The 57,671-nt window shown below is 41.6% G+C and carries 50 protein-coding genes and 1 tRNA gene (1 of these 51 running past the window's edge); 26 read left to right on the forward strand and 25 right to left on the reverse strand.

What is annotated here, in order from left to right:
• Positions 1–104: 104 nt before the first annotated feature.
• The 6 genes from AC13FX_RS00340 to AC13FX_RS00365 all read right to left on the reverse strand — a co-directional run bounded on the left by AC13FX_RS00340 (position 105) and on the right by AC13FX_RS00365 (position 7,023).
• Positions 105–671 (reverse strand): hypothetical protein, encoded by a 567-nt coding sequence (locus tag AC13FX_RS00340; RefSeq protein ID WP_482878418.1) that lies wholly within the window; start codon positions 669–671, stop codon positions 105–107.
• Complete coding sequence (locus AC13FX_RS00345) at positions 668–3,184, reverse strand: GIY-YIG nuclease family protein (RefSeq protein WP_482878419.1); 2,517 nt, start codon at positions 3,182–3,184, stop codon at positions 668–670. The genes AC13FX_RS00340 and AC13FX_RS00345 overlap by 4 nt, the downstream gene beginning before the upstream one ends.
• Positions 3,177–4,682 carry an Eco57I restriction-modification methylase domain-containing protein gene (locus AC13FX_RS00350; protein WP_482878420.1) on the reverse strand — a complete coding sequence of 502 codons (1,506 nt, stop codon included), beginning with the start codon at positions 4,680–4,682 and terminating at the stop codon, positions 3,177–3,179. The genes AC13FX_RS00345 and AC13FX_RS00350 overlap by 8 nt, the downstream gene beginning before the upstream one ends.
• Positions 4,663–5,340 (reverse strand): SAM-dependent DNA methyltransferase, encoded by a 678-nt coding sequence (locus AC13FX_RS00355; RefSeq protein WP_482878421.1) that lies wholly within the window; start codon positions 5,338–5,340, stop codon positions 4,663–4,665. Before AC13FX_RS00355 ends, AC13FX_RS00350 begins: the two co-directional genes overlap by 20 nt.
• A gap of 146 nt (positions 5,341–5,486) precedes the next feature.
• On the reverse strand, positions 5,487–6,506 hold the full coding sequence (locus AC13FX_RS00360; protein WP_482878422.1) for a competence protein CoiA family protein: 1,020 nt from the start codon (positions 6,504–6,506) through the stop codon (positions 5,487–5,489).
• 16 nt (positions 6,507–6,522) lie between these two features.
• Complete coding sequence (locus tag AC13FX_RS00365; RefSeq protein ID WP_482878423.1) at positions 6,523–7,023, reverse strand: mismatch-specific DNA-glycosylase; 501 nt, start codon at positions 7,021–7,023, stop codon at positions 6,523–6,525.
• Positions 7,024–7,341: 318 nt separating this feature from the next.
• Between AC13FX_RS00365 and AC13FX_RS00370 the strand changes: the two genes are divergently transcribed.
• From AC13FX_RS00370 to AC13FX_RS00385, 4 genes are read left to right on the forward strand one after another with little or no spacing between them, the layout of a single operon-like run.
• Positions 7,342–7,701 carry a hypothetical protein gene (locus tag AC13FX_RS00370; protein WP_482878424.1) on the forward strand — a complete coding sequence of 120 codons (360 nt, stop codon included), beginning with the start codon at positions 7,342–7,344 and terminating at the stop codon, positions 7,699–7,701.
• On the forward strand, positions 7,701–8,903 hold the full coding sequence (locus AC13FX_RS00375; RefSeq protein ID WP_482878425.1) for a PfkB family carbohydrate kinase: 1,203 nt from the start codon (positions 7,701–7,703) through the stop codon (positions 8,901–8,903). The genes AC13FX_RS00370 and AC13FX_RS00375 overlap by 1 nt, the downstream gene beginning before the upstream one ends.
• Positions 8,893–9,507 carry a 7-cyano-7-deazaguanine synthase gene (locus tag AC13FX_RS00380; protein WP_482878426.1) on the forward strand — a complete coding sequence of 205 codons (615 nt, stop codon included), beginning with the start codon at positions 8,893–8,895 and terminating at the stop codon, positions 9,505–9,507. Before AC13FX_RS00375 ends, AC13FX_RS00380 begins: the two co-directional genes overlap by 11 nt.
• Positions 9,494–10,045: a hypothetical protein gene (locus AC13FX_RS00385; RefSeq protein ID WP_482878427.1), complete on the forward strand. Its 552-nt coding sequence runs from the start codon at positions 9,494–9,496 to the stop codon at positions 10,043–10,045. Before AC13FX_RS00380 ends, AC13FX_RS00385 begins: the two co-directional genes overlap by 14 nt.
• A 19-nt stretch (positions 10,046–10,064) precedes the next feature.
• Here AC13FX_RS00385 and AC13FX_RS00390 read toward each other — a convergent pair whose 3' ends face one another.
• From AC13FX_RS00390 to AC13FX_RS00440, 11 genes are all read right to left on the reverse strand, one after another.
• Entirely contained in the window at positions 10,065–11,915 is a 1,851-nt protein-coding gene (locus AC13FX_RS00390; protein WP_482878428.1) for a DUF2779 domain-containing protein, read from the reverse strand.
• 206 nt (positions 11,916–12,121) lie between these two features.
• Complete coding sequence (locus AC13FX_RS00395) at positions 12,122–12,427, reverse strand: hypothetical protein (protein ID WP_482878429.1); 306 nt, start codon at positions 12,425–12,427, stop codon at positions 12,122–12,124.
• Positions 12,428–12,660: 233 nt separating this feature from the next.
• Positions 12,661–13,464 (reverse strand): nucleotidyl transferase AbiEii/AbiGii toxin family protein, encoded by an 804-nt coding sequence (locus AC13FX_RS00400; RefSeq protein ID WP_482878430.1) that lies wholly within the window; start codon positions 13,462–13,464, stop codon positions 12,661–12,663.
• A complete protein-coding gene (locus AC13FX_RS00405; protein WP_482878431.1) occupies positions 13,461–14,282 on the reverse strand; it encodes a type IV toxin-antitoxin system AbiEi family antitoxin domain-containing protein in 822 nt (273 codons plus the stop codon). The genes AC13FX_RS00400 and AC13FX_RS00405 overlap by 4 nt, the downstream gene beginning before the upstream one ends.
• 309 nt (positions 14,283–14,591) lie before the next feature.
• Entirely contained in the window at positions 14,592–15,944 is a 1,353-nt protein-coding gene (locus AC13FX_RS00410) for a dihydrolipoyl dehydrogenase family protein (RefSeq protein ID WP_482878432.1), read from the reverse strand.
• Between the two features lie 73 nt (positions 15,945–16,017).
• The gene (locus AC13FX_RS00415; protein WP_409029319.1) at positions 16,018–16,227 is read right to left on the reverse strand and encodes a GDCCVxC domain-containing (seleno)protein; all 210 of its coding nucleotides are present in this window, start codon (positions 16,225–16,227) and stop codon (positions 16,018–16,020) included.
• Complete coding sequence (merTP, locus tag AC13FX_RS00420) at positions 16,227–16,847, reverse strand: mercuric transport protein MerTP (protein WP_482878433.1); 621 nt, start codon at positions 16,845–16,847, stop codon at positions 16,227–16,229. Before merTP ends, AC13FX_RS00415 begins: the two co-directional genes overlap by 1 nt.
• Positions 16,844–17,224 carry an ArsR/SmtB family transcription factor gene (locus AC13FX_RS00425; RefSeq protein ID WP_409029317.1) on the reverse strand — a complete coding sequence of 127 codons (381 nt, stop codon included), beginning with the start codon at positions 17,222–17,224 and terminating at the stop codon, positions 16,844–16,846. The genes merTP and AC13FX_RS00425 overlap by 4 nt, the downstream gene beginning before the upstream one ends.
• A 113-nt stretch (positions 17,225–17,337) precedes the next feature.
• Positions 17,338–17,796 carry a MerR family transcriptional regulator gene (locus AC13FX_RS00430; RefSeq protein WP_409029316.1) on the reverse strand — a complete coding sequence of 153 codons (459 nt, stop codon included), beginning with the start codon at positions 17,794–17,796 and terminating at the stop codon, positions 17,338–17,340.
• 54 nt (positions 17,797–17,850) lie between these two features.
• Positions 17,851–18,066: a hypothetical protein gene (locus AC13FX_RS00435; protein WP_482878434.1), complete on the reverse strand. Its 216-nt coding sequence runs from the start codon at positions 18,064–18,066 to the stop codon at positions 17,851–17,853.
• Positions 18,067–18,264: 198 nt separating this feature from the next.
• Positions 18,265–19,389, reverse strand: a complete 1,125-nt coding sequence (locus AC13FX_RS00440) for a tyrosine-type recombinase/integrase (RefSeq protein ID WP_482878435.1) — start codon at positions 19,387–19,389, stop codon at positions 18,265–18,267.
• Positions 19,390–19,975: 586 nt separating this feature from the next.
• Here AC13FX_RS00440 and proS point away from each other — a divergent pair.
• The 4 genes from proS to AC13FX_RS00460 all read left to right on the forward strand — a co-directional run bounded on the left by proS (position 19,976) and on the right by AC13FX_RS00460 (position 24,379).
• A complete protein-coding gene (proS, locus tag AC13FX_RS00445) occupies positions 19,976–21,442 on the forward strand; it encodes a proline--tRNA ligase (protein ID WP_482878436.1) in 1,467 nt (488 codons plus the stop codon).
• A 205-nt stretch (positions 21,443–21,647) separates the two neighbouring features.
• Positions 21,648–23,147, forward strand: coding sequence for an NAD(P)H-hydrate epimerase (locus AC13FX_RS00450; RefSeq protein ID WP_482878437.1), 1,500 nt, complete (start codon positions 21,648–21,650; stop codon positions 23,145–23,147).
• On the forward strand, positions 23,147–23,563 hold the full coding sequence (locus AC13FX_RS00455; RefSeq protein ID WP_482878438.1) for a VanZ family protein: 417 nt from the start codon (positions 23,147–23,149) through the stop codon (positions 23,561–23,563). The genes AC13FX_RS00450 and AC13FX_RS00455 overlap by 1 nt, the downstream gene beginning before the upstream one ends.
• A gap of 162 nt (positions 23,564–23,725) precedes the next feature.
• Positions 23,726–24,379 (forward strand): energy transducer TonB, encoded by a 654-nt coding sequence (locus AC13FX_RS00460; protein ID WP_482878439.1) that lies wholly within the window; start codon positions 23,726–23,728, stop codon positions 24,377–24,379.
• Positions 24,380–24,434: 55 nt separating this feature from the next.
• Here AC13FX_RS00460 and AC13FX_RS00465 read toward each other — a convergent pair whose 3' ends face one another.
• Positions 24,435–24,911 carry an NUDIX hydrolase gene (locus AC13FX_RS00465; protein ID WP_482878440.1) on the reverse strand — a complete coding sequence of 159 codons (477 nt, stop codon included), beginning with the start codon at positions 24,909–24,911 and terminating at the stop codon, positions 24,435–24,437.
• Entirely contained in the window at positions 24,850–25,179 is a 330-nt protein-coding gene (locus AC13FX_RS00470) for a DUF1844 domain-containing protein (RefSeq protein ID WP_482878441.1), read from the reverse strand. The genes AC13FX_RS00465 and AC13FX_RS00470 overlap by 62 nt, the downstream gene beginning before the upstream one ends.
• Positions 25,180–25,282: 103 nt before the next feature.
• On the opposite strand from AC13FX_RS00470, the gene AC13FX_RS00475 reads away from it, so the two are divergent.
• Both AC13FX_RS00475 and serC read left to right on the forward strand, forming a co-directional pair.
• Positions 25,283–26,497, forward strand: a complete 1,215-nt coding sequence (locus AC13FX_RS00475) for a DUF1015 domain-containing protein (protein WP_482878442.1) — start codon at positions 25,283–25,285, stop codon at positions 26,495–26,497.
• Positions 26,498–26,530: 33 nt separating this feature from the next.
• Positions 26,531–27,610: a 3-phosphoserine/phosphohydroxythreonine transaminase gene (gene serC / locus AC13FX_RS00480; RefSeq protein WP_482878443.1), complete on the forward strand. Its 1,080-nt coding sequence runs from the start codon at positions 26,531–26,533 to the stop codon at positions 27,608–27,610.
• A gap of 6 nt (positions 27,611–27,616) precedes the next feature.
• Here serC and AC13FX_RS00485 read toward each other — a convergent pair whose 3' ends face one another.
• Positions 27,617–28,210 carry a rhomboid family intramembrane serine protease gene (locus AC13FX_RS00485; RefSeq protein ID WP_482878444.1) on the reverse strand — a complete coding sequence of 198 codons (594 nt, stop codon included), beginning with the start codon at positions 28,208–28,210 and terminating at the stop codon, positions 27,617–27,619.
• 82 nt (positions 28,211–28,292) lie between these two features.
• Between AC13FX_RS00485 and AC13FX_RS00490 the strand changes: the two genes are divergently transcribed.
• The 5 genes from AC13FX_RS00490 (at position 28,293) to AC13FX_RS00510 (ending at position 32,747) form a co-directional block, all read left to right on the forward strand.
• Positions 28,293–28,364: transfer RNA gene (locus tag AC13FX_RS00490), tRNA-Thr, on the forward strand.
• A gap of 109 nt (positions 28,365–28,473) precedes the next feature.
• The gene (locus AC13FX_RS00495; protein WP_482878445.1) at positions 28,474–29,136 is read left to right on the forward strand and encodes a septal ring lytic transglycosylase RlpA family protein; all 663 of its coding nucleotides are present in this window, start codon (positions 28,474–28,476) and stop codon (positions 29,134–29,136) included.
• 68 nt (positions 29,137–29,204) lie between these two features.
• Positions 29,205–30,683, forward strand: coding sequence for a phytoene desaturase (locus AC13FX_RS00500; RefSeq protein ID WP_482878446.1), 1,479 nt, complete (start codon positions 29,205–29,207; stop codon positions 30,681–30,683).
• A gap of 106 nt (positions 30,684–30,789) precedes the next feature.
• On the forward strand, positions 30,790–31,107 hold the full coding sequence (locus AC13FX_RS00505) for a hypothetical protein (RefSeq protein ID WP_482878447.1): 318 nt from the start codon (positions 30,790–30,792) through the stop codon (positions 31,105–31,107).
• 92 nt (positions 31,108–31,199) lie between these two features.
• Positions 31,200–32,747: an amidase gene (locus AC13FX_RS00510; protein WP_482878448.1), complete on the forward strand. Its 1,548-nt coding sequence runs from the start codon at positions 31,200–31,202 to the stop codon at positions 32,745–32,747.
• 76 nt (positions 32,748–32,823) lie between these two features.
• Here the strand turns inward: AC13FX_RS00510 and fsa are convergent, their stop codons facing one another.
• Positions 32,824–33,480: a fructose-6-phosphate aldolase gene (gene fsa / locus AC13FX_RS00515; protein WP_482878449.1), complete on the reverse strand. Its 657-nt coding sequence runs from the start codon at positions 33,478–33,480 to the stop codon at positions 32,824–32,826.
• 202 nt (positions 33,481–33,682) lie between these two features.
• On the opposite strand from fsa, the gene AC13FX_RS00520 reads away from it, so the two are divergent.
• The 11 genes from AC13FX_RS00520 to AC13FX_RS00570 all read left to right on the forward strand — a co-directional run bounded on the left by AC13FX_RS00520 (position 33,683) and on the right by AC13FX_RS00570 (position 48,385).
• Complete coding sequence (locus AC13FX_RS00520; RefSeq protein ID WP_482878450.1) at positions 33,683–35,050, forward strand: efflux RND transporter periplasmic adaptor subunit; 1,368 nt, start codon at positions 33,683–33,685, stop codon at positions 35,048–35,050.
• Positions 35,051–35,059: 9 nt separating this feature from the next.
• Positions 35,060–38,188, forward strand: coding sequence for an efflux RND transporter permease subunit (locus AC13FX_RS00525; RefSeq protein ID WP_482878451.1), 3,129 nt, complete (start codon positions 35,060–35,062; stop codon positions 38,186–38,188).
• Entirely contained in the window at positions 38,185–41,376 is a 3,192-nt protein-coding gene (locus AC13FX_RS00530; RefSeq protein WP_482878452.1) for an efflux RND transporter permease subunit, read from the forward strand. Before AC13FX_RS00525 ends, AC13FX_RS00530 begins: the two co-directional genes overlap by 4 nt.
• Before the next feature lie 98 nt (positions 41,377–41,474).
• Entirely contained in the window at positions 41,475–41,798 is a 324-nt protein-coding gene (locus AC13FX_RS00535) for a YtxH domain-containing protein (protein ID WP_482878453.1), read from the forward strand.
• A 240-nt stretch (positions 41,799–42,038) separates the two neighbouring features.
• Positions 42,039–43,328 carry an aminotransferase class V-fold PLP-dependent enzyme gene (locus AC13FX_RS00540; protein WP_482878454.1) on the forward strand — a complete coding sequence of 430 codons (1,290 nt, stop codon included), beginning with the start codon at positions 42,039–42,041 and terminating at the stop codon, positions 43,326–43,328.
• A gap of 54 nt (positions 43,329–43,382) precedes the next feature.
• Positions 43,383–43,775, forward strand: a complete 393-nt coding sequence (locus tag AC13FX_RS00545; RefSeq protein ID WP_482878455.1) for a GxxExxY protein — start codon at positions 43,383–43,385, stop codon at positions 43,773–43,775.
• A gap of 90 nt (positions 43,776–43,865) precedes the next feature.
• Entirely contained in the window at positions 43,866–44,321 is a 456-nt protein-coding gene (locus tag AC13FX_RS00550) for a RidA family protein (RefSeq protein WP_482878456.1), read from the forward strand.
• A gap of 5 nt (positions 44,322–44,326) precedes the next feature.
• Positions 44,327–45,463, forward strand: coding sequence for an amidohydrolase (locus AC13FX_RS00555; protein WP_482878457.1), 1,137 nt, complete (start codon positions 44,327–44,329; stop codon positions 45,461–45,463).
• Between the two features lie 106 nt (positions 45,464–45,569).
• Positions 45,570–47,117, forward strand: coding sequence for a M20/M25/M40 family metallo-hydrolase (locus AC13FX_RS00560; protein WP_482878458.1), 1,548 nt, complete (start codon positions 45,570–45,572; stop codon positions 47,115–47,117).
• A 321-nt stretch (positions 47,118–47,438) separates the two neighbouring features.
• Positions 47,439–47,834 carry a DoxX family protein gene (locus AC13FX_RS00565; RefSeq protein WP_482878459.1) on the forward strand — a complete coding sequence of 132 codons (396 nt, stop codon included), beginning with the start codon at positions 47,439–47,441 and terminating at the stop codon, positions 47,832–47,834.
• Between the two features lie 137 nt (positions 47,835–47,971).
• On the forward strand, positions 47,972–48,385 hold the full coding sequence (locus AC13FX_RS00570) for a rhodanese-like domain-containing protein (RefSeq protein WP_482878460.1): 414 nt from the start codon (positions 47,972–47,974) through the stop codon (positions 48,383–48,385).
• Positions 48,386–48,555: 170 nt separating this feature from the next.
• Here AC13FX_RS00570 and AC13FX_RS00575 read toward each other — a convergent pair whose 3' ends face one another.
• The 4 genes from AC13FX_RS00575 to rpoB form a co-directional block, all read right to left on the reverse strand.
• Positions 48,556–49,596, reverse strand: coding sequence for a BF3164 family lipoprotein (locus AC13FX_RS00575; protein ID WP_482878461.1), 1,041 nt, complete (start codon positions 49,594–49,596; stop codon positions 48,556–48,558).
• A gap of 119 nt (positions 49,597–49,715) precedes the next feature.
• Positions 49,716–52,007 carry a S41 family peptidase gene (locus AC13FX_RS00580; protein WP_482878462.1) on the reverse strand — a complete coding sequence of 764 codons (2,292 nt, stop codon included), beginning with the start codon at positions 52,005–52,007 and terminating at the stop codon, positions 49,716–49,718.
• A 137-nt stretch (positions 52,008–52,144) separates the two neighbouring features.
• The gene (rpoC, locus tag AC13FX_RS00585; protein ID WP_482878463.1) at positions 52,145–56,461 is read right to left on the reverse strand and encodes a DNA-directed RNA polymerase subunit beta'; all 4,317 of its coding nucleotides are present in this window, start codon (positions 56,459–56,461) and stop codon (positions 52,145–52,147) included.
• A gap of 30 nt (positions 56,462–56,491) precedes the next feature.
• Positions 56,492–57,671, reverse strand: partial view of a DNA-directed RNA polymerase subunit beta gene (gene rpoB / locus AC13FX_RS00590; protein WP_482878464.1) — the end only. It continues 2,636 nt past the right edge of the window; the window shows 1,180 of its 3,816 coding nt (coding positions 2,637–3,816); its start codon lies beyond the right edge, outside the window; its stop codon occupies positions 56,492–56,494.

Genomic DNA, 57,671 nt, shown 5'->3' on the forward strand with positions numbered 1-57,671 from the left:
GGTTTCGGATTGTTTGATAGCAAAGACCACTTGGGCTTCGGTAAATTTTGTGTTTTTCATGGCAATTATGGTTTGATGTAAATTAGTATAATTGCCCGAAATCTCTACTTTAGATTGGTACAGTTTTTAGGGAGGAGGTCACCCATAACCTTAGAAAAATTAATTATATCAATTTCTGACAGATCTTGATTATGTAAATCACCTTTTGTGCTTTCAAGATATCTAAAATGGAATGAATCAGGATCAATTGATTTTAACTGCTCAATAGTGTTCTCAACTGCTATTAAGTCATCTTTGGGACCATCTGGCCAAACTTCTTTAATAACTTTTTTTGCATGCCCCCAAAGATTATCAACCCAATGGTTTTGAATGTTTGGTAACTCCCAATCTAAAAGCTTGCACCCATCTTTTATTACCTTTTTAAGCATTAGCTCGATGTGATGTCTGTAGTTATAAACAATTGGATAAACCAAAAATGATAACTTAACAGAATCCTTGACCGCCTCTTTAACTAAAGTATCCGCCGCTTGTTTATAACCCTCAACTAAAGCATAGGATGGATTCCAACCTTTATTAATTGATGCAACTGTACTCCAATTATCTCCAATTTCTAATAAGTCATCATCGAGACTAGGCCATGGGAAATCATCAGAATTTAAAAACGAGCTCATTGTACCTCCTCATTAACAAAAGTCTCCTCATAATCTTCGCGGCTTAATACGGTATCATAAAGCCCGACTTCTTCCCCTTCATGTTTATTGATACCCGTGTACTCCAGGCTGGCATCTTCGTAGCGTTTGAATTTGTACACGGCATCGTTCATTAATTTGCCATTGAATACCCCGAGGCTTACCAGCAATTCAAAATCTTTCACGGTAAGTCCGGTTACTTTCTTGAATAGGCCGGGTTCTAATTGTGTAATCACATCCTTCAGACTCCGCTCTCTGTAATCAGTCAAATACATGAATACAGGGATTCGAGTCGCAAACTTGATTAGTTTATCCTGTATTTCTTTTCGAAGACTTCGATACTCTTTTTCTTCTTTAGTAAGCTCTTTCTTTTCCTTCTTGGTCAGCTCTTCTTCGTTGGCTTTTTTCTTGGCCTTCTTTATCGATTCAGATTTATTGATAAGGGTTTCAATTTCCTGATTAAGAGACCGAAAGCCTTCAATACTCATCAGTGCATCCAGTGCCTTTTGGTTATCCATCAGGCGACGTAGTGTCGAATTATCTACGTTTACCAACAGTGCACTTTCCCATTTTCTGGCAAGGAGTGTAGACGTTGTCCCACTCATAGCTATATCAAGGACTCCCGCTGCATCAATCTGTTTCATGGCACTTCCATCGTAGGCAAGGATTGGGAGGAAGTTGATAAACTCCGCTACTTTCTTTTCCGGGTTGGATTCAGAAACATCAAGTTGACAGCTGTAAGAAGCGATCTGACTCAAAGCTCGATTTGGAGCAAAATCGAATACATAACATTCTTTTTTGATAATCTCTTCTTTGTTGGGTGATTTTCCATCGGAATTTCGAATAACCCATGGAGATTGAACTCGAAAAGCAGCTTGAAAATAGGTTTCCGGACTGGAAGAATTTCTTAGCATGAAAATTCCTGTCCATGGTTTTACCGTCACGCCGGTTGTTAGTTTACCACAGGATAGTGTAATGGTTTTTGATTCCAGCGGTTGTGGATCATCCATCGATTCTAACACCGGTGGTAAGGCGTCCAAACCAATTCCTGCTTTTGGACCAGCAGCTACATTAATATTGTAGTCATGGTAAAAAGTGTTTTGCCGCTCCTCTATGAGACTCTTCATAGCATAACATGAAGCTACACTGGGTAAAAACCAGAACGTATGGTTCAATACATTCAGTAATGGAGCATGAGAAAATGGAAGTGGTGGTTTTTTTGCACCCATTTTGAGATCATCCACGCTCGTTTCACTAAATGAGCCTCTAATAAGATCCAACCATTTTTGAACGTATTCTTTATGGACGAACTCAGCCTCTTCACCTTCTCCTTTAGCGGTGAAAAATGCGTTTAAATCAAACTCATCATATTCTCCACCTCGGGCGATTTCTCGTATGGAATCTGGCATTTGATAGGTCATCATCACCATTCGGGGCAGAGAGGCATACGGATTGTCATTCCCTGTCCATTCTTCTTTAGCTTTTTGCTCGTCTGAGTAGGTCCAGTTATAAATTTCTTCTTCAATAAATTCGCCGGAGTTAATGGCTCTGAATGGAGTTCCTGAAAGATACAGATAAGCATCTGTTGTGATGGGCATGATTTCTTCATCAAAATAGTCCATGCCTTCACCTACACCGAATTCCTGCTCTCTTTTATCCTCGGCCTCAAACAGTTCTTTTGCATTTTCTCGCCATGCACCAAAGTGATATTCATCAAATATGACGCCATCCCAGTGAGTGGCATGTACCCATTCATTTTTTGCTTTGATCCCACCGGCTGAATTCTTTCCTAAATAATCCTGAAAAGAACCAAAGCAAACAAAGGGTTTATCGGGATCAATATCTTCATAACTATTACCTGTGCGGGAAATAAACTGCCACCCTTCAAAATCTGTATGCGTCATCAAATCTTCTTCCCAGGCACTTTCTACGGCGGGTTTAAATGTGAGAACAAGTACTCTTTTCCAGCCCATTTTTTTAGCCAATTGATAGCTGGCAAAAGTCTTACCAAAACGCATTTTACAGTTCCAGAGAAAGTGGGGAATCTTGTCGGTTTTCTCCCTGGGATTGTTTTTAAAATAATGCATGGTTTTGTTAACGGCCTCTTCCTGCTCGGGCCGCATTGAAAAAGAATGAATGCGTTCTCTCTCAAATTCTTTATGTGTTCTCACAGCTTCTACAGCAATACGTACTTCTTCTACCGTGCATTTAAACCATTCTCCCTCCGGATTTTCAAATCCTTTTTTGCGAAGATAATTATGAACTTCATGATCGGTAAAGGTACTTCCATCTTTCCGCATAGCCGTCTCTTCCAATACAATCTTGTATGGATCTTCACCCGGACGTTTGGTTGGATACTGCTGGGCTACACGAGTCCTTGCATCTATGTTGGTAAACCCAACTTTTAGTAACCCTTTGTATTGAGGGTTGCTATCCGTGTAAGCATAAATCGTAGGATTGGAATCGGGTCGATCTGGAAAGAAGTCTTTACTCATCACTTATCTCCATTGGTCGAATTTTAGAATTAATGAACTCAACTTCTTCAGGAGATAAGTCAAACTTCTTAAATAGCTTTTCATCATTCCACTCTTCTGAAACATCAACTATTGGTACAAATCTATATCTACTTCTGGTTATGTGCTGTGTATATGAAGCTTGAGCAATTAAAAACCTTGCAAATTTAGTACTTAGAAAATGACGTAGATTGAGGGCTTTACTTTTCGAATCATAAGCACCTAAAACAAGATAAGTTTCTGTACAAATTGTTCCGGGCTCTAATATTTCAAGCTTAGAAAAAACTTTACGTTTGCCATCTTTATCAGGCTGTCCGCCATGGTCATATGAAACGTATGAAGAGATTACCTTCCACTTGTCTATTAATTCTTCACCCTTTTCAATTTTATCGCTCGGGAATGGCCCTCTACCTTTACCATGTACTAAAGTTAAGTCCCCCTTCTTCTTTGGTCTAACCGTTGTTGATAATCCAAATGGCTTACGGCTAGTTACCTGCTGATCCATGGTTTTATCAGTGTCTTCTATTACTTTTCTAATAATTGGCACAGCAGCACTGTATCGTATAAATATTTCGAATTCATCTAATGGCCTTACAGTTTCTTGTATATCTCCTTTATAAATGTTTTTGACTTCACAATCTCCTGAATAATCTCTTTCCCAAAGGAAATAACAAACCCCGCCCGCGATATCGACTCCTGGGAACACCTCAGATGCATCGGGGAAGTCGACTAAGTTTTTCATTCGTTTATCATTCAACATTTCCTCTCTAAAACTTGACAACCCTTTTCCCCCCGCGAACCACCGAGATGGAATAATCATTGTCAAATATCGAGGATTTAGTTTCTTTGCCTGTTCAACAAATAAATCATAGATCGGCCCAGCACTTCGTCCATGTCCACCATCACCTAACTGATATGGTGGGTTTCCTACAATTACGTCAAATCTCATGTCAAATAATTCCTCAGGGTTTTCAGTATGAATAAATTGGTATGCGTGGGTTTCAAGACTCTCATCTCTGTCATACTCACTTTTGCTTGCACCACAATAGATACACTTTTCTTTTTTCCAGGTGTGCTCAATGCGGTCATATAATATATTTCCATCTTCCGTTTCAAATTCCGTGCAAACGGAGTATTTACCATTGGCGTATTTACTGCAATACACACTTCTTCGTGAAAGCAGGGAAGTCAGTTCTGTTATAGCTATTCCAAATAACTGATTTTGAAAAATATGATTAACTCTTTCCTGCCGGTCAGGAAACTCTTCTTTCAATCCTTCGGTCAACCGTTTGGCAATTTCACGCAAAAACACTCCACTTTTGCTTACCGGATCGAGAAATGTGACTGTCTTGTCCTGCCAAAGCTCTTCCGGCAGCAAATCCAGCATATCATTGACCAGCTTGGGTGGAGTAAAGACCTCATCGTTACTGAGATTAGCCAGACAGCTTAAAACGTCAGGATTATAATTTACTTTGAACATGTTCAGCTAAATTGTAGATGCTCTGCAATGGGTATTCAGCACAGGGAGTTGGGATAAAAGCTTCATCCCCTAAATCAGAGAATAAGTTTGGTTCATCCATTGGCTGATTGGCCAATAAATTGGTCATGGTAAAATCTCTGCGTTTTACTTTGTCCCGATAAACCAGACTCCATTCCGAAAAAATAATTGGTTCTTCTGTTAACCCTACCCGTTTTAAAGTCAGTGCATCTCCGTGAATAATATTTCTTTTTAAAATGAATTCGATACTGCTTAAATAATCAGTTCGAGTTTTGTCTTTAAATAACCCTCGATACTCTTCTTCAAAAATCCCGAAAAGCCGTTCTCTGCATTCTTCGGCATTATCCAATAAAATATCGATGCCATACAAACTGCCAATAGCTGAAACTCCGTAAGGTTCATATTCCGTCTGGCTGTTCTTGTACCTGGATCTCAGAACGCTCAATTTTCTGCGCAGCACTTCTACCAAAAAATTACCGGTACCACATGCAGGCTCTAAGAAGCGAGAGTCTATGCGCTCGGTTTCCTGCTTCACCAAATCAAGCATAGCATTTACTTCTCGTTCATTGGTAAAGACTTCCCCGTGATCGGAAACACGCTCTTTGGATTTTACTTGATTATTCTGTTCTGTTTCCGGCATTAATAATGATTTGTCATTAAAAAAGTTCTTGCTTTGATTATCGTAAAAATATCAATGACTTTCAGAAAGAGTTTGAAGGAGAACCACTGCCCCCTGCAATGTCAATGCAACGCTTTAATCAATCAGTAGCTTTAGATTTTTTGATTTTAAAATCCTTCAAGATATTCTTCATATACATCCTTATCCGGTCTAAAATACTCACAATCTGCAGCATAGTTTGATTTACACGATTCTTTTAAAAACTTACAGAATATGTTTTCACTTTCAGTTGAGTAAGGACTGCTATTCCGTGCATGATACCTACATAGAAAGCAGTTTTTAACTTTTACCCCATTTTCATGTGACCTAATAACATTTTGTACAAATGCGAATTCTCGAAAAGAGTAGTTCCCAAAGTCTTCAGCGAAACGAAAATCTGCAACATTACCTTTCTTAATCAATGCATTTAGTGACCTAAACATTTTGTCAGTAAGTATTGCTTTACCAGATTTATATACTATAAATACACTTCTAGATTCTTTACACTCTCCTTTACAGCGATCTATTTTAGTAATTTTCTCTTTAAAGTTGAATCTGTTTATCCTTTCATCGTGTAGTGAAATTCTTTTCTTTTCAATCAATTCTAGATCAGACTCATCGTTAATTAAGAATTCTATTATTTTCTTACCACTTGCCTGTTTTTCATCCTCAACTTCATGAGTTACAGCCATTTCAATATATAGTGACTTTTCTTTCTCAGTATTTATTAACCTGATATCAGGAATAAGGCTGCCATCTCTTTTTTCCATCTTTATATCATCATAATAGGAGACCAAATCAAATTCCTTTGTCTTTCTACCCAAGTTGCACTTAATCCCTAAACTATCTTCAAAATGGTTGCAATAATGTTGATCAGCATACTCAAGTATGAATTTTTCCTGATTCTCTAAACAATCCTTATACAAATCATAGAAAATATTTTTTGCCAGTCGATGTAAATAAGTTTCAGGAGAACAGTTTTGATCAACTTTATGAGCAAAGTGCTTCTGCCTTTTCTCCCCAAGACGGGGTATAAGTTCTGTTTCGCAACCAATACAATGATACTTTCCGAGATGCATATCCCTGTTAAGGGATTTCACATCAATGATTTCATCTTCTTCATTGTATGCGTGGGTGTACTTAATCATTTGAATCAGTTTGACTTTACGACTTATCAAAAAGTTCAGCTAATTCAATCCATTTCCTCTCATCCCAATAGCCATTTGCGGCACCGGAAGTTGAAGGTAAAACTATCACTTGTGCTCCCTTAATTTTTTTATCGGAAATTCCATATTCAACTTTTCCAGTCCTACCTTTTTTTCCTAAAGCCCAGGCTGCTGCTTTCTTTCCGTTAAATGCGACTATCTTAGGTCCATACCTATTTATTTTTTCTTTAAAGCTTTCTACATCAAAAGCTGAGTTGTTAAGTGAATCATCAGATCCTGACTCATTTTTAACTATATCAGTTAATCCTATACTAAATTTTAGCAATTTTGAAAATTCGTTAGGCTTCAACTGGTAGGGAGTCAACCCAACTTTGTGTAGAATGGGGTAAAATTTGTTTCCGGGCCCAGCATAATAAAATCCCCTTTTAGCCGATACAGATCCGGCTGCTGTTCCACAAAAAACTATCTTCAGATTAGGTTTTAGTAAGTCAGGTAACATTTCATTGTCTCCTCTTTATGATTTTCTTGAAATTATACAGGATTATAAGATTACTCGTGCCGGGATTCTAACTCATCATCAAATATAGTAATTACTACCCCTGACAAAATATGTCACCCCAATTCCAGAAAACTCAATCTATTATTTTAAATTTGGCTTAGTTGTATCAAAATCATTCCTGAATATTGCTATTTGCTATTTGCTATTTGCTATTTGCTATCAGGTTTACTTAAAATTTAAGCCTAACCAATTGATATTGGTTATTCTCATCTAGAATCATTTAATTCCCATAATCAAACCTTAATAAACAGAGATTATATGGGTGGCGGCGGCGGCGGTTCTTCTTACAATCCAATTGACAAACCTAAAACTAACTTAAGTAGTAACGATCCTGAGACAGGCAGCCCAGATTGTTCAGAAATTTCTTTCCAAACCAACTTAAGTTCACCAGACCCGGACGTTCTTGAAGAAGTATCAAATGGTGATATTCTTAGTGTAAGTCTATCATCTGAAAGTGGTCCATTAGTTGCTGTACACAAGAAGGGAACTGTTGGCTCAATTAGCCATTATCTCTTTAAGGATATAAAAGATTGTATTGAGGCAGGACATACATTTGAAGCTAAAGTATTAAGCATATCCTCCGGTAACTGTCAAATTTCAGTTTATTTTGTTAGCTAATGTTTTCGATAATTGGGGGTACCTATTATGAGAACTGTAAATTCCCAACTTGGGACGAACTATATGGTTCTGGGTTAAGAGCCTGTTTAGCTCTCGAAAGTTTTGATGTCGATTTACATTATTACACTTGTTTGACTGCAAGTGCCCGAGAACGTGTCAATTCATTATTGGAAAGTAAAAATATTGAGTTAACTGCTTTCACTTCAAACTCAACTGTAGAATTTTATTATTTGCATGGACTTTCAGCTCCTAGAATTATAAATAACACTAACACTCCTATCACAGAAAGGGTTGAGGTAGAAAATGCTCTTGTTTTCGGAATGTTGGATGCGAATATAATAGTAAATGGGAATAGAATAGTATATGACCCACAAGCACCACTTGAGCCCAAGCTCTTTTCTGAAAATGGTTCTAAATGCGAATCACTCGCTTTAGTACTGAATAGCTATGAAGCAAAATCTCTTACTAAAAAAAGCACCATTGATGAAGCTGGTAAGGCATTACTTGAAGAATCAGATGTTGTGATTATTAAGCAAGGTTCAAATGGAGCTTCTGTATATACAGATGGTGAAATTAGCAATGTACCTGCATATAAAACGGGTAATGTATTCAGCATCGGTTCTGGAGATGTATTCTCATCAATATTCTCTTATTTCTGGCTCGAAGAGGGTAAAACGGCCCATGAATCAGCTTCTTTAGCCTCAAAAGCGACAGCACTTTATTGTGACTCCAAAGCATTACCAATTGAAGCAAAAAAGCTTGAGAAGGTTGAAAAATTATATGACCCGTTAGTTAGAGCAAAAGAAGCTTCAAAAAATCAATATGATGTTTATTTGGCTGGTCCATTTTTTACTGTAGCTGAATACTGGCTGGTAAATGACATTAGAACCTGTATGCAAAACATGGGGTTAAATGTATTTTCACCAATTCATGACGTCGGTACTGGTAGAGCAGATATCATTGCACAGAAAGATTTAGATGCATTGAATAAATCTAGCATTATATATGTAGTCGCCGATGGATCTGACATAGGAACATTTTTCGAAGTAGGATATGCACAGTCTAAAGACATTCCAGTAATAATTTTTTCAAGTTTAAATTTGAATCATAGTGAAACTATGCTCACTGGAACTGGCTGTGAAATATTCTATGATTTAACTACCTCTATTTACAAAACAGCATGGAAAGTATTTGAAGGGTAATAATAAACTTTTACTTCTTTCAGGTGGACTTGAATCCTTTGCTTTAGCATATATGATTAGGCCGCTAAATGCACTGACTATAGATTATGGACAACATAGTTCCATTGGAGAAATCAAAGCATCTAAGAAGATTTGTCAAATACTAGGAATCAGACATCATGTATTTAATTGCAATCTAAATGACCTGGGATTTGGTGAATTATTTGGAAATAACACTTCAAAATTATCTGATATAAAAGATTGGACTCCATTTAGAAATCAATTTTTAATTACCATCGGATGCATCTATGCAACAAAATTAAACCTAAATAAGGTAATTATTGGAAGTGTCATCGATGATGATAAATATAAAGACGGTTCAAAAGAATTCATCAGTCTTATAAAAAAAGTAGTTGGATTTCAGGAAGGAAATATAGAGGTTTGCGCCCCTGCAATTTCAGAGCATTCTGTTGATTTGATTAAAAAATCAAAAATCCCCTTTGATACTTTATTGTGGAGTTTCTCTTGCAATAGAAGTAGGTATGCTTGCGGTACATGTAGAAGTTGCTTAAAGCGGAGCACTATAATTGAACAACTAAGAAATGAAAATTATGATGGAAGTTGATAAGTATTTCGAATTAAAAGAGATTATCAAAAATATCGGCTTCGATAAAGAGTTAGAATTTATAGAAAATTGCCTTGCACATCCTTGTAACGATCATAATCAATTTGCAACTGAATATATTTGGGTAGTACTGAATGCCGGGATGAAGTATCAAGTTGCAGTCAGGATCTTCTCAAAAATAATTGAAGGATTACATCATAACATCCCTGTTGAATATATTTTTAACCATAAAAGTAAGGTGAGTGGTATAAATCATGTTTATGAGCGTAGGGAAAGTATTTTTGCTCAGTATGAATCTTCAGATGATAAAATAACTTACTTAGAAAGCCTGCCTTGGATCGGTTCAATTACTAAATATCATCTAGCAAGGAACCTCGGCCTAAATGTTTGTAAACCTGATAGACATCTTGTTCGAATTGCTAATAAATATAAAACTGAGCCTCATATACTTTGTGATGAACTATCTTCTTCAAGTGGCGATTTAGTTGGTGTCGTGGATTTTGTATTGTGGAGTTGTGGAAATCAACGCCTTTTATAAAAGTACTTTCAAACAAGTTTTAAATCTCATTTAACCACCGCCAATGCTGATGAATCATCACCATGGCCAGCGTATCCAGCTCGCAATACTCGTAGAGCGATTGCAGAATGGCTTGTCGAGCGGTTTCTTCTAAATCGTTAAATTGTAGACGACTCCAAGCCATCATCGCTGAGCCCCCTTCCGATATAGATTCCTGCTCTATGACTTTATCCCCTTCCTCATAATCTGGAATTCCATAACCTACCGGATTGAGTAGCTTATAAGGACTAATAGCCAACCCAGTCTCAGGATCTTCCTTATAAAACACTTTGTCTTTCAGATATAATCCACTGTATGGTTGGCTGTAGATTTCCTGTAACTTTGGGCTTTCAGTAAGCACTGCAGGCAACACTTTCTTGATGCTGTTGGAGCCTTCCATAATGGGTGAGTAATAATACTTTTTGATCATTTCATACTGATCGACCATTTCCCGTTCTCCGCCTTTCACCAACGTATCAATGAAATCAATCAATTCCTTTTCATCCTCGGGCTCCCGGACTTGAATCAACTCCTTCATCTTATTTAGCACTGTATTCTCAAAATTGTGATACCGAAATACAGTGCCCTCATCTCCTTCAAGACATTCTTTCAGTTTTCGAATAAAAGGAATAGATGGCAATTTTCCCGGATTTTCCTCAATCCAATCGGTCCGGTGAACTACAGAACCATCTTCATACATCGTGTGACAGGAAAATTGAAACGGGATAAAGTCGTATGGTTTAAGTCCTTTGTGAAAAGGAATTGCCGCCAGCACGGCTTCAAAATCAATAAAATGCAGCGGGTATTTCCACTGGTCCATTTCGTGAAAAAGTCCGGCTAACACCCCTTCTTCTTGTCCGTGATGTCCCGTTTGTTTCATGATCTGCACAGTCTTGCGTTGATCGTTATCCCATTCGGTCTGCGTGTACAGATGATTGGGATCTGCAGGCAGCATTCCGGGAATTAACTCCTCCATATGGTAAACTTCTTTATCCAGGAATTTCTTTTGCATGCTTCGTTCGTTCCAGATGTCAAACACATGAGGCTTCTCAAAATCCTTCTCTTTCCACTGCTTCGCTTCACTCCAACATTCCTGAAAACCACTTTTCTCATCTTGACCTAATGATTTAGGATCAACCCTGTATTCACAATTCTTGCACTTCTCCCCGACTCTTACCCGATACTTCTTATTGTCCTGAAGATGATTAGCAAAACCATTCACCCATTGATCAAATCCTTTTCCCTCCAACTCACTTTGAGGATCGCGGCCTTTTCCATCTAATATCAACAGCACTTCCTCGGCCACGTGTACCGGTTTAAGAATTTGCTCTCCCAAATCACCGGCTGCGGTTCCCTGCTTTAATTTTACTTTGAACCGCCCGTGATCATTCACCACTTTAACATGCTGATGAAGTCCATCAATGGTAGCCTCCTGAGATTTATCTATAAGCATTAGATAAGGCTCAATTCGATATTCGGGAAATGCCTTTTTCATCACCCAGTACTGAAATGCCACATCGTACAGATACTTTTGCCATTTGCTCAGAATAGTGGGATTTCGTTTGGTAAAAAATTCAGTATCCGGCGACCAAGACTTTGATTTCACCTCGATCAAGTTCAGACGATTACCCACTTTTTCCAGTACATCAACTCGTATAAAACAGTTCTGATATCGAATAGCTGCTTCGTAGATGACCGTGTTCTCTTTAGCCAGCTCTTCATTGGTCTGTTCAATAGACAAATCATAATCCAGCGTCTCAATATCACGTCCACCGGGATAATAGAGCTTGGCAAGTTCCCCCACCTGAATTCCACCTTTGGCCAAAGACTGAAGAAAATCGTTGTCATCCATTGTGCTCGGATAACCATCATTGGTAGCATAATACAATTTTGTAGGGCAATCGAGGCAGTGAGTGAATTTAGACTTAGTAAGAAAAACCGACATGATACCCCGCATTTATTAACTTTAAACTCAGTCCTTATAACTAGCTATCCATTGGATAAATAGCAACTAGTAGAGCTTCTACAAGAATAATGATTAGATCATTTTAGACCCCACTATCTACAAACCTTTTTAAGATGTTGCCAAAATGAAATAATCAATCCAGGATTGATTTCTTTGCCTTTAATATTTTCAAATTCATCAATTAGTTGCAGCTCTCTTTTATTGGGGCTTCTTCCACCACCGTTACCTTGTGGACATTGTCCCAGTGGTAGTCTGATGTCTATTCCTGAGCATTTAACTTCGAAAATGACACAAATTGAAGCCCCGTCTTTTCTTCTATTTTGTATCTGTTCTGATATCCACTGAGGCTTAATTCCCAAATTACTCTCACTTGCCTGGTTTATTCTTATGGTAATCATATCTCTGACTTTTGTTAAAAGTTACCATAACGTAATGGTTTGTAGTGTCAGATCATGTCACCCTTTTTTTCAAAGATTTTCAGGAAACTCAATTTGTTCCTGTAAATTCCAAGTAATTCAGCTTTACTGGTATAATGTGATAAGCCGGTAAATTTATACCCGATCAGGTATAAAAACATGTATTTCGTGCGATTTATACCAGTACGGGTATAAATAACGATGAAAAACTACTATCAAAACTCAATGTTTCTAAAATGCCTTTGTACTTCTCTCTCAACTTGTTGGAACTCAGGTAACTCCTGTATTTGGTCACTTATAGAACCGGCCCAACGAGCTTGGTACTGAGGGAGCCTTCGCTGTAAGGCATCTTCAAAATCCGATGATAGAAGCTCTTTATGTTCACATTTTGTAGAGAATTCGGGAAGCAAGAATTCTAGATCAATCTGCTCAATCTCTAATAAATACCAGATATCATAGAAATCTCGGGGCTGCATTCGTTGCATCACCGATCTCATTTTTTCGACCAAGACTTCATCCAGTGAATAACACTGAAGTTCAAAATCATCCTGATCACTGTATAGTCCAATTGCTGGACGTGTTTCGGAATCAAAACATAGGAGCTCACTTCTCGAAATATCGACTTTAACACTTTTTTGATTACCTCTTCCCCCCAACGGACCAATGTAGCTTATATAAAAATTGATTCCACCATCTTCATGTTCATTATCGTCGATTAGCTCTAATGGAATGTTAGCCTCTTCCTGCACATACTCAAATACTTCCTGAAACCATTCAAATATTTGTTCATTGGTGAGCTCTGAGTCATTCAATGTAAAATCCAGATCTTCAGAAAAGCGATAATCTTCAAAGTAAACCTTTTTCAAAACCGTACCGCCTTTAAATACCAAAGCTTCACTTAAGTGGTCATGGTTTGAAACTCCCTGAAGAATCCATGAAAGAATGTAATCCTTCTCCATTTGAGTGTCGCGAACTCCGGCATCTCTGGCTTTTTGTTGAATCTCTGCCGGTAAAATCATGTATATATAGCGGATTTAATTGTTTTCGTATCCAAATTTTGACGAATGCTCCAGCGACTATGCATTTTTCCTTTTTTGGGAAGTTCAGTATCTAAAACTGTATAGGAGGATGTTTTAAGCGACTGCAATTTCGGAATAATGTCTGTCTCAATTTCAAGCATTTCCAGTATAAAGCCCAAGCGTTTAATCACAACCTGAGTATCAAATTTAGTAACATACTCTAATAGCTTATCATAAGATATATCGTCTTTTGCCTTATAAAGCCCACGAGCTACTTCAACTATTCCCCCGGCATAATCCGGTTTATACAGACAATCGACCAACGTCTTTTCCAGATCAGAGCACCAAACTTTATCGTATGAGTTTATCCATTTCTTTTTGTATCCAAAGAAATGCTTTTCATTATGATAGATGAATTGAAACGTCACATCTTTGATCTTTTGGATGCTTGGCTTCACCTGCTTTGATACCACTACCTGTTCTTTTAGAGAAGGCTGTGTGATCAGATTATGAATTTCCATAGCTGAATAATATCCGATATAGTATTCTCCATCAGATATTAAATGTTCCGGGAGCATGTGCCATTCGGGCATGTAATTACCTGGGTCTTCTTCATATGGTATTACACAATACACTCCGTGTTTTAACCTCATTAAGAGCCCCCTTGTTACCATATCAGAAAGCAACTTAAGCACCGTATTTTCTGAGGATTCCGGAAGTGCTTCTTTTGCATCAGCTACCTCAAAACAACGTTTCTTCTGCTTTGCCAGATATGTCAGCAGCACGCTAGATTCTGTTGATATGTTTTTATGTAGCATTTCCATAGGAAAGACAGTGAATTATGTTTTATATCCTAAAAATGAGTTTTAAGCTCATTATCAAGATACAAAACATAACAATCATCTTCTATAATTATGTTTCATATCCGGTTAATGAGTTCTGAGCTCATTTTTGGGATATGAAACATAACTGCTGAGATATTCCACAAAACTCAATTTATTCCAAGCAATTTCGAAAAATGCCATATAAATCGGGAAAATCATGTACTAATAGTATCCCAACCACTTTTGGATATCACCATAGCTCAAGTCTATAATCCAACCAGTTAATTAAATTTTCCAGGCGATTTATAGCATGTATGGAATATCGGAAGCATGGGAGGGATAAGCATATATCACTTTCTTCAATTCCACCGCCCTGATATTATGATTGATGGCCATCGCAAAAAGATTTATGATTTCTTCAGATTTATCACCCAGTACATGAGCGCCTAAAATCTGTCCGTTTTCTTTATTGATGATGGTTTTACAAGCTGTATGTGATTCATTGGTTCGTTTATATGTGTACCAATTATCTGTTTTGCGGAATTTAACTTTGGTATCAAATCCTTGTTCTAGTGCTTGCTTCTCGGTAAGTCCAACCATAGCCAATGGTGGAATGGTAAATACAACCACAGGTTGAGCAGGGTAATCCGCTTTTTTGTGATTTCCCTCCAACAGATTGGAAGCGACAATATGCGATTCAAATCCGGCTACGGGGGTTAGTGGAAGTCCATCGGTGGCTGCAACATCTCCGGTAGCATATATTTTTGGATTGCTAACACTTTGAAGGTATTCGTTGACAACAATACCCTGTTTGGTCGAATCCACTTTAGCTTTGTCAAGGTCCAGAGATTCAATGTTTGGAACACGTCCGGCGCCATGCACCACCAAATCGCCTTCAATGTTAGTTGTAGAACCATTTTGGCTTGCACTTACAATAAAGCCGGTTTGCGATTCAGTGACGGATTTCACTTCGGCATTAAGATGAATGTTAATGCCAATTTCATCTGCTTTTTTGATTACTATATCTACAAGGTCTTCGTCAAAGTTTTCCAAAGGATGTTCACCCCGGTGGATAATATGAACGGTACTACCGGCTCGTGCAGCAATAGAGGCAAATTCAAACGAAACAAATCCCCCGCCAACAAATACAATCGTTTCAGGCAGGGCATCCAACTCCAGAAACTCCGTGCTCGTAGTTAAATGCTCACCGCCTTTGATGGGTAGTGGAGCAGGCTTGGCCCCCGTTGCAATCAAGAAGTGCTTGGCTTGATAGGTGTCACCGTTCACAACGATGGTATCTTTACCAGTAAAAGAAGCTTCACCATGAATTGGGGTAATTCCAATTTTTTCCATTGCCTTTTCACGGAGTTCTGGTACGGGCTCAGTAAAAGAGCGTTTGAATTCCATGAGTTTTGCCCAATCTATGGACGATTGGGTATCAATGCCGTGACCACTCATCCGGTTATTCCAGTCGATTAATTCAGCTGCTCCGACCAATACTTTTTTGGGATCACACCCACGCAGGGCGCATGTTCCGCCAAAAGGTCGTGAATCAATTTGAGCTACCTTCCACCCAGCTTTTGCGCATTTTCCGGCGGTCACTGAGCCGCCTGATCCGGTTCCGATTACAATGAGGTCAAATTCTTCTTTGGGCATAGGTCTATGTCTTCGTTTTTTGTGTTCCTGTTAAATCGGTTCCATCCGTATCCCCCAGTAACCAATAACGACCCTAACAGCAGCCTTTTTCCTGCTGTATAGGAGGACAGGGATTATCACCATAGGAGCAAAACACACAACAATCTCCTTGGTTTGGTTTGAGCACTTCCTCACAATCGGGGCATTGCCAAAAATACTGGCAGGAATCGGTTGGCATGGTTTCGGTGGATTCATGTCCGCAACTGGGACAGGTTATGGTTGATTCTAAGACTACGGCACTCATTATTCTTGTTGATTAGATTGGGTTTTAACGGTAAAGCCTGTTTTATTTATGGCGGCTATGACTTCATCCTTTGTAGCTTTGCTTCGGTCGTATTTAATCGTTGCTTTTCCGGTGTCGTACGAAGCATCAGCCTCCAAAACCCCTTCCACACCACTGGCTGCATTTTCAACAGATGCCTCGCACCCAGCGCAGGTCATACCTTCAATATCCATGGTAATAGTTTCAACCTGACTTTCCTGAACATAGACGATGGTACTTTCCTCTTGATTGGGAAAAAACGCACCTGAGTAGTAGGGAAAGGCCAATAATACTGCGGTGAATACTGTTACGATCCCTAAAAAAGTTTTTGATTGCCAGAAAGAAGGGTTCGTGTTGCAGGCGCATTCAGGATCCCATTGGGGTTTGAGTTTTTGGTACCAGGCAAACCCGAGCATGAGCGCCGTAATACCGATCAACCAAGGGCGAAAAGGCTCAACCCAGGCAAAGGTGGAACCTACCCCACCAATTCCAGCCAGAAAAGCAGCTACCGGAGTGATACAACATAAAGAAGCGACAAAAGCGGCTAACAAGCCCGCTCCCATCCATTTCGTATCAGAGTTATTTGGTTTTTGATTTTTCATGCGGCTAATACTTTTAAAAGATGATTGTTTTTGATCTGATTAAAGCTGGGCAGGAGTATACTTTCGAATTGAGAGTTCAGAGAATAATAAATTACTTGCCCGTCTCGCTCGGTATTCACAAGCCCGCCATCCTTTAACTTCCGTAAATGCTGGGAAACAGCCGGAATGCTCATATCAAGAATATCACCTATGTCACATGGGCAAAGATGTTCTTCCTTGCTGAGCAGGTAAAGTATTTTTAGGCGCACATCATTAGCGGCTAGTTTAAGGATACTAGTAAGCCGGTCAATGGATCCTTCTACCTCGTTCAGAGATTCAATACACCGATTTATTTGATTAAGGTCGGCCACCTCACGGATACATTCTTGCTTGCTCATAATTGATAGCTATTGGAAGTTATATTTTATTGACTGATAGTATAATGATTATATTATTTAATTAAATGCTTAAATAATATTGTTACCTCTTCAATTCTCACTAAAGAGAGCAGTTATCTTAGTTTTTTACCTTTCTTCGTTTCTCCTTCAAGGGCACCTAGAATCGGGCAATCCCCTTTTGGCCCTTCACCTGAACACGAATCGATTAGATCTATCAACGTCTCCTTGATTCGCTGTAGGTCTTCTATTTTTTTAACGACATCCTGATACTTTTCCTGGGCTTCATCCCTGATTTCTGAACAAGTTGTATTTGAATCAAGACGCAATTCTAACAATTCTTTAATTTCACTTAGGGTAAAACCTAATTCCTGCGCCCGTTTGATAAACTTGATCTGATCAATATGGCGCTGGGTGAAGATGCGGTATCCCGAACGCCTACGATCTGGTTCTGGGATTAAATTCCGCTTTTCATAATAGCGTACGGTTTCTTTATTGACCTGTGCCCTTGAAGAAACCTCCCCAATTTTGAAGGTTGTGATGTCCTCGTATTTTTCTTCAATACCTGTTCTCATAGATGCCTCAATTATTACAATGCCATCACCTATGTGATGGCATTGCTTTGAGATTTATTTCTTCACCATGGTTTTACCACAGCAACAAGTTGGGTTTTGGGTTCCACCGCAAGATGGAGGAGCTCCCTTGGTTACGGTAACTTCACATCCACAGTTCTCGTCCGGACATTTATAAACTTCTCCTTTCTTAAATGGCATAATGATCTCCTCTATTTGATTAAAAGTTCTGTCTGCTTTTAATATAAGGCCTGTACCATAGTACAGAGTCAAATAATTATTTTAAGCATAAAATAAATAGTCATCATTATGATGAAAGTGAAAATTTTATCAGATTATAAGGCAAGTCCTAGTATTAAGTAAGCCTAAGATCGGGGCTTAAAATCGAAATTTATAGAAGTAGTTCTCGGCCTATTGATACAAAAAAGGGGCTTAACCCAAGTCGCCCCTTTTTAGTCAACTGGTTTTGATTTACTGCCCGATCATATTGGCTACGTCCCGATAATTTAGGGCATCGGTGTGGTCGTAGAAGCTGGCGGTTACCTGTACACTGGAATGCGCCATGAGTTTACTCACCGAATAAATATCAGCGCCATTCTCCAAAAGATGTGTAGCAAACGAATGCCGGAGGCTGTGAAACTTGATCGTTTTGGGGATTCCAACCTTCTTCTTTGCCCTGTTGAACATCGTCTGCATGCCTCTTACGGTGTACCTGCCTCCCGTTTTCTCTTTTTGCACGACATAGCATTCCTTTAGTGGCAAATCCTCATACTGGTCGGGATTATACTTTCGGTCTTTCTTTGCCAGCGAGTACCAAACCTGCACAATGTTGAAAGCCTGATCATTAAGAGGCATGGTAAAGGGTTTATTGCTTTTCATAATGCTGGCGGGGAAGTTGATGTAGCGCTCCTCAAAGTTGACCATCTTCCATTTCATATTGGAGATCATCCCAATTCGGGCTCCGGTGTTGTAGCCAAACCGGATAACAAGACCGATCATGGTGCCCTCGGTTTTCTTAAGGAGTTTCTTTATCTGCTCCTTGGATAACTCTTCTCTGCGGTCATCCACTTCAAACATAAAATCGAGTCCTCTGAATGGGTGCTTTTGCAGGTACTCATTTTTTAGCCCCCAGTTAAAACCTGCCTTAATGCTTCGAAGCTCAATATTGATGGTCGTTTTCTTAACGCCATCAATATTGAGCCGGTGCATTTTATAATTCTGAATATCAGAGCGTTTGTAGTCATTGATGTTCCGGTTGCCACAAATGTCCAAAAACCGGTTGAGCGCATTCACATAAATTCGCTCTGAATTCTCAGACATGTTATTCTTCACGTGTACAAAATACTTGTATTCCAAAAAGTTGGAGAGCTTTTCACTGCTTCGCTTTTTCTGCTGCCCTTTCGCTTTTTGGTCAAGCAGCATTTGCAGTCCCACTTTTTCAGCCTTCCTTTTGGCTTCGACCTGCTGTTTTTTCGAAGCTTTGAGGGGATAACTGATTCCGGTAGAGAGATTGCGCTTTCTTCCGTTGGGCTCTTTGTACCGAAGGTAAAGCTTGTAACTATTTCCGCGTTTGTAAGGGTAGATTTTGTAATCCATGGTATCTGCTTTTTTTGGTTGAAGGAGCAGATAGAAACTCGCTAGCATGGAGGATTTTTATCCCGCTGGAGGGAATAATTCACTAGCGGAAAAAGGGTAAAAGTAGTACGAAAAGTTGTGCGAAATTGGTAACTACTTGGTAACTGTTGCTGAAAAACGCTGTCCCAGCGCTCTGAAGGGCGATTTAAAACGATTATGAGTCGTGCGCTCTAACCATCTGAGCTACCACGGCATGTCTTTTCGTAAAGAGCATCAAATATACGGGTTTATATAACAAAGGGTAAAATGTTTTTTCTTCAACATTGAGCTTAGGTAAGGTCCAATCCGAAAACACGCGGAAAGAAGTAATCAACATCACTATTAGTCGGTAAACTATCATATTTTAAGGACCCAAAAAACTTGATATCTTCGTGTTTTCTTGATTTTTTGGTTCGTTTTGTATCAAGACAAAATGAACAAGAAACAAGAAAAAATGAACAAGAAAGTCGATAAGGGCTTGTATGTAATATTTCCCTTCCTTCACCTTATTCTCTTAGCTAAGTTTCTTAACTTCCATGGATCAAAAAAATCAAACTAAAACAGGTTCATGGCTAAAAACATAACAACGCAGGAAAAAGATTATTCACAATGGTATCTGGATGTGATCCGGGAAGCCAAACTCGCTGAGCACTCCCCCGTGCGAGGCAGTATGGTCATCCGGCCGAACGGGATGGCACTTTGGGAAAATATGCGTAATGCCCTTGATCAAATGTTCAAGGATACCGGCCATGAGAATGCCTACTTCCCCCTGTTTATTCCAAAGTCATTCCTTTCAAAAGAAGCCCAACATGTTGAAGGCTTTGCCAAGGAGTGTGCCGTGGTTACACACAGCCGGCTTAAAAGTGTAGATGGTGGGGTTGAAGTAGATCCTGAATCCAAATTGGAAGAAGAGCTCATAGTCCGACCGACTTCAGAGACCATCATTTGGGATACTTACCGAAACTGGATTCAGTCGTACCGCGACCTGCCTATTCTGGTGAACCAATGGGCTAATGTGGTTCGCTGGGAAATGCGCACCCGTCTGTTTCTCAGAACCATGGAATTTTTATGGCAGGAAGGCCATACGGCGCATGCCACTGAAGAAGAAGCCCTGGATGAAACACGACAAATGCTGGACGTGTATGCCACCTTCGCTGAAGAATGGATGGCTATGCCGGTTCTAAAAGGTGTAAAAACAGAAAGTGAACGATTTGCCGGTGCCGTAGACACTTATTGCATCGAAGCGCTGATGCAGGATGGAAAAGCTCTTCAGGCAGGAACCTCTCACTTCCTGGGTCAAAATTTTGCCAAAGCTTTTGATGTGAAATTCCAGGATAAGGATGGCGAACATAAACTAGTCTGGGCTACAAGCTGGGGGGTTTCAACCCGTCTGATCGGTGGACTGATCATGACACATTCTGATGATCAGGGATTGGTACTGCCGCCAAAGCTGGCTCCAACACAGGCTGTTGTGGTTCCAATTTACCGCAGTGATGAGCAGCAGAAAGCCGTACTTGAATATGCCGATAGTATTTATGATGAATTGAAAGAACTTGGTATCAGGATAAAAGTGGATGACCGTGATAATTATAATCCCGGTTATAAATTTGCCGAACATGAAGCGGCCGGCATTCCTTTGAGAATTGCAGTTGGCCCTCGTGATCTTGAAAATAATAATGTGGAGCTGGCACGCCGTGACCTGAGATCCAAAAATATTGAAAGTCGTGAGGGACTTGGCAAACGTGTGAAGAAATTATTAGCTGACATTCAGGATGAACTCTTTGATAAAGCTAAAAAACGACGTGATGATATGACCACAGAAGTGGATTCGTATGACGAGTTCCAAAAAGTGATCGATGACAAAGGTGGATTCGTCTGGGCTCATTGGGATGGTACATCAGAAACCGAAGATAAGATCAAAGAAGAAACTAAAGCCACAATTCGCCTGATTCCATTAGAGGAAGGTGAAGAAGGGAAGTGTATGGTGACCGGTAAACTTTCTAAGCAGAAAGTACTGTTCGCTCGTTCGTATTAATTATTTTTCAACTTAGATTTTCAATATTCTGTTGTCATCCTGAGCACACATTAGATAGATCAGGATTCAAATGTCTTCCGCGAAGGATCTCAAAATATATTACATGCTGTTTTTTGATTTGAGATCCCTCGTGTTATACACCACATCCCCGTTCGTTTAATTAACCACTCGGGATGACAACATTGGAGACCATGAATCATTACATATGCTAAAGATCCCACATCCATATTATTTATGCTCCGCTGAACAATCCCGGTTCATGGATGGGAAGACCATCTCAGAGTTTGGCATCGATGGTTTTACCCTAATGGAAATTGCAGGTACACGGGCAGCTGATCATATCATGTCTGAGATGCCGGCCGGTTCTCACGGCATATTCTTTTGTGGAAAGGGAAATAATGGCGGTGATGCCCTGGTGGTTGCCCGGTTGCTATCGCAACAGGATCATAAGATCACAATATGCTTTTTATCAGGAACGGAGAACTTAAGTCCTGATGCCAATAAAAATTTCAGGCTCATACAGAAGTTGAATACTGATGTTGAGATCATTGATTGGGCAGATCTCACTACCGGATCATATGATTATGTCGTTGATGGTATGTTGGGAACCGGATTGGATTCGGATGTTCGGGCACCATACGCTGATGCCATTGATTGGATCAACCGGCAAGATGCCCCGGTATTTGCACTGGATGTCCCAACAGGATTGAATGCAGATACCGGTCAGGTTATGGGTTCGACAGTTCAGGCCGACCATACTTTAACATTTGGTGCCTTGAAGATCGGGTTCTATCTGAATGAAGGTTTTGACACAACCGGAGAGGTTATATTGTGTGAACTCTCCTTCCCAAATAAATATATAAAAGCCTCAGCCTACCTGATTGATCAGCAATGGGTCGATCGTAATACCTCTATTCAAGAAGCCAGAGAACATAAATATGATGGTGGGGTACTTTATGTTGTAGCAGGATCAGAAGGATTGACAGGTGCAGGCATACTTGCCGCCAGAAGTGCCTGGTCTGCCGGGCTGGGAGCGGTAGTGCTTATTACTCCAAAGGGTTTATTGGAAATTTATGAAAAACAGCTTGAACAGATCATTAAGAAGCCGGTTGGCAGCATAGATGATGTTCATTTCAAGGAATCTCACCTCGGTGATGTGAACAAGATCCTGAATGATAAGCCGGGAAAGCTACTCATTGGCCCCGGGCTTGGGCGTGATCCGGAAACGATCAGGTTTACCCAAAAATTACTCTCCGGTTATGCCGGAGATGCCATCATTGACGCTGACGCCTTGTTTGCTTTATCGGAACTTGATGACTTCACAAAACCGAAGTCTGCAAACTGGATCTTAACCCCTCACCCAGGTGAATTGAGATCGCTGGTCAAAACAGACCTGAAACTCGACCATATGAGATTGAATGCGGTCAAAGAAATAGCTTCAGAAAAAAATATTACTATATTATCAAAGGGGATGCCGGGAATTGTTGGAACAGAAACCGCTGAGGCATATATAACAGGGTACGATACCCGGGGGTTTACCCGCGCCGGATTTGGAGATGTTCTGGCAGGCAAAGTTTCTGCCTTTTGGTTGATCTCTCAAGATCCTGAGATCGCATGTTTTAGGGCATTAATGGACGGCAAAGTCAAGGCTCAAAACTATTATTCATCACATTCCGGGGTGTTGGAACCAATTGATATCATTTAATGACCAAACCTGTTAATCTACTTACGCGCTCTGTCAAACTATATCTTATCCTGTTGATCATATCAACAGTAGGAATTCTGTATGGCACCCTATTTCCTGCAGATTATAGTGTCCCACGGTCTTTTTACGGCCTTGATAAGCTCGTGCATTTTGTAATGTTTGGAGCCTGGACCTTCTTTTTTGGGATCGTGAGATTCCTCAAAGGTAATTTTAAACTTATGGTCATTTTTGCGGGGGGAACTCTTTTTGGAATTGCTATAGAGGTTCTTCAACATTTACTCCCTACCGGCAGAAGTCCGGAATTATTAGACCTGGTGGCCGATATTGCAGGAACAGTGGCTGCGGTCATATTGCTTTATATCCTTTCGAAGACCGTGCCCCAGTTTTCTCCGACCCCACATGAAAATGCTATTTAATCTTTAAATGAGATTAGTTTGATTGAATACAGATGCTTAATGCAAACAGGAACTTAATTAGTCCTGAGTATTTAGTTAAATTAACAACTGATTACTTGCACAGTATCAATAAAATTCCGTTCTTTTTAGCGGATTAAAACTGACTAACTCTGTACCTGAATTATGATAAACGAAAGAAAATCACCTAAAGCCGATCTCAAAAGGTCATATACTGTCTATTTAGAGGCAGGTCTGATCCTTGCTCTGCTTGTAATGATTACTGCTGTAAACGTGACGCTTGAGACCGAACCACCTCAGGTAGTAGAACTCGATGAGCAGGAAGTTGTTGAAATGGAAGAGATCGTTCAAACGAAACAAATTGAAACCCCTCCACCTCCACCCAGACCACCGGTGCCTGTTGAAGTTCCAAACGACGAGATCATTGAAGATGAAATGATCGACCTTGATGCAGAACTAGACTTTGATGCACCTATGGAACTGCCTCCTCCCCCTGAAGAAGAGGAAGAAGAAGAAGATTTCTTCGTGGTAGTGGAAGAAATGCCTAAACTTATTGGCGGTATGGCCAAACTTCAGGGTAGTGTAAAATATCCTGAAATGGCACGACGTGCCGGAATCGAAGGCCGTGTTACCGTACAGTTCATTGTAAATGAGCAAGGTAAAGTTGAAAATGCCCGTGTAGTACGTGGTATCGGCGGTGGCTGTGACGAAGAAGCTCTTAAGGCTGTTCAACAAGCTGAGTTTGAGCCGGGTATGCAGCGCGGACGTCCGGTTCGTGTACAGTATGCACTGTCAATTAACTTCCGCTTAGAGAACTAGATCTCTTCGGATCATTAAAGAATGTAGGGTGTGATCAAATGGTCACACCCTTTTTTCATGCCCTGAAGTTTTTTAAAATTTCCTTCAGGTTATCATAGCCGGCTGCTTTAACCGCTTTATTGAAAGGCATCCATTCCACCCTTTCGATCCCCTCTTCATACTGAGGGACTAATTCCTCAGTTTGGGTAAAGATCATGGAATACCAATGGGTTGTTTTACCCATCCGCTTACCTTCTTCAATGTATTCGTGGTACGTCTCACCCAACTTTTTGATAAGGGACGGGATCTTACTTCCAACTTCTTCGGATACTTCCCGGGCAGCACACATTTCAACAGACTCTCCCGGTTCATGTTTCCCTTTTGGAAGATCCCAGACCCCATTTCTGAATATCATCAGGATCTCGGGATTTTCATCTTGATCTAATCGGAATACAATTCCACCCGCAGCTGTAATGGGCTCAACCAGTGCCTCATTCACTGTTTCCTTCTTTCTTATCTTCGTTTCCCTCTGCCTTTTCTTTTTTCTTTTCATCGGCATAATTTAGGCGCAGCGTTGTCAGTGTTTGCTCCAGATATCCCGAAGCCTCGTCTGTCAGGTTTCCATTGGTATATTTCTTTAGCATGGCTAATGTGTCTATAGCATACTTTGCGGATGAAAGGTCTTTTTCCATTTGCTGTGTTGCAGGATTTTGGAGTTTACCCAGACCCATCATGGCTATTTGTTGGTGTTGTTGGATCAGCATCATAAAAAGCAGCTGTTCTTGCTGTTCTTCGTTCAAATTTTTGTTGTTTGTATCCATTTTAGTCTTTTTTATTTACACAATTTGGTTGTGATAAATTTAATAAAGTTCATTTTTATGTACCTTCAGGAATTCTAAGGATAACCAAATTTACACACATTATATGGCCATTTTAAAGCCTTTTAAAGCATGGAGACCCAAACCTGAATTTGCAAAAGAAGTAGCTTGTGTTCCCTACGATGTGATCAACACTTCGGAAGCAAGGGAAATGGCCCTCGGTAATGCCAAAAGTTTCTTGCATGTGATCAGACCTGAGATCGATCACCCAGCAGGAACTTCTGTTTATGGCGAGAAAGTTTACCAAAGTGGAAAACAGAATTTATACAGTCTCTTGAATTCAGATACCTTTATTCAGGAAGACAAGGAATCCCTCTATGTTTACAGGTTAACCATGAATGGCCGCTCACAGACGGGGATATTTGGTTGTGTTAGTGTAGAAGATTATAATAATGAGGTCATCCTAAAGCATGAAAAGACCCGTCCTGATAAAGAGAACGATCGTACCAAGCATATTGTGACTCAGCAAGCTCATGCTGAACCGGTTATGCTGACATTTCGAGATTCTGAAAGCATCTCTCAATTCATGAGCGACCATATCCGTGACCACTCCCCTATTTACGATATTGAGACAGCAGATGGTATCTCACACACCCTATGGAAAGTTGAAGAATTTTCCCCATTGACGGATGCATTTCAAAATATTCCCAAGATCTATGTTGCTGATGGACATCACCGCTGTGCGAGTGCTGCCCGGGCTGCAAAAGAATGTGCTTCCAATAACCCTGATCATGTCGGCACCGAGGAGTACAATTATTTTCCCGCAGTTCTCTTTCCAACCGATCAGCTTGAAATTTTAGCCTACAATCGGATCGTATTATCTATTCCAGATGATTTTTTAAAACAAATGTCTGCTCGTTTTAAATTAAAAAAGAATGCGCAGCCTGTCCCCCATAAAAAGGGAACGATAGCTTTCTACCTGAATGATAACTGGTTTAGTATTGAACTCAGTGCCAGCGAGAACTCCGACCCTGCTTCATCTTTGGATATCTCTTTGCTTCAAAAACAAGTTTTGAGACCTATTCTTGGTATCAAAGATCAGAGAACCGACCCAAATATTGATTTTGTAGGAGGCATACGAGGAACAGACGAACTTGAAAAACTGGTCGATACCGGAGAAGCTGCTTTGGGGATCAGCCTTTATCCGACAAGTATTGAGGAATTACTTGAGGTATCGGATGCCGGATTACTGATGCCTCCAAAATCAACCTGGTTCGAACCGAAACTAAGGTCCGGCCTCCTTGTTCATACCTTTGAATGATCTTATTAGAATCAAACTTTTACTTTAGTCAATATGCATAGAGCCCATAATTTTAGTGCCGGCCCCGCAGCTTTACCTGATGAAGTTCTAGAAATTGCCAAGGATGAACTCATGGATTACCATGGGCAGGGTACATCCATTATGGAGCAGAGCCATAGAGGCGATGCTTACACTAAGGTGGACCATGAAGCCAAAGAAAGACTCGATCGACTTCTGGAACTGGATCATCAGTTTCACATCATGTTCTTACAGGGAGGTGCCAGTACTCAATTCATGCAAATTCCATTCAATTTTTTGAATAAGCATGAAACAGCGGATTATATCAATACCGGTGTGTGGTCAAAGAAAGCGATCAAAGAAGCAAAACTTTTTGGCAAGGTTCACGAAGCTTACTCCGGAGAAAATGAAGGTTTCAGCCGTGTTCCTCAGGATTCAGAATTGAATATTGGGGATCAAAGTCGATATGTACATTATACCAGCAATAATACCATCTACGGAACACAATTTCCCGGAGAACCTGACACGGGTGGGATTCCCCTGATCTGTGATGCATCTTCTGATTTCATATCAAGACCCATTGATTCCGCCAAATATGGTTTGATCTACGCCGGTGCCCAAAAGAATCTGGGACCTTCCGGAGTCACTGTTGTATTGGTGCGAAAGGAATTTCTTCAGACGATATCAAAGACAGATATCCCTACCATTCTGGATTACAGAACACACGCTGACAGGATATTCAACACCCCTCCGACCTTTGCTGTTTACATGGTAAATCTGGTTTTAAAGTGGGTTGAGGAACAAGGTGGAATTACTCATTTCCAAAAATTGAATGCAAAAAAAGCTGAGGCCCTTTACCGGGAAATTGATAAAGATTCTTTTTATAAGGGAATGGCTCACAAGGATTCCAGATCAAAAATGAATGTCACATTCCGGCTCCCGGATGAAAGCCTTGAAGAGCGTTTTGTTAAAGAAGCGGCTGAAAATGAATTGGTTGCCCTGAAGGGGCACCGAAGTGCCGGAGGAATCAGAGCCAGTATCTACAACGCCTGCTCGCTTGGTTCGGTGGAGGCTTTGGTCAGTTTCATGGGCAGTTTCCGAAATAAATACGGCTAACCAAACTCAGATCAATCCAAAGATCGTTAGAAAATGGTCGATCGTATTTGGTACAAAGGCTATCAGGTAAACCAATCCCCATAATGCTCCGGCAATATGCGCAAGGTGATTGATCCTACCCTCCTTACGGCTTGCGTATACGCTGTAAGCCAGAAACAGAACTCCAAAAATAATAGCCGGTATCCCTATAGGAATGAACATGATGTAGATGGGTTCTAAAGGAAATAATAGGATGAAGGCAAAAAGAACCCCTTCTACCGCACCGGAAGCACCAACCGTGGCGAATTCCGGGTTTTCCTTTTCTTTATATAATGAGGGTAAGCTAGAAACGATCAAACCACTAAAATAAAGGGCCAGAAAATGTCCCTGACCAATGGTTCTTTCCAAAACCAACCCAAAGAAAAACAAGACGAACATGTTCAGAAAAAGGTGTCCGAGCCCGGCATGCACAAATCCTGAACTAACAAGTTCATACCAGGTCTTCTCACGAACCGTACGATATGGCATCAGCATGAATTTGTTAAATAATTGAGGTGCGGCATAAAGTGTCACAACAGACACCAGTACATTTAAAGCGATCAGCGAAACGGTTACTGACATGTATTTTTTCTTTTTAAGTTAAGATGAAAACGGGTCTGTTGCAGAAGAACCATAAAGTGTTGTAAATTTAATATAATGACTAGCCGAAGTAGCTCAGGGGTAGAGCAATTCTCTCGTAAAGAATAGGTCGTCGGTTCAAATCCGATCTTCGGCTCATTTACAGATATCTCATAATAATACTTCTGCAACAACCGAATATCCTGCTTTAGCATTTCTGGAAAAAGCGGAATATATTTTCGTATTCATAACCTATTATCATCTACATGAGATCATTACAAGTAACATTAATTATTGTGTTGGGGATCTTTGTGCTAACCGGTTGCGGGATGTCCAAAGAAACCCTGAATGCAGACTACTCATCCGCTGAAAATGCACGCGCTATAGAGAATGGCATATCAAGTTGGTACGGCCCCAACTTTCATGGCAAACTAACGGCCAATGGTGAGATCTATGATATGAACGGCATCACAGCTGCTCACCGTACGCTCCCGTTTGGTACCATTTTACTTGTGGAGAATCTTGATAATGGTAAAACCGTGCAGGTCAGGGTCAATGATCGCGGACCGTATGCCAAGAACAGGATCATTGATCTTTCCAAAGGGGCTGCAGAACGCATTGAGATGATAGGCCCCGGAACTGCAAGGGTCCGGCTTTACCTGCTTGAAGGAGATCTCGAGAATTCACGTATCACTGACCTTAAAGTCCCAACCTATACGGTACAATTAGGTTCATATAAGGACATCCAGCAGGCTGAATTACAGGTACAAAAGATAGAGGGAACCCGTATTGAGACCATTGAAACAAATGACAGTACCTTCTACAGGGTCTACTTTGGGACCTACACTGACCCTGATGAGGCCCGGCAACAAATGCAGCGGCTTAATAATATGGGCCATGCAGGCTTTGTGAAGCAGATCGAAAATTAATTCGTATTTCCGGGATTGATTATTCCCTTTTTTCCGTTTTCCGCACAAACAACAAAACAACATTTATTATGAAGAAGAATATCATTGTTATTGGAAGCGGATTTGGCGGACTGGGTGCTGCATCCCGATTGCTTTCTGCCGGCCACGATGTCACCATCCTGGAAAAAAGAGACAAATTGGGGGGACGTGCGTATGTCTACGAGAAGAACGGTTTTAAATTTGATGGCGGACCAACTGTGATCACCGCTCCATTTATGTTCGATGATATTTTTGAAGCAGCCGGTAAAAAAAGGGAAGATTATTTTGAATTAGTGCCCTGTGATCCCTTTTATCGAATATTCGATCACGAAGGCAAAGGGTTTGATTACAACAGTGATCATGATTTCATTCTTTCTGAAATTGAGAAGCGTAGTCCGGGTGATATTAAAGGTTATGAGGAGTTCATAAAAACAACCAAGCCTATTTTTGAGAAAGGATTTATTGAACTGGCCGACAAGCCGTTTCTTAAGTTTACTGACATGCTGAAGGTAGCGCCTGATCTCATCAAGCTTAAATCGCACCAATCGGTCTATAAATATGTTTCTCAGTTCATTGAGGATGATTTCCTGAGAAGAGCGTTTTCATTTCATCCACTATTGGTTGGCGGTAATCCATTCGATACCACTTCCATTTATTCCATGATCCACTACCTGGAACGTGAATGGGGAGTTCATTATGCGATGGGTGGTACCGGTGCTATTGTCAACGCTCTGGAAAAACTGATCAGAGAACAAGGTGGAAAAATTCATACTGAAACCGAAGTCGAAGAGATCCTGGTCAAAAACGGTAAGGCTGTGGGCGTTCGCCTGAAGAACGGTGAAAAACTGGAAGCTGATGAAATAGTATCCAATGCTGACGTTGCTTTCACTTACAAGAATCTAATCAATCCAAAACATCGCAAGAAGTATACCGACCGAAAGATCGAGAAGACCAAATATAGTATGTCTCTCTTTGTGATCTATTTCGGAACCAAGAAACGGTATAACGATACAAACCTTGCTCACCACAACATAATACTTGGAGAAAGGTACAAAGGACTATTGTCCGACATCTTCCATGATAAAAAGCTATCAGATGATTTTTCGCTGTACCTGCACATGCCTACCAAGACCGATCCGTCAATGGCTCCCAAAGGACATGAGGCGTTTTACGTACTCTCTCCGGTTCCCCATTTAGACAGTGAAACTGATTGGAATGAAATGGCCCCGATCTATCGTGATAAGATCATGAACTTTTTGGAAGAAAATTATCTACCGGATCTTCAGGAAAACCTGGTTGCTGAACATTACATCGACCCCCTGCACTTTCAGAATGAATTGAACAGTTACAAAGGATCCGCATTTTCTGTGGAACCGATCTTGACACAATCAGCCTGGTTCCGTCCTCATAACAGATCAGAAGATGTTGACAGCCTGTATTTTGTGGGAGCCGGAACGCATCCGGGTGCCGGGTTACCGGGAGTTCTATCCTCATCGATCATTGCTCAAGACCTGATCGGGAAGGCTTAGTATCCAAAACCGGTCATCAAAAAAACTGTTTGAATCGCGAAGCCTTCACAAAATCTTAATCAGTATTACTTAGGTTTTCTTTTACAGATCAATGGAGGAAACAGGGATGAAAACAGTCTTTATCATATTCATGGTTATGCACGGCCTGATACACCTACTTGGCTTTATAAAAGCTTTTGAGCTAGCCGAGGTAAAGGAACTGAAGATGCCCATTACAAGATCTTCCGGTATCATATGGCTGATCACCTTCATTCTATTCATGGTAACAGCAGCTCTTTACCTTTCCGGATCCGGCTTATATATTGGTTTCGGTGTTACCGGGATAACCCTTTCACAAGCTTTGATCTGGCGTGATTGGGAAGACGCCAAATATGGCAGTCTCCCAAACCTTATCTTCGGTGTGGCCCTTTTTCTGTCTATCTGACTTTCTGATCTTGTAAAATCTTAACAGAAATATGTAAGTACCCTATCTCCATTGTATATTATTTGCCTAACCGTGTAACAAATCCATATGCAATGAGAAAATTACTGTTTTTAAGCATCCTGCCACTCATATTTTTGGCCTGTCAAACACAATCTAAGTTTGATGAACTCGATCTTGAAGAAATTACCATAACTGAACTAAGAGAAGGTTATGAAAATGGCTCATTCACCATTGAAGATGTAACATCCGCCTACCTGGAGCGCATCTCTGAAAAAGACCAAAATGGTCCGACACTAAATTCTATGCTGTTCATAAACCCAAATGCATTGGAGTTAGCCAAAGAGCTGGATGCTGAACTACAGGAAGGAACATCGAGGGGCCCGCTTCACGGTATTCCGGTTGTATTAAAAGACAACATTGATACAGAAGATATGCCAACTACCGCCGGCGCTAATATTCTTGAGGGTTCCATTCCGGATCAGGATGCTTTTATCACCATGAAGCTGCGTGAGGCCGGGGCCATCATTCTTGGTAAAGCTAATTTAAGTGAATGGGCCAATTTTCACAGCAGTTTTTCCTCCAGTGGATGGAGTGCTTTGGGTGGTCAGGTTCATAACCCCTATGACCTAACCAGAAACCCTTGTGGATCAAGTGCAGGATCTGGAGCAGCAGCATCAGCAAATATGGCTGTTTTTGCTATCGGCACAGAGACGAACGGATCCATTACATGTCCCTCTTCGGCCAATGGTCTTGTTGGCATCAAACCCACAGTCGGCCTGCTTAGCCGTTCCGGAATCATTCCCATTTCTCATACACAGGATACCCCGGGCCCAATGGCAAGAAATGTCACAGATGCTGCTATTGCCCTCGGCACCATGGTGGGCGTTGACCCTGCTGATGATAAAACACCTGCGAGCGAAAGTAACTTTCATACGGATTACACTCAATTTCTTAATGAAGATGGACTTTCAGGAAAACGTATTGGCCTTTGGACAGGGTCTTTGGGAGGCCATTTCAGAGTAGATACCCTCATGCACGAGACCGTTCGTTTACTGAAAGAAAAGGGAGCTGAGATCATTGAGATAGAACAGATCTCAGAAGAAAATGCCGGAGGTGATTCTTATCAGATCATGCTCTTTGAGTTTAAGAATGGGCTGAACAAATACTTTGAATCTTTGGGTGAGGATGCTCCTGTCAATAACATGGACGAACTTGTTGAAGCAACCATGAACGATCCCGAAGAAATGAGATATTTCGATCATGATATTCTTATTCAGGCCAGTGAAAAAGAAAGCCTTGAATCTGATGAATATCAGGAAGCCCTGGAGCGTATGCTCAGAATTACTCGTGAGGAAGGCATTGACAGGGTTATGGATGAACATGATCTTGATGCCATAATCGGACCAACCGGTGGACCGGCATGGAAAACGGATCTCACAAACGGGGATAACTTTGCAGTTTCTTCGAGTTCTCCGGCTGCACGTGCGGGCTATCCTAATATCACAGTTCCGATGGGATTCATTGACGGCTTACCTGTTGGTATCTCATTTTTCGGAAGAGCATGGAGTGAACCGGTACTTCTTGAAATTGCCTTTGGTTTTGAACAGGCAACCAATGTTAGAAAAGCTCCGGAACTTTGATGGCTTCAGAAAAAATCTGATGCAAAAAAAGGGCACCTCTCGGTGCCCTTTTTATTTTTATAAAATCGAAGACGATTTATTTCAGGCTCTCCTGAAGATCTTCCCAATCTTTAAGGAATCTTTCCAGGCCACTGTCAGTCAGTGGATGCTTGAGCAAGCTTTTGATCACGTTCAAAGGCATAGTGGCCACATCGGCTCCCTCTTTCGCACACTCAAGCAAATGCATTGGGTGACGAATACTGGCTGCAAGAACTTCGGTCTCATATCCATAATTGTCATAAATGGTCACGATATCGCGGATCAGCTGCATACCGTCCGAAGAAATATCATCGAGTCTGCCCAAAAATGGTGATATGTAAGTAGCCCCTGCTTTTGCAGCGATCAACGCCTGTGTTGGCGAGAAACAAAGGGTACAATTTGTTTTGATCCCCTCTTCAGAGAATGTCTTGATGGCTTTGATCCCATCTTTGATCAAGGGAATTTTAACAACTACATTGTCAGCAATAGCGGCGATCTGCCGTCCTTCTTCCACCATTTCTTCATAAGTTGTGGAAACAACCTCAGCTGAAACATCGCCTTCAACAATATCACATATCTTGGCAATGTGGGCCTCAAAGTCTTTGACACCAATTTTTGCACAAAGGCTTGGGTTTGTAGTTACACCATCAAGAACACCGAGATCGTTGGCTTCTTTAATTTCATCTAGATCAGCGGTATCAATAAAAAATTTCATCAGCAGGAGAAAGTTTAGTTAAGAATTAGCATCAAATACAAAGATAAGTATTTCAATCCTCCCATTCATTGTAAATCAAAGAGTTCATCAAGACTGTAAGCTTTCTTTTTTACAAAATAACACGTTATAAAACCAAACTATCTTAAGAACTTTGGTGTATAACATAAGATACTTGTAACCTTTAAAAACAGACACAGATCAAGTGAAAAAACAATTTCTATTATATGCCTTACTGAGCACTACCCTTATTAGTTGTGGGGGTGATAACTCAGAAGGTAACGGAGCATCAGGTTTTTCGGGCTTTGGTGGACCGGGACAACGTACAACAAGTGTAGAAACCAGTGAGATACAGATAGGAACCATTGCAGAACAGGTTCGTTCCTATGGAAATGTGAAAGCACAGAATGTTGTTTCTGTTTTGCCACAGGTAAGTAATCGCATCACAAAACTATATGTGGATCTGGGTGATACAGTACGGCAGGGTCAATCCCTCGCTAAAATATATGATGTTACTTTCAGGGATCAGCTCGCACAGGCTCGCTCTCAACTCGAGCAAAGCAGGATCGCCGTAAAAAGAGACAGCGCAGAATATGAAAGGCAACAGACCCTGATGGATCGCGACCTGACAAGCGAATCCGAACTTGAAATTGCGGAAGCAGCATATCAAAGTTCACTTTCACAATTTGAAGCTGCCCGTGCCTCTGTAACGCAGGCTCAGGAGAATTTCAATAATACTGAAGTAAAGTCTCCGGTAAATGGGGTTGTGATCTCAAGAGCACTGGAAGAAGGTGATCTTGCCAATACAGGTACTGAATTATTTCAGATTGCAAGTACAAATGGGTACGAATCCCGGATCTATCTTCCCGTTCAGGACTGGCGAACCGTTGAGATCGGACAGGAAGTAAATCTCAGAGTTTCGAACGAAAGTGGTACGAGTGCACGTGGTGTGGTATCCAGAAAAAGTCCACAATTAGACCCTACAACGGGCCTTGGGGAAGTAGTCATCACACTCACTTCTACCGGGAACTCCATTTACCCGGGGGTGTTGGTCGAAAATGTGATCAACATAACGACCAGGGATCAGGTCATGATCGTACCAAGAAGTGCCCTGGTTGAACAAGTTGAGACCGTTATTAACCCTGAAACCAACACCATAGACCTGGAAAGAACCTATTCCGTATTTGTCTCCAGGGGTGATACCGTAGCTGAACGACGTCCACTTGAATTAGGAATTGAACAAGGTGACAGAATTGAAGTCCTCGCCGGCCTGCTTCCAACTGATCAGATCATCATAACCGGCCAAAGTGGCCTTGAAGATGGATCAAGGATCTCAGTTGCCACAGGAGAACGGTTTCAGTCACCGGAAGAACGGCAGATCAGTACTGATGGGAATGATGACAACGGACGAAACAGACCTATGGGAGGCCAAAATCCGTTGGCAAACATGAGTGATGAAGAACGTGCCGAAGCCAGAGAAAAAATGCAGGGTATGTCTCGTGAAGAACGAACAGCCTACCTTCGCGAGCTTCGTCAAAATCAGGCAGCTAATTCCGATTCAACCTCAAATTAAAAGGAAAAAATGGGATCTTTATCCAAACTGGCGGTAGACCGTCCGATAACTTTTTTAATGGGGACCTTGATCCTGCTTGGGTTCGGTTTATTTGGGCTGCAAAACCTGAGGCTGAACCTTTATCCTGATGTATCTTTTCCTACCATTACGGTATATACAAGTTACGAAGGGGTAGCCCCTGAAGACATTGAGACCCTCGTGACCCGACCAATTGAGGAATCTGTTGGCAGTATCAGTGGCATCAGAAGAGTTCGCTCGCTTTCAAGTCAGGGTGCATCGGTAGTTAAACTTAATTTCGAATGGGGAACCGACCTCTATGAGGCTGAAAACGATGTCCGTAAGGAACTTGGATTTGTTGAACGCTCCATTCCGGATGATGCAGAAACTCCCCTTGTCTTCTCCTACGACCCTAATCAGGAGCCTATAGTTGTTCTAACCCTTACGTCTAATGCACGAAGTGCCAGGGAGCTTCGAACCTACTCTAAACAGGTTCTGGAACAGCGTATAGAAAGGGTCAATGGTATAGCCTCAGCTGAGACATCCGGTGGTCTGGAACGGCAGATCAATGTCCGTATCGACAATGAAAAGATGCGACTTTACAATATCACCATTTCTGAAATTGCTCAAAAACTTCAACAGGAAAATATTCAGGTACCGGCCGGACAGCTAACGGAAGGTAATACCAATTACTCCCTCAGAACCCTGGGTGAGTTTAAGAATGTGGATCAGATCAGAAATACGATCATCACGGTAAGGGATGGCCAACCACTTTTACTTAAGGATATTGCTGATGTGATCGACGGGATCGAGCAACCTATAGGTAATGTTCGGGTGAATGGCGAAAACGGGATCGTACTGAATGTATATCGGCAAAGTGATGCCAATGTGGTGACTGCTGCTAATTCTGTGGTTGAAGGCCTTGACCAGATACGTACAACTTTGCCGGCAGATATTGAGGTCAGTGTACTCACCAACAAAGCTGATTTTATTGAACAATCGATCAGCAACCTCCTTTGGACCGGTGTTCAAGCTATATTTCTGGTTGTATTGATCCTTCTGGTCTTCCTTAGAAGTGGCCGATCAGCTACCATCATTGCCATATCCATACCGGTTTCTATCATTACCACCTTTATGGTAATGGACCTGGCCGATCTGAGCTTGAATATCATATCGCTTTCCGGGTTAACACTGGCTGTCGGTCTTGTGGTTGATAATGCCGTAGTGGTACTTGAAAATATATTCCGTTTTCGTGAGCAAGGAGCCAATCGTGACGAAGCCTCGGTAAGCGGTGCCAAGGAAGTGGCCGTACCGATCATAGTCTCAACACTGACTACCCTCGTAGTATTCCTGCCGATCCTTTTTGTGCCTGGCATTGCGGGATTTCTATTTCGTGATCTCGCTCTTACCATCTCGTTTTCTCTGATCGTATCAACTTTGGTTGCCTTGACATTAATCCCTCTGATGGCATCACAGTTCTACAAAGAAGCAGCACAGAATATCAGTGCCAACAATAAGATCGCTAACTATTTTGGCGACCTGCTTCAAAAACTTGAGAATACCTATAATGATCAGCTTCAAAAAGTGATCGGCAGAAGCGGCCTGGTTGTAATTGCTGCATTTATCCTTTTTGTAGCAAGTGTCCCGCTGTTTTATGTGATCGGCGGTGAATTCTTTCCCCGGGTAGATGAAAACGCATTTGTTCTTGAGGTACAGCGTGAACCGGGTGTGAATTTATTCGAACTAGAAAGGTCTATGGGGCAGGTTGAGTCCATTGTTCGCCAGGAAGTTCCTGAAGCCAGACTCATTGTATCTGATTACGGTGATAAAGAAGGTATTGAAGGAGCTGATGACCCCGGTGGATTTACCGGTACTGTACGTGTTGAACTGGTTCCCCAGAATGAACGCAACCGTACTCAGGCTGAGATAAGCAGTAATTTAATGAGACAGTTGCAAGTTGTGCCGGGCGTAGAAATTCAGGAGGTCATCATTGACCCGTTGAGTCCCGATGGTGAAAATGGTTTGATCGTACAGATCTTCGGATATGATGCGGGCACGAAAAAGGAACTGGCTGAAGGTGTCAAAGAAAGACTACTTGACATCGATGGTATCAACAATGTATTTAGTTCAGCTGATCAGGGACGACCTGAGTTAAGGCTGATCATGGATCGCGAGAGGATCTCGCGGGTAGGCATGACCACCAATCAGGTTGCAAGTGCTGTCAGCAATGCTGTTAAAGGAAACATAGCAACTTCATTTGTTGATCAAGGTATTGAGTTTGAAGTAGTAGTAGAGCTTGATCCCAAGGATAAATCACAGTCAATCGACCTGGCCAACATTCAGATTCAGACACCCACAGGCGAATGGATGCCATTAAAGAATCTCGCAAGAGTGGAAAGATTTACCGGCCCCACAAACGTTCTAAGAATTGATCAGGAGCGAGTGGCTGAAGTAACGGCCGAGCTAGCCGGCATTGACCTTGCTACCGCTTCAGAAAGGGCCCGATCTACCCTGGACCAGGTTAACTGGCCTGATGAATACCGCTATGAGATCTCCGGAACCGCAGAAGAACAGGCTGAATCATTCGGATATCTGATGTTCGCTTTCATGATCGCCGGTATCTTGACCTACATGGTCATGGCCTCACAATTCGAAAGTCTGATCGAACCTTTTATTATCATTTTAACAATTCCCCTTGCCCTTACCGGAGTTCTTGTAATGCTTTGGATCACCGGTACATCGATCAGTGTCACCTCTATGGTCGGGCTGATCTTACTAACCGGTATTGTGGTGAACAATGGTATCGTCATGATCGACTATATCAAGATCCTGCAGGCACGGGGATTGAAACGAGAAAAGGCCATAGTTGATGGCGCTACCCGTCGTTTACGCCCAATTCTAATGACTGCATTCACAACTATATTGTCTATGGTGCCCCTGGCTCTAGAGCTCGGTTCCGGATCCGAAACCTGGAGTCCGATGGCAAGAACTGTGATCGGAGGATTGACCATGAGTACCCTTTTGATGTTATTTGTTGTTCCATGTTTTTACAATATCATAAACGGCTTGGTTGAACGCCTTGGTTTTGATGCGGTTCACAAACAAGATCCACTTGCTAAACCCAAAGAGGCACTCGCATGAAAAAGTTCTCAGTAGCAGGCAGTATTTTAAAACGACCTATCACCGTCATTATGATGACCCTGATAGTGATAGGGTTTGGAGTTTTTTCACTATCCAACCTTAAGGTCACTCTTTATCCTTCATTTAACATCCCCGTACTTGCGGTTTCTGCCGGATATAATAATGTGGCCCCGGAAGATATCAACCGTATCATAGTTAACCCTATTGAGGGGGCTTTGTCTGCCATAGAAGGTATTGAGACCCTGGAAGCCCGGGTATCGCGTGGCAGTGCCTTCATTATTCTTCGTTTACGTGATGGTTCAGATATCAGAAAAACGGAGCTTAAAGTTCGAAAAGCCATAGATCAGATCCGTGGTGACCTGCCCCAACAAGCCCGTGAACCCGTTATCTTTCAGTTCGATCCGGAGAACCGGCCTATCATGCGTCTAAGTATTGATGCAGAGAACAGAGGCCTTGATGAGCTTAGAAATATCGGGTTGGAACTGGTTGAAACAAGACTGGAACGTATCGAAGGGCTTGCCTCAGCTGAAACTCAGGGTGGATTGGAGCGCAGGATATATGTAGATGTCTCACCAATGTCTCTGGCTCAATACAACATGGTTCCACAGGATATTGAAGGAGCTCTAAGGTCCAATAACGTACAGCTCCCGATCGGGAATGTTGTATCAGATAAGATCAATTACAGTATCCGGGCTGAATCAACTTATGAATCGGTTGATCAGATCAGAAATACCATCATCAGGATGTCTGAAAATGGCATTCCCATACGTGTGAGTGATGTAGCGGACGTATCAGATGGATTCACAGATATCACATCATTGGTCAAGGTAAATGGTAAAAACAGTGTATCAGTTGAGGTTCAAAAAAACTCAGATGCCAACACTCTCGATGTTGTTAACGAAGTTAAAGCAATGGTTCCTGAGATCAATGAGATTCTCCCTCCCGGTGTGACGTTACGTGTTCTTTCCGATGAAGGAAAAACCATTGAAGACTCAATTAATAATCTGTCACAATCGGCCCTGGCTGCACTTGTTGTTGTCATTCTTGTCATTCTGGTATTCATGGGGGGCTGGCGAATTTCACTCGTGGTCGCTTCCACCATACCGGTATCAATAGCTGCCACATTTGCTGCTATGTATGCCGCCGATCTGACCCTCAATATACTGACCATCTCAGCACTGGCTCTGGCCATTGGTTTGCTGGTTGATAATTCGATAGTTGTGACTGAAAGTATCGCCCGTAAATTGGAGGAAGGACTGTCGCGTTTTGAAGCTGCACTGCAAGGCACCAATGAAGTTATTGGTGCCCTCCTTGGCTCAACCCTGACAACACTGGGTGTGTTTGTTCCAATTATTCTTATTTCAGGTACTCAGGGAGCTTTTTTCAGGGAATTCGCATATGCCATTTGTTTTGCGATCGGTTTCTCCTTCCTTTCGTCCATTATTCTTGTCCCGGTTATCTCTCTTCTTACCCTTGATGCCAAACAATTCAATACAAGAAACATTGCCTTCAGGGGCATCGCCAAGCTTGAAAAACTTTATACCGTAGCTCTGGGATGGTTATTTCAGCATAAATGGATCCCACTAACTGCTATGGTTTTGATTGCAGCCGGTACCTTCATGTTATACACAAACATTCAAAAATCCGGGTTCCCGGAAGCTGATTCAGGGCAGATAGATGTAAACGTAAGTTTACCGGAAGGTAGTCAGCTGATTCGAACAGCTGATGTATTGGATGAATTCAGCCGCCGTGTGGATGAAATGCCGGAAGTTGAGACCATCATTTCCAATATTGGCCGGAGCCGCTGGAGTGCCAATAGTAACCGTGGTGAGATCAGCCTTACACTGGTTCCTGAGACCGAACGGGAAATCAGTAGTACAGATTTTGCAGCTAAATTGCGCCAGGACCTTACTTCCCCTGGTGTTGACGTTCGGGTACGGGTCGAAGGTGGAGGATTACGATTTGGGCGCGGCTGGGATTCAGGCGGTAATTCCATTCGTTTGAGCCTGATCGGTCCTGAGATCGATGAACTTTTATCTATCTCACGAAAAATTGAAGCCAACCTGATGGACGACCCCAAAGTCATAGACGTAGATAATGGACGAACCGATCCAACTCCGGAACTTCATTTTATTGCAGATCGTGAGCGGTTGGCCCGGCTTGGGACCAACCTGAATACAATTGCCAGTGCCTTACGCACCCAAACCCTGGGAAATCAAGCAGGATACTTTATCAATGAAGGACGAGAGATCCCAATAGAAGTTCGTACACAAAAAGAAGAACTCACAAGTCGAGAAGAATTGTTTGACCTGGAGGTGTTCCAGTTTGAGGATCAACGGATCCCCGTTTCAGCTGTCGGTGAATTTGTCCCGGTCCGTGGTGTCGACTCTTTCCAGAGGAGAGATCGTGAAACGGTCCTGGATGTAAACATTCAGGTTCAGGGTAATGCACTGGAATACGAGAGTGTGATCCGAAATTTCATTGAATCTGAGATCATCCTTCCCGATGGATACAGATACGAGTTTACAGGGGGAACTGCAGAAACACAGCAGGGACAAGCCGAATTTGGTTTTGCTCTTTTGGCTGCCTTGATATTGATGTTCATGATCATGGCCTCATTATTTGAAAATTTCAGAGATCCCTTTGTGATCTGGCTTTGTATTCCTCTTGCAATGTTTGGCGCCCTTGCCTACCTCTATATTATCGGTGATGCCCTGAGTACCACAGCTAATATTGGTATGTTCATGCTGGTAGGTATTATTGTTAACAATGGTATTGTTCTAGTTGATTATATGCATCTGTATACCAAAGGCATGGATTATGACATGCTGAACCGCAGATCTGTGAGCTGGAAAAATATATTTATCCCGGTATTTTTCTGGAAGGAAAAACCAACCGTTAAAGACTCCAAGCTCCTGAAAGAGATCCTGGAAGCTTGCCGACGCAGAATGCGGCCGATCTTGCTGACAGCCATTACCACGATCTGTTCCATGATCCCACTTTCTTTGGAGATTGGCTCTGGTGCAGAGACCTGGTCACCATTGGCCAAGGCTGTTATTGGCGGGTTGATGTTCGGTTCACTCCTGACACTATTTATCACTCCGGTTCTTTCTGTTTCATTGAGCATGACTATCGAATGGTTCAAGGAATTATTCCGAGGCAGAAAAACGGAGGCCATAAAAGTATGATTGGCATTGGGTAAAAAGCCCGTAAATACCTATCGTACATATGGAAATTGGAACTTGTTCTCCCTATACTTGTTTAAATAATAAAAAGGAGAAATATTATGAGTAGATCATCAGATTTTATTTCAGGAATCATATCAGGAGCACTTGTTGGAGCTGCTTTTGCACTGCTCTATGCCCCTGACTCGGGAAAAAATACACGGGATCGTCTATCCTATAAATTAAGTGAATATTACGATGAGTTGAATGACTTGATCGATCAGCTTAAAGAGGAAAAAGAGATACTTGTGTCAGAAGCCAAAGAAAAAGGTGATAAAGTAGTGCTTGATGCCAAAGAAAAAGCTGAAGGACTTATTGCTGAAGCTGAGCACCTTTTGGAATCAATTGAAGCGGCCAAGGAAAAATCAGCCGGAAAGAAAGGCTGATCAGTTTTTGCAGATCTTGAATACTTCAAGTCCCTTACATTAAATTGTATGGGACTTTTTTTTTGTAGCATGTACTGAACCTTTGAAGCCTATGTATTCTTCATTGCTCACCTTCTGAATGAGGTTTATCAGGATCACTCATCCTATTAAGCAATGCTTTACAGTTCATTTATTTTACACCTTGCATTTTTCCCCTTCATTGGCTAATTCCCGATACCAGTCAATCAACATATCGGGAATATGGAATCACGAAAACAATTTTTAAAAAAACTTGGCACCGGTGCTGCAGCTATAGGAGCCGGTGCTTTTTTTAATCCTCTTAAAGCCAGGGATATCACTGAAGACCTTAAGGATTTTACAGGCAATGCTTTGGAAGTTGCCAGAAATGAGGATTACTGGGCCCGGGTACAGCAAGCTTTTACGGTAGACCGCAGCCTCATCAACCTGAATAACGGAGGTGTCAGTCCTTCTCCTGATTTTGTACAGGCCGCCATGAAAAAACATCTGGATTTTTCTAATCAAGCCCCGGTCTATAATATGTGGCGGATCCTGGAACCCCGCCGAGAAGGTGTCCGCCAGCGCATCGCCCGAAATTTCGGGGTAGATACGGAAGAGATCGCCCTTACAAGAAATGCTTCTGAAAGCCTTCAGATCTGTCAGTTTGGGTTTGATCTGAATACCGGTGATGAGGTGCTGACCACCGACCAGGATTATCCCCGAATGATCAATACCTTTAAGCAGCGTGAACGAAGAGAAGGCATTAAATTGAAGCAGATCAGTATTCCTGTTCCAGCTGAAAATGATGAAGAGATCGTATGGCGATTCGAGCAAGCCATCACCCCAAAAACCAAACTGATCCTGATGTGTCACATCATCAACCTGACCGGTCAGATATTACCCGTCAAAAAAGTGGTTCAGATGGCTCGTCAAAAAGGCATTCCAGTTATTGTTGATGGTGCCCATGCCTATGCCCATTTTGATTTCAAGCACGAAGACCTCGATTGTGATTACTACACCAGCAGTCTTCACAAATGGCTGTTTGCCCCCCATGGCACAGGCCTTTTGTACGTAAGAAAGAATAAGATCAAAGACCTGTGGCCATTGATGGCAGCCGCAGAATCTCAGGATAATGATATCCGGAAATATGAAGAGATCGGAACGCACCCTGCTGCAAACTACCTGGCGATAGGAGAGGCTCTTACATTTCACGAAGGGATTGGTTCAAAACGAAAGGAAGCGCGTCTCAAATACCTGAATGATCTATGGATCGATGAGATCGTGGATGGCGATAAGGTAGTACTTCATACCAGTCGTGATCCTAAATATGCCTGTGGTATTGCAACAGTTGAGATCAAAGGGATGAAACCGGGTGATCTTAATAGCACTCTATGGAATGATTATAGAATAATTACCACACCTATTGTTCATGATCAATTTCGTGGCATCAGGGTTACTCCAAACGTTTATACAACCCTTGAAGAAATATCCAGGTTTACGAGCGCCATGAAACAACAGATCAATAAAGTTTGATCTTTCAAAGGGTTTGAACCGGGATTATATAGGATTTAGAGAATTTTCAGGACTATGAAATATGAGAACTTAACGCATAAGGTTATCGGGCTGGCAATGAAGGTGCATTCTTCAATTGGAATGGGGTTTCAGGAAGTTATCTATCAACGTTGCCTTAATATTGAATTTGAAAAAGAAGGTGTACCCTATGTTCGGGAATTTGAAATGCCTGTCATGTATGAAGGTACACAAGTAGGAACCCGAAGAGTTGATTTTCTGATTGATCAAAAAATTATGGTTGAAATAAAAGCAACTTCAGAATTAGTGGATGTCCACTTAACTCAAGCCAAGAACTATTTAGAAGCTTATGATCTGGATGTAGGACTATTAATAAACTTTGGAACGCCAAGCCTGGAGTTCAAGAGATTATTTGGTAGAAATAATAAAAATCTGAATTTGGATAAATGATGTTTTGCAGGATCTTCAGGAAGCATCCTGTGAATCTAGAAAAATCCTGCTAAAATCCTGGTTCAAACCGCAATTAATACAATTTAAAGCATGAAAAAATCATTAACACTCATATTAATAAGTACGTCCTTAGTACTTTCCTGCACACAAATTGAAAAGTCTCCCGATAATAAAACGGTTATTCAAACCGATAAAGCACCGGCATCTATCGGTGTATACTCACAGGCTATTCAGTCCGGAAATACTCTCTATCTTTCCGGGCAGATCGGGTTGTTGCCTGAAACCAGGGAACTGGCCGGTGATGATCTGGCATCACAAACCCATCAGACACTTAAGAATATCAAAGCCGTACTTGAAGCTGCCGGTTATACTATGTCTGATGTGGTAAAAGCACAGGTATATCTGGATAATATGGATGACTACGGGGCATTCAACGATATCTATACTACCTATTTCACTGAAGATCCCCCTGCTCGTGCTGTGGTTGAGGTAAGCCGAATACCACTGGACGCAAAAGTTGAGATCATGGTTACTGCAAGCAAATAAATAATATGTCAGATCTGAAAGATTTTATAAACCTTCGCCATACACTGCACCGTTACCCTGAGTTGTGTAAACAGGAATTTGAGACTTCACGCAGGATCTCTGAGTTCATGCAACAGTTTGAACCGGATGAAGAGATCGATGTAGCCGGTACAGGTAAAATGTTCATCTTTAAGGGAGATGAGCCCGGCGAAACCATCTTATTCCGATGCGAATTGGATGCCCTTCCCATTCAGGAGCAGGCCCCTAACCTGGCTTATCGTTCGGCCCACGAAGGCAAAGCTCATCTTTGTGGTCACGATGGCCATATGACCATCATCGCGTATCTTGGCAAACTCATATCGGAGAACCGACCCAAAAAAGGCAAAGTGATCCTTCTCTTTCAACCCGCTGAAGAAACTGATCAGGGAGCCAAAGATGTTGTTGAGTCGCCCGAATTCCATCGGCTCAAACCGGATTACCTATTTGCACTGCATAATATTCCTGGGGTAAAGAAAAATACCGTCCTTGCAAAAGATGGTAGTTTTACTGCAGCCTCTTGTGGAATTACGATCAAAATGAAAGGCCGAACCTCACATGCAGCTGAACCTGATAAAGGCAATAATCCATATTTTGCCGCGCAAAAGATCATTGAGGATGTACAGACTTTGAGCCGGTCTAATAAAGGTTTTTCTGATCAGGTTGTCTCCACTCTTATTTATATACGATTGGGTGAGATCTCATTCGGGGTATCTCCTTCTGATCTTGAAATGGGTATCACATTACGGGCCTATGAAAATAATGACCTGGACCTACTTTGCCGGAAAACGGAATCCATCATAAAAGAACATGCACAAAACCAACATCTGGAAGTATCTTTCAGCTACGGAGAGATCTACCCTGCTACTATCAATAATCCTGATTGCGTGAATATGGTAAAAGACGCTACCAATACTCTTGGGTATGAATTTGTGGATATGGATAAACCTAATAACTGGTCTGAAGATTTTGCTTATTTCACAGCCACCAATAAAGGAGTACAGTTTGGATTTGGTGCCGGTGAGGATCAGCCAAACTTGCATGATCCTGCTTATAATTTCCCGGATGACCTGATAGAACCTGCCGCTAAACTCTTCTTTCAGATATATAAAAAGCGATTGCTATGATAACTGAGTTCATTAAAAAATTAAACGTAAAATTACTTACTCGGTTAATTCAATTATGACATATAAAGGTATATTCCCGCAACACTTTTAATTAATGAAAACTTATATGAAACGACTTTTACTATTTTTCTTTGCTTTCGTTCTTACAGCTTCTGCTACAGTGGCTCAGAATACAGATGACATGGTGGACGCTATCGTCAAAGAAGCCAATGAAAATTCACAGCTAGAATATCTCGCGCATCAACTTACCGATGTCATTGGTCCGCGTTTGGTAGGAACTCCGCAACAGCAAAAGGCTCATGATTGGGCTGTTGAGCAATTCAACGAATGGGGTATAGAAGCTGAAAATCAAAAATTTGGGATGTGGCGAGGATGGGAGCGTGGCATTACCCACATTGACCTTCTCTCGCCCCGTGTAGTATCCCTGGAGGGACAACAGCTCGCATGGAGCCCATCTACCCCGGATGGTGGAGTTACGGCTTCTCTGGCGATCCTCCCGACAGTTGAGGACCAAGCTGAGTTTGATGAATGGCTTAAAACTGTGTCCGGTAAGATCGTTCTGATCTCACAGCCTCAGATCACCGGACGTCCTGATTATAACTGGGAAGAATTCGCGACTGAAGAATCTTTTGAAAAGATGCGTGAAACCCGTCAGCTATTAAATGAGGAATGGAGAGAGAACCTAAGGCGCATTGGCTATGGTCGTGACCTGAACAGCAAACTGGAAGAAGCCGGTGCGGTTGCGCTGTTTCAATCCCGATGGTCAAATGGATTTGGAGTTAACAAGATATTCAGTGCCAACACAGAATCGATTCCTGTGATCGACTTATCTCTTGAGGACTACGGTATGCTTCACCGTATGGTTGAATATGGAAATGAGCCGGAAGTTCACGTAAACGCACAATCCAAAGACCTTGGTGATGTACCTATGTTCAACACCATTGCAACTATTCCGGGTACTGAAAAGCCTGATGAATACATTATCCTGTCTGCCCATTACGATTCATGGGATGGGGGAACCGGAGCCACCGATAATGCGACCGGATCCATTACCATGATGGAAACCGCTCGTATTCTAAAAAAACTATATCCTAACCCCAAGAGAACCATTATCGTAGGACTTTGGGGCAGTGAAGAACAGGGGTTGAATGGTTCGGGAGCTTTTGTAGAAGACAACCCTGAGATCGTTGATAACCTTCAGGCTCTCTTCAATCAGGATAATGGTACCGGACGAGTGGTTCGGGTTTCAGGTCAGGGATTCCTTCATTCCTATGAATTTATTCAACGCTGGATGGCACCCGTTCCACGAGATATCACCCGCCATATTGAGACTACCTTCCCTGGAACACCCGGTGGTGGCGGATCCGACTATGCTTCTTTTGTGACGGCCGGAGCTCCCGGATTTTCACTGAGTTCCCTGAGTTGGAGCTACTGGAATTATACCTGGCACACCAACCGCGATACTTACGATAAGATCGTGTTTGATGATGTGAGAAATAACGTGATCCTGACAGCTATCATGACCTATATGGCCAGTGAGGATCCGGAGACCTTCCCACGTGAACGGGCAGTATTACCTATGAATCCTCGTACCGGTGAACAAATGACATGGCCTTCACCAAGAACCCCTAACCGGGACGGAACCAAGGATTAAGGTCAATAACTTACTTCTTTTAATTGAAGCCACCCTGAAAGTTCGGGGTGGCTTTTTTTATTTAATTGGGTTGGCGGGAAATCCTACCGGTCTTACTTCATGTGAACCGGGTGATCCAATTTTGCATTCCGGACCGGGTGGTTCGGAACGAAGATAAACTGTCATTTATATGTTTAAACATATTTATGCTTATACAGCTACAGATCGGTATACATTAATTCCTCAATATCTTTGGCTTTCGCCCAACTTATTGAATTTTCTTTGAAAATTGTCTCATATAAAATAGATTGGGATTACACTTAAACTTTTATTGGAGGTTTTATGAATAATAAAAACTTAGCATTATTGCTTCTTCGTATCGGTGTAGGGCTTATCTTTATTTTAGCCGGATGGGGAAAACTGACAGGTATTGAGAATGTACAGGGCTTTTTTGGTAATGTTGGTATCCCAATGGCTGGCATTATGGCCTGGGTTGTTGCCATTGTAGAATTCGTTGGAGGCATTATGGTTCTTATTGGTTATAAGATCAAATTACCTTCTCTGCTCTTAGCCTTTATAATGGTGGTCGCCATATTGACTGTAAAACTTGGAGGCGATGGCGGCTTCAGTGGCATGCGAATAGATCTAATGCTTTTGGTTACCAGCTTAGCTCTGGCAATACTCGGATCCGGCGGATACTCAGTAGAAGGTATGATTGGTAAATCAACGGAAAACTAAAAGCAATTATCTTAAACGTCTTGACATCGAGAAATAAAGATTAAAATTCTATTCAAACCGATTTAATATATAAGGCCATCCTGAGCGATCGGGATGGCTTTTTAAATGCGATCAACGAGATTGATCAGGCATAATGGTTGAATGTCTTAAAGGTGCTTTTTGTTTTAATGAATGAATTATCGTGTGAATTAAATTTCATACTTATGACTGAGTTAGCAACATTACAAAGTGTAGACGCAGAAACATTACATAGAAAAATGACAGGAGAACACGCTCCTATTATAATCAATGCGTTAGATCCTGAAGCATTTATTGCTAAGCATATTCCCGGTTCTATCAATATTCCGACTGATAATGCCGAATTAGCAAAGCAAGTTATTCCTTTTAAGGATGCTGAAATCATTGTCTATTGCGCCAATGCAGACTGTACAGCATCACCAAACCTAGCGGAAAAACTGGAAGATATGGGCTATACCAACGTAAGCGATTTTGAGGAAGGTTTAGCCGGTTGGAGACAAGCCGGATATGAACTTATAGGTAATGACGCTTAATTTATATCAATAATAGACACATTCTAAAACCGCCTCATTTGGGGCGGTTTCTTTATTTTGATGCTATTTATCATGGATCCTGGCAAATAATATGGACCGAAAGGTTCACTTTGGTATACCGAGCAGGGTTGTTCGAAAGGAAGGTGTACGTTCTTCATGAAAGTAGCCTATTATAATTGCCCTACTCTGATCTCATAGCCGTCATCTGTTTCGTTCAGCGTATAGATCTTTTCATCATTATTCACAACAAACTCAGTGGGTTTATGATCTAGTTTAAACCCTTTCAGAAAATTTAAATCCCAATCAAATTTTTGTATCAATTCAGTATCAAATGGATTCAAGGAATCATCGGAACGAGGTTTCCCTGAATAACTTGCATAGATATGGTGACCATTACTAATTACATCAGTATAACCTACTATACCATTGTTATCTACCGGCCAATTGTCTTCAAGGATCATACTTGGGACAGGATATTCATCACCTTGTACTCTTTTAATTAATTCACCACTTAAATTATACATTTCCATGAACTCAGCATTTTCTGCAAATAAGTAGATATGATTCTGAACCGGGTCCATAGTTCCGTGTGATAACCACGCTATACCATTATCTCTTGCAGTAAATTTGTCATCAAAGACTATATACTCCCCGTGACTAGTCTTACTCGTACTAGTTTTATCAAAAATCTGAAATCTTTCATTTAGGAATACACCAGAAGCAACTACACTTCCATTATTCAACATAAACATAGAATTTGGAAGACCACGTGTTGTAAGTTTTCTTCTTTTTTGATCCAGCAAATCACCTTTTATAGTGTAAGCTGTTAAAGAGAATTGATTCCCATCATACACATAGAAAAGTGAATCAGCATCAATAATTTCCATTAATCGTTCATATTCACCCGGTCCCCTTCCTGCCCGACCTATTCCTTTTAAGTATTCTACCCCACCACCATCTTTGATTTCAAACATATGAATAGATGGGCTACCGCCAACTTCTCCTATGACAAGCTTGTTATCAATAATCTCAACTACTCTTGGGTTTCTTACCATCGTAACTTCAACAATACTGCTTGTTCTTACCGCATTGTAATCAATTGTACGCTGAAAATGATTTTGTGCTTCAGAGGAGTTTTTGCAACTAGTTATTCCAATAATTATTACTACACAACTTAATACCAACCATAGAGTTTTTGATGCGTTTTTCATTTTACCCCGTATAGATTATTGTGTAGTTAATTTACTGGTATAACATCAGCATAAGAGAAATAAATAAAAATTCATACCAACAAAAATCCCCGCTCATCTGAATGAACGAGGTTTATATGTTATTCCCCCTCTCTGGTAATTACTTCAAGAGCTTTTATTAATGATTCATCCCTATTATTCCTTAATGCCTCAATTGATCTCTCAACAACAATGTCAGGCTCGTATCCAATCAAATGAAGCTGCGAACCATCATGTTTGAGGACTTTCATTCCTGTCCACATGATTCTGCAATTCCCCGTGAGGTTAATAAAATTTGTATTACCGTTTGTACCTGCAGTTGGGGATCCTATTAAAGTTGCAAGGTCATAGTGATCGATAATACCCATCGTTGTTTCACCACTTGATACGATTCCAGGAGCATTTAATATGACTTTTTTCCCTTTTATGAACGGACTTTTCGGGGCTAAAGTCCACGTTGAGTGTTCAAGTTGCATATTCTTCTGGTCTGGATATATTACTTCAGGAGTGTACCAGTTTGGAGACTGAACCTCATTTTTTATTAAATATGGAACAATATCAAACATGCTAAAGGAAGAATTGCTACCGTTTCGATAATCAAAAATGATTCCCTTCGCTTTTGAAAGATTTTGCAGATTCTCTTCAAATACACTTTGAGTTATTTTTCTCAGGTTGATCAGAAAAATATCCTCTTCAATCATCTCAATAGCTGGGTAATTAAACTCTCTAACGGCAGTATATAGATTTGCTGAACTTGTTCGTGAAACTTCTGTTAATATTGTTTCACCTGAAACTTTTTCAAGTTCAAATAAAGCCTTATTCTCTCTATTACCGGCTCCAAACATATTCAAAGCCCGGTATTTACGCAATTGATCTGATCCTGAAATCAAATCAATTCTTTTATTCAGCTCCTCAAAAGCCGGTATGCCATCCACACTTTTTATGATATCACCTATCATAATTTCACCAATCTGACTTTCAGTTACCACCATTTCTCCCTCCAATTCATCGACTTTTATAGGTGCTTTATATAACTGTATGGTATTTGGGCATGTTGTTACACCATGGCCGTCTTTTAATTGTGAAACCATCCATTGTAATGTCTTTAGGAAGTCATCTCCAGTTTTATCTTGTAAAGCTTTTCGAAGGGATGATGTTAAAACTTGATCCCAATTAACATTCACTTCATTAAAATAGGGATAGAAGTGCTGAAAGATGTTCCATGCAATAATAATATCGGCAATACGCATGTTTTCATTTTCTGAAAATATTTTACCGAGTTCTATTTGATCAATTTCTTTTTTGTAAATATTAAATAACTGCTTCTGAACTGCAGATGCATTGGATTGAGGTAAGGTATATTCTGCCGTGCCATATAAAGCCAATGGAATTTCAATCCACAATTGTTCACTGATCTGATGCACATACGTTTCACCAACATTTGGGGTTTGATCATAAAGTTTAGGCTTTGATGTAATTCTGAGTGTTTTATTGCCGAAATTAGACTCGTCAGATGTTACTTCAAACTCAAACAAACCTGTACTGTTGATTTCCCAATCCTTCAGACCAACTGCTTTTTTCTGGATGAAATCCATGTTTTTCAATGGATAAGTTTTCCAATCTGATGAATCGGGCCTATATTCGATTTTAAATTCATCAATTTCCATATCAATACTACCCTGAATTTGAATACCAACTAGGAGTGTTCCGGTATTTTCTTCAACAAGAGACTGAAGTTCATAATTATCCCATTCACTGCTAATTTCTTTTAATTCAATCTTTTTGTTGACAACTTTCTGATTTTCGGTAACTATAATTAACTCTGCATTACTTTCCTGATTTGCGATTTTAGAGCGAACCAAGCTACTGAGCCTGATCTCTTTACCACTTAACAAATCAGAATCTAAATACTGAAACAGGGCGATTGATCTCGTTAGATTGAAATCATTCCTATAAGTTCGAGAACTTCGATAAGGCTGAAAATCTGTACCAAGGTATACACCTTTATGCTGCCATGCGATCGTTTTTAGTCCAGTTGTGTCTGTACTGATTTTATTCAGGTAATCAAAAATAAACTGATTTTTATCAGGTTCTGAATCATGAATGGAAATTGTTGGAGCAATGGGAGTAAATATAGACTCTAATACTTCTCTTAACTCCTGCTCATTCTTCACGTTTTTTATTTTGTTTACACCATACACTGCAAGCTTATCCCAATCAATCTCTCTTGCCTCATCACTGGGGTGAAAATATTTTATGTATCCGAAAACCTTTGTGAAAGCAGTTAAGTGATCAATTTGTTGATCAACAGTTTCAAAATTTTGATGTTTTTTGCAGGTAACAAAAAGCAAAGTCAACGATAGTAAAATTAACGATTTCGTTAAACGACCCATTTTTTTAACCTATTAATCAGTACTGGTTAATGTCTATATTACAATATATAATCTCATAAGAAATGCGCCTAATAAAAAAGCCCCGTTCAACTTAATGAACGAGGCTTCAATTTGTTAGTTAGAAAGCTAACGGGAGGTTAGTCTTCGGCTTCAGCAGTTTCGCTTTCGCCGTTTTCACTGCCACCAAGTTCTTCAAATACCTTGGCGATCTCCTCGTCTCCTTCTTCCATATCTTTCTTCGAACCAACCACGATATCTTCGTAGTCGCGAAGTCCGGTACCGGCAGGTACTTTATGTCCAACCACCACATTCTCTTTGAGTCCGCGGAGGAAGTCTTTCTTAGCTTCAATAGAAGCCTGAGTCAGTACCTTGGTTGTTTCCTGGAATGAAGCTGCAGATAGCCAGCTATCAGTAGACAATGCTGCTCTTGTAATACCCAACAGAATTGGCTTTGAAATAGCCGGCTCTGCTTCACGGGTTTCGAGCTCTTCTTTACCGTCTTTGATCAACTGATTATTGTGATCACGTACCTGACGACGATCAAGGATCGTTCCTTTCTTAAGATCAGAACCCCCTTCGTTTGTTACCACAAACTTACCGATCAGTTCGTCATTACGGTCGTTAACTTCAAAACGATCCACTTTATCACCTTCGAGGAACATCGTGTCGCCCGGATCGGTGATCTCTACCTTCTGCATCATGGTGCGAACAATGGTCTCAATGTGCTTGTCATTGATCTTCACACCCTGTAGTCGGTAAACCTCCTGAATTTCATTCACGAGATACGACTGAACCGCATAAGGACCGAGGATATTCAGAATATCCTGAGCCGGGATCGTACCGTCAGAAAGTGGCTGACCTGCTTTCACAAAATCGTTGGACTGAACCAGGATATGCTTACTTAGCGAAATCAGATACTTCTTCTCATCCGTACCGTCCTTAGACTTAACGAATACTTCCTGGGAACCACGTTTACGTCCACCCATTTCAACAATACCGTCAATTTCAGAAACAACGGCAGGTTCACTTGGGGAGCGAGCTTCAAACAGCTCAGTAATACGTGGAAGACCAGCGGTAATATCCTTAGACTTGGAAGCCACACGAGGTATCTTGGCGATAACCTGACCGGCTTCTACTTTCTCACCGTCATCAACCACAATATGAGTATCTACAGGAAGGGTGGTCTCGCGAATGCGATCCTTGCTTCCCTTGATCATAATGGTTGGAACCAGTGAACGGTCTTTGGAATCAGTAATTACTTTTTCACGGTGACCGGTCTGAGCATCGGTATCTTCTGATGAAGTTACTCCATCGATGATATCCTTGTACTCAATGGTACCGTCAATTTCTGAGAAGATCAGGGCATTATATGGATCCCACTTACAGAGCACTGCTCCTTTGGGTACCATATCGCCTTCTTCAACCAACATCTCAGAACCGTAAGGTACGTTATACGTGATGAGGGTCGTTCCTTCATCATTGATGATCTTGATCTCACCCGCACGGGAAAGAACCACATTGTGATCCTCTTCACCATCATTGTATACAACAACGCGTACGTTTTCGAATTCAACCTTACCTTCAAATTTGGTTTTATGTTGTGATTCAGCCTCTAAACGGGAAGCTGTACCACCAACGTGGAAGGTTCTAAGTGTAAGCTGTGTACCCGGCTCACCAATAGACTGAGCAGCGATAACACCTACAGCTTCACCTTTTTCAACCATAGTTCCACGGGCAAGGTCACGACCGTAGCACTTAGCACACACTCCACGAGGAGTTTCGCATGTAAGTACTGAACGGATCTCAACATCTTCGATAGATGTCTCTGCGATCTTACCGGCAACTGTTTCATCGATCACCTGATTGGACTCACAAATGAGTTCATCAGAGATCGGATCATAAATGTCATGTAGTGATACACGTCCAAGTATGCGGTCTTCCAGGCTTTCAATGACATCTTCATTGTCTTTGAGAGCGGTCATCTTAATACCACGGAGGGTACCACAATCTGTTTCGTTAATGATAACGTCCTGAGACACATCAACGAGACGTCGTGTCAGATAACCGGCATCAGCCGTTTTAAGAGCTGTATCAGCCAGACCTTTACGAGCACCGTGAGTAGAGATAAAGTATTCAAGAACGGTCAATCCCTCTTTGAAAGAAGAAAGGATCGGGTTCTCAATAACCTCATTACCCTGCTGCATGGAACTCTTCTGAGGCTTAGCCATCAGCCCACGCATACCACCAAGCTGTCGGATCTGCTCTTTAGAACCACGAGCACCGGAGTCAGCCATCATAAACACCGGATTAAAACCATTCCTATCGTTGGCCAAAGCCTGGAACAGGGTTTCAGAAACACGGTTTGTAGTGGATGTCCACTTATCAATTACCTGGTTATAACGTTCATTATCGGTAATGAAACCCATTTCATATCGGCCCTGAACGTCTGTTACCTCGTCCTTGGCTTTAGTAATGAGTTCTTCCTTGGCATCCGGGATAATGATATCGTCAAGGCTGAAGGAAAGTCCACCAATAGTGGCTTCTTCATAACCCAGCTTCTTCATGTCATCCAGGAAGGTAGATGTCTTAGCAGTACCTACCTTATCATGGATCTCACCGATCAGATTTCTCAGTTCTTTTTTACCGAGAGTCTTATTAATGAACGGGATCTCATCCGGCACGATCTCATTAAAGATCACGCGACCGGTTGAGGTCTTAATTACTTCATAAGTTTGTTCTCCTTCCTCATTTACAACAGGAATTCGAACATTGATCTTAGCATGTGCATCAAGCTTACCCTGATCAAATGCTACCAGTACCTCTGCAGGTGATGCAAAAGTCTTGCCTTCGCCTAAACAACCATCATCCGGCTTGGTCAGATAATACAGACCCAGGATCATATCCTGAGACGGTACGGCAATAGGACCACCGTTGGCAGGGGCTAAAATATTGTGTGAACCTAACATCAGCACTGATGCTTCAAGAACCGCATCATGACTTAATGGAAGGTGAACAGCCATCTGATCACCATCAAAGTCAGCGTTAAACGCTGTACATGCTAGTGGGTGAAGTCGGATAGCTTTTTCCTCGATCAGTACCGGCTGGAATGCCTGAATACCCAACCTGTGCAATGTTGGAGCACGGTTAAGGAGTACTGGGTGTCCGTCAATAACATTCTCAAGGACTTCCCAAACAACGGCATCACGTCGGTCAACAACTTTCTTGGCGCTCTTAACCGTTTTCACATATCCACGCTCAATAAGCCGGCGAATAATGAATGGTTTGTAAAGCTCAACCGCCATTTCTTTAGGCAGACCACATTCGTGCATTTTCAGCTCGGGTCCTACCACAATTACAGAACGACCGGAATAGTCAACACGCTTACCGAGAAGGTTCTGACGGAAACGACCACTCTTACCTTTCAGCATATCTGAAAGTGATTTAAGCGGACGGTTATTATTCCGTACAGCGTTTGATTTTCTTGAGTTGTCGTATAGTGAATCAACCGCTTCCTGAAGCATGCGTTTCTCGTTACGGAGAATCACATCAGGTGCTTTGATATCTATCAATCGTTTCAGACGATTGTTACGGATGATCACACGACGGTAAAGGTCGTTAAGGTCAGAAGTTGCAAATCTACCACCTTCCAGGGGTACCAATGGACGCAGTTCCGGTGGAATTACCGGGATCACGCTTTGTACCATCCATTCAGGTCGGTTTTCAGTGTGCTTATTAGCCGCACGGAAAGATTCGATAACCTGCAGACGCTTCAGTTTCTTCTTCTTACGCATTTGTGAGGTTTCATTTTTCACCTCATAGCGCAATTGATAAGCGAGTTCATCAAGATCAAGATCACCAAGAAGGGCTTCTAGTGCATCAGCTCCTTCCTTCACGATGAATTTGTCATCATCGTCGTCATCAAGTTCCTGATTATCCTCAGGAAGCTGCTCCAGAATATCCCATTTTTCTTCCTCAGAGATCATATCACCCTGTGCGTAACCGAGGTCACGCGCAACACCGGGATTGATGATCACAAATGTCTCATAATAGACGATCTTATCCAGGTTCTTGGAAGACATTCCAAGCAGATAAGCGATCTTATTAGGAAGTGATTTGAAATACCAGATATGTACAACCGGAACGGTCAGGGTAATATGCCCCATTCGCTCACGACGTACTGCTTTTCGGGTAACTTCTACACCGCAACGGTCGCAGATGATACCTTTGTAGCGAATACGCTTGTACTTACCGCAATGGCATTCGTAATCTTTCACCGGGCCGAAGATCTTTTCGCAGAAAAGACCATCCATTTCCGGTTTGAATGTTCTGTAGTTTATTGTCTCAGGAGTCAAGACTTCACCGTGAGAACGAGATAATATCGTCTCAGCGGAAGCAAGGGATACCCCAATGCTGTCAAAGTCTTTCGTGACTGTTAATGTCTTAGTTACTGGCAAGGATGTTCCTCCAAATTATTAACAGTGAAATTATTCAATGTGCATTTCAAGGCCGAGACCCATAAGCTCTCGTAACAATACCTTGAATGATTCGGGCACGTCACCATCAGGCAGGTTCTCACCTTTAACGATGGCTTCATATACTTTAGAGCGCCCTTTAACGTCATCACTTTTTACAGTGAGCATTTCTTTCAGGATGCTGGATGCACCGTATGCATACAGAGCCCAAACTTCCATCTCACCAAGTCGCTGCCCACCGAACTGAGCTTTACCGCCCAATGGTTGCTGCGTGATCAATGAGTATGGTCCAATAGAACGGGCATGCATCTTGTCCTGGATCAAGTGATTCAGTTTCAGCATGTAGATGTATCCTACTGTGGTCTTCTGTGCAAATGGCTCACCTGTGCGACCGTCATACAACTTAACACGGCCATCTTCAGGCAATCCTGCATCTCTTAGTTTCTCACGTACTTCATCCATGGAAGCACCGTCGAAGATAGGTGATGCAAAAGTAACACCCATTTTCTTGGCAGCCCATCCGAGAATGGTCTCATAGATCTGACCAAGGTTCATACGGGATGGTACACCAAGTGGGTTAAGACAGATGTCAACAGGCGTTCCATCTTCCATGAACGGCATGTCTTCCTGCGGTACGATCTTGGCAACAACACCTTTGTTACCGTGACGACCCGCCATCTTATCACCTACTTTCAGCTTACGTTTTTTCGCAACATAAACTTTGGCTTTCTGAATGATTCCCGGTGGTAACTCGTCTCCAACCTGAATGGCAAACTTACGACGCTTGGCTTCAGTGTCGATCTCACGACGAAGCTCACGGTAGTTGGCAAACAGTTTCTTAACGAGCTTAACCAATTCACCATCAGTAGCCCAATCAATATTTTCATTGATATTAACCGGATCCAGCTCTTCAAATACAGATTTCTTGTACTTCTCGCCTTTCGGGATAAGTTCAACGTGACTGTAATTGTATACGCCCGGAGATGTCTTATCTCGTAACAGGGAGTACATCTTGTCGGCCCATTGCTGATTCAATTCAGCAACTTTCTGCGCATGACGTTCTTCTTCCTGTTCAACGCGTTTCTTCTCTTCCTTACGGGAGATCAATTCATCGCGCTTACGGCTAAAGAGCTTGGTATCAATTACGGTACCTTCAACACTTGGAGGCACTTTCAGGGATGCATCTTTAACG

This window comes from Gracilimonas sp. B-17 (genome assembly GCF_056857935.1).

Excerpts from the sequence above, each read along its gene's own strand:
- AC13FX_RS00340 (WP_482878418.1), bottom strand. The coding sequence starts at position 671 with ATGAGCTCGTTTTTAAATTCTGATGATTTCCCATGGCCTAGTCTCGAT.
- AC13FX_RS00345 (WP_482878419.1), bottom strand. The coding sequence starts at position 3,184 with ATGAGTAAAGACTTCTTTCCAGATCGACCCGATTCCAATCCTACGATT.
- AC13FX_RS00350 (WP_482878420.1), bottom strand. The coding sequence starts at position 4,682 with ATGTTCAAAGTAAATTATAATCCTGACGTTTTAAGCTGTCTGGCTAAT.
- AC13FX_RS00355 (WP_482878421.1), bottom strand. The coding sequence starts at position 5,340 with ATGCCGGAAACAGAACAGAATAATCAAGTAAAATCCAAAGAGCGTGTT.
- AC13FX_RS00360 (WP_482878422.1), bottom strand. The coding sequence starts at position 6,506 with ATGATTAAGTACACCCACGCATACAATGAAGAAGATGAAATCATTGAT.
- AC13FX_RS00365 (WP_482878423.1), bottom strand. The coding sequence starts at position 7,023 with ATGTTACCTGACTTACTAAAACCTAATCTGAAGATAGTTTTTTGTGGA.
- AC13FX_RS00370 (WP_482878424.1), top strand. The coding sequence starts at position 7,342 with ATGGGTGGCGGCGGCGGCGGTTCTTCTTACAATCCAATTGACAAACCT.
- AC13FX_RS00375 (WP_482878425.1), top strand. The coding sequence starts at position 7,701 with ATGTTTTCGATAATTGGGGGTACCTATTATGAGAACTGTAAATTCCCA.
- AC13FX_RS00385 (WP_482878427.1), top strand. The coding sequence starts at position 9,494 with ATGATGGAAGTTGATAAGTATTTCGAATTAAAAGAGATTATCAAAAAT.
- AC13FX_RS00390 (WP_482878428.1), bottom strand. The coding sequence starts at position 11,915 with ATGGATGACAACGATTTTCTTCAGTCTTTGGCCAAAGGTGGAATTCAG.
- AC13FX_RS00395 (WP_482878429.1), bottom strand. The coding sequence starts at position 12,427 with ATGATTACCATAAGAATAAACCAGGCAAGTGAGAGTAATTTGGGAATT.
- AC13FX_RS00400 (WP_482878430.1), bottom strand. The coding sequence starts at position 13,464 with ATGATTTTACCGGCAGAGATTCAACAAAAAGCCAGAGATGCCGGAGTT.
- AC13FX_RS00405 (WP_482878431.1), bottom strand. The coding sequence starts at position 14,282 with ATGCTACATAAAAACATATCAACAGAATCTAGCGTGCTGCTGACATAT.
- AC13FX_RS00410 (WP_482878432.1), bottom strand. The coding sequence starts at position 15,944 with ATGCCCAAAGAAGAATTTGACCTCATTGTAATCGGAACCGGATCAGGC.
- AC13FX_RS00415 (WP_409029319.1), bottom strand. The coding sequence starts at position 16,227 with ATGAGTGCCGTAGTCTTAGAATCAACCATAACCTGTCCCAGTTGCGGA.
- merTP (WP_482878433.1), bottom strand. The coding sequence starts at position 16,847 with ATGAAAAATCAAAAACCAAATAACTCTGATACGAAATGGATGGGAGCG.
- AC13FX_RS00425 (WP_409029317.1), bottom strand. The coding sequence starts at position 17,224 with ATGAGCAAGCAAGAATGTATCCGTGAGGTGGCCGACCTTAATCAAATA.
- AC13FX_RS00430 (WP_409029316.1), bottom strand. The coding sequence starts at position 17,796 with ATGAGAACAGGTATTGAAGAAAAATACGAGGACATCACAACCTTCAAA.
- AC13FX_RS00440 (WP_482878435.1), bottom strand. The coding sequence starts at position 19,389 with ATGGATTACAAAATCTACCCTTACAAACGCGGAAATAGTTACAAGCTT.
- proS (WP_482878436.1), top strand. The coding sequence starts at position 19,976 with ATGGCTAAAAACATAACAACGCAGGAAAAAGATTATTCACAATGGTAT.
- AC13FX_RS00450 (WP_482878437.1), top strand. The coding sequence starts at position 21,648 with ATGCTAAAGATCCCACATCCATATTATTTATGCTCCGCTGAACAATCC.
- AC13FX_RS00455 (WP_482878438.1), top strand. The coding sequence starts at position 23,147 with ATGACCAAACCTGTTAATCTACTTACGCGCTCTGTCAAACTATATCTT.
- AC13FX_RS00460 (WP_482878439.1), top strand. The coding sequence starts at position 23,726 with ATGATAAACGAAAGAAAATCACCTAAAGCCGATCTCAAAAGGTCATAT.
- AC13FX_RS00465 (WP_482878440.1), bottom strand. The coding sequence starts at position 24,911 with ATGAAAAGAAAAAAGAAAAGGCAGAGGGAAACGAAGATAAGAAAGAAG.
- AC13FX_RS00470 (WP_482878441.1), bottom strand. The coding sequence starts at position 25,179 with ATGGATACAAACAACAAAAATTTGAACGAAGAACAGCAAGAACAGCTG.
- AC13FX_RS00475 (WP_482878442.1), top strand. The coding sequence starts at position 25,283 with ATGGCCATTTTAAAGCCTTTTAAAGCATGGAGACCCAAACCTGAATTT.
- serC (WP_482878443.1), top strand. The coding sequence starts at position 26,531 with ATGCATAGAGCCCATAATTTTAGTGCCGGCCCCGCAGCTTTACCTGAT.
- AC13FX_RS00485 (WP_482878444.1), bottom strand. The coding sequence starts at position 28,210 with ATGTCAGTAACCGTTTCGCTGATCGCTTTAAATGTACTGGTGTCTGTT.
- AC13FX_RS00495 (WP_482878445.1), top strand. The coding sequence starts at position 28,474 with ATGAGATCATTACAAGTAACATTAATTATTGTGTTGGGGATCTTTGTG.
- AC13FX_RS00500 (WP_482878446.1), top strand. The coding sequence starts at position 29,205 with ATGAAGAAGAATATCATTGTTATTGGAAGCGGATTTGGCGGACTGGGT.
- AC13FX_RS00505 (WP_482878447.1), top strand. The coding sequence starts at position 30,790 with ATGAAAACAGTCTTTATCATATTCATGGTTATGCACGGCCTGATACAC.
- AC13FX_RS00510 (WP_482878448.1), top strand. The coding sequence starts at position 31,200 with ATGAGAAAATTACTGTTTTTAAGCATCCTGCCACTCATATTTTTGGCC.
- fsa (WP_482878449.1), bottom strand. The coding sequence starts at position 33,480 with ATGAAATTTTTTATTGATACCGCTGATCTAGATGAAATTAAAGAAGCC.
- AC13FX_RS00525 (WP_482878451.1), top strand. The coding sequence starts at position 35,060 with ATGGGATCTTTATCCAAACTGGCGGTAGACCGTCCGATAACTTTTTTA.
- AC13FX_RS00530 (WP_482878452.1), top strand. The coding sequence starts at position 38,185 with ATGAAAAAGTTCTCAGTAGCAGGCAGTATTTTAAAACGACCTATCACC.
- AC13FX_RS00535 (WP_482878453.1), top strand. The coding sequence starts at position 41,475 with ATGAGTAGATCATCAGATTTTATTTCAGGAATCATATCAGGAGCACTT.
- AC13FX_RS00540 (WP_482878454.1), top strand. The coding sequence starts at position 42,039 with ATGGAATCACGAAAACAATTTTTAAAAAAACTTGGCACCGGTGCTGCA.
- AC13FX_RS00545 (WP_482878455.1), top strand. The coding sequence starts at position 43,383 with ATGAAATATGAGAACTTAACGCATAAGGTTATCGGGCTGGCAATGAAG.
- AC13FX_RS00550 (WP_482878456.1), top strand. The coding sequence starts at position 43,866 with ATGAAAAAATCATTAACACTCATATTAATAAGTACGTCCTTAGTACTT.
- AC13FX_RS00555 (WP_482878457.1), top strand. The coding sequence starts at position 44,327 with ATGTCAGATCTGAAAGATTTTATAAACCTTCGCCATACACTGCACCGT.
- AC13FX_RS00560 (WP_482878458.1), top strand. The coding sequence starts at position 45,570 with ATGAAACGACTTTTACTATTTTTCTTTGCTTTCGTTCTTACAGCTTCT.
- AC13FX_RS00565 (WP_482878459.1), top strand. The coding sequence starts at position 47,439 with ATGAATAATAAAAACTTAGCATTATTGCTTCTTCGTATCGGTGTAGGG.
- AC13FX_RS00575 (WP_482878461.1), bottom strand. The coding sequence starts at position 49,596 with ATGAAAAACGCATCAAAAACTCTATGGTTGGTATTAAGTTGTGTAGTA.
- AC13FX_RS00580 (WP_482878462.1), bottom strand. The coding sequence starts at position 52,007 with ATGGGTCGTTTAACGAAATCGTTAATTTTACTATCGTTGACTTTGCTT.